Below are 57,671 nucleotides of genomic sequence, written 5' to 3'. Positions count from 1 at the left end.
TCCTTCTGGTATTCTGGCATTTAATGTCTTAGTCATAATATTCTTTGTTTTGAATTATAAGCCACATGCTTTCACTATGTGGAAATAATATTGATTATAAATTATGCAGCAGCGCAAAGACTAGGTGCAAGACCAAAGTAGAAAGCGAGCACTACAGCAACGAAAGCAAGCATAAGTACTGTTACGTAAACAATACCAATTGCCTTCCAACGATTGAACCACACCTTACCATTGATACCAAGTGTCTGCATAGCACTCCAGAAACCATGTGAAAGGTGGAACCAGATAGCAACAAGCCAAATGATATAAAGAACAACATATACAGGATTGCTGAATGTTGCCTTAATAAGACCAAAGCCGTCTGATGGAGCCAGTGCTGTCTGCATGCCAGCAAGCTCTGCAAACATCATCTTGTACCAGAAGTTAAACAAGTGAAGACCTATACCCAAAACAACGATAAGTCCGAGTACAAGCATGTTCTGACTAGCCCACTCTACTTTTTCAGGCTTAGCTGTCACTGCGTAACGCTCGCTACCGCGTGCGCTGCGGTTCTGCGCAGTAAGAATGAAAGCATAAACGATGTGACAAACTGCAAGTGCTGCCAATCCAATTGTTGCAACTACTGCATACCAATTGGCTCCAAGCAACTCACAGATTGTGTTATAAGCCTTTCCTGAGAAAATGGCCGCAACGTTCATACAACAGTGGAACGTCATAAATAGAATAAGGGCAACGCCTGTTATTGACATTACCAATTTTCTACCAATAGATGAATTGATTAACCACATAAATGATTGATTTTTAAATATTTAACTGTTAGAAATTATATTCAATTTAATTTACACTAATCTATTTTACGTTATAAAAAATCACAATATAATACCTATTAATAGGTATATTTATCCTCATAACAGATTGCAAAAATACTATATTTTAGTGATAATTCAAAGCTATTTTATAAAAAATCCAATTTTATTTCTTACTTTTGCGAAAAATATAAGTATATACTAATAATGCTTTTTAAATACGACGTTATTGTTATCGGCGGCGGTCATGCAGGCTGTGAAGCGGCTGCTGCCTCAGCTAACATGGGGGCGAAGACGTGCCTGATAACAATGGACATGAACAAGATTGGTCAGATGAGTTGCAACCCTGCTATTGGCGGAATTGCGAAAGGACAGATTGTACGCGAGATTGATGCACTTGGAGGTCAAATGGCTAGAGTGACTGACAAGACAGCTATACAATTCCGCATGCTAAACATTGGCAAAGGGCCTGCCGTTTGGAGCCCTCGAGCACAATGTGATCGTGGTAAATTTATATGGGAATGGCGTACTGTTCTTGACAACACTCCGAATCTTGACATCTGGCAAGATCAAGCCGATGAACTTTTAGTTGAAAACGGAGAAGCTGTTGGTGTAAATACGATCTGGGGAGTGGAATTCAGAGCCAAAAGCGTAATCGTCACCGCAGGCACTTTCCTTAATGGATTGATGCACGTAGGAAGAAAAATGGTTGAAGGCGGAAGATGTGCCGAACCAGCCGTGCATAATTTCACAGAAAGCATTAACCGACTCGGTATTGCATCAGCAAGAATGAAAACAGGAACACCGGTAAGAATAGATAAACGCAGCGTACACTTTGAAGACATGGAGGAGCAGAAAGGCGACGTTGATTTTCACCAATTCAGTTACTTTGGAGAACATCGCGTATTGAAACAATTGCCTTGCTGGACTACATATACTAATAAGGAAGTACACGAGACGTTGAAAAACGGACTTGCCGATTCCCCACTCTTCAATGGTCAGATACAAAGCACCGGTCCACGATATTGTCCATCAATTGAAACAAAACTAGTAACGTTTCCTGATAAGGAGCAACACCCTTTGTTTTTGGAACCAGAAGGAGAAGATACTAATGAAATGTATCTAAACGGATTTTCGTCAAGCATGCCTATGGATGTGCAACTTAACGCAATCCACAAAATTTATGCTTTCAGAGATGTGAAGATTTATCGACCTGGTTATGCGATAGAATATGATTATTTCGACCCAACGCAACTAAAGCACACTCTTGAATCAAAAAAAGTTCCAGGTTTGTTTTTTGCCGGACAAGTAAATGGAACTACCGGATATGAAGAAGCAGGTGGACAGGGAACTGTTGCCGGAATAAATGCAGCTATAAGATGCGGAGGCGGAGAACCACTTATAATGCAACGTGACGAAAGTTACATTGGCGTGCTGATAGACGACCTTACAACAAAGGGCGTTGATGAACCTTACAGAATGTTCACTTCAAGAGCAGAATATCGCATTCTGTTGAGACAAGATGACGCCGATGCCAGACTAACAGAAAAAGCATTCGAATTGGGAATTGCTAAACGCGACAGATATGATTGGTGGATTGAAAAGAAAGAGGCTGTAAATAGACTGATTAATTTCTGCAAGGAAACTCCGATAAAATCGCAGGAAATAAATTCCCAACTTGAGACTCTCGGTACTACTCCATTACGTGCTGGCTGCAAACTAATAGATCTCATTGCACGTCCACACCTTTCTCTAAGTAATCTTTCTGAAATAATCCCTTCACTTAAAGAAGCGATAAATGCGCCAGAAAACAGAAAAGAAGAAATCGCAGAGACAGCCGAAATCAAAATGAAATATCAAGGTTACATCGAGCGAGAAAAAATCGTTGCAGACAAAATGCACCGTCTTGAGAATATAAAAATCAAGGGACGATTCAAATATAACGAACTTCACGAAATTTCGACAGAAGGCCGTCAAAAGCTTGGAAGAATCGAGCCGGAAACTTTAGCACAAGCGAGCAGAATTCCAGGCGTTTCTCCTAGCGACATCAACGTCCTTTTGGTTCTCTTAGGGAGATAGCACAAGAGGGTGCTAAACGTGAAACACAAGCATTGAACCTGCTATGTTTCACGTGAAACCAAACAAACAATAAAGTGTTGATATTAAGTACTTTAAGCATTAAAGTAAAACGTAAAACTTCGATGAAATCGAAACAAAATATAACAAACAACTATATAGAATAAAATGAATAATCAACTGCTAATAGACAATCTGCGTTGTATACCAGATTGGCCAATCGATGGTGTAAATTTCCGCGACGTCACTACCCTTTTTAAGAGCCCAGAAGCTCTAAAAGAAATCGCCGATGAAATGTGTGACTTTTATACAAATAAAGGAATTACCAAAATTGTAGGCATAGAAAGTCGTGGATTTGTAATGTCATCTGCCGTAGCTGTAAAACTTGGGGCAGGTATCGTGCTTTGCAGAAAGCCAGGCAAACTTCCATGCAAAACAGTTCAGGAAAGTTATGCAAAAGAATATGGTATTGATACGATAGAAATACATGAAGATGCCATAAACGAAAACGACATAATACTCCTACACGATGATTTGCTTGCAACTGGAGGGACAATGCTTGCAGCATGCAACTTGGTTAAGAAATTCCACCCAAAGAAGATTTATTGCAACTTCATTATTGAATTAAACAGTGAATTTCCAAAAAGTCGCGAACTATTTGATAAAGATATTGAAATAACTTCCTTACTGAAGTTTTAAAACAATCAGCAAGAAGATGGAAGAGAAGGACTTTGGCCATCTTCTTGCTTTAGTTTTAATTTCTTCTCAAGCCAATTTTGTAATCAGTTTCACGTGAAACAAAATTTCTCAAAACGCCTTTAAACTAAGGGGATTCAGAATATGAACAAAGAAGAAAATGAGCAAAGACTAGCTTATCTAAAAGGTATAGTATTGAACATGCCAGAGAAGCCTGGAAGCTATCAGTTCTATGATGATAGTCATACCATTATATATGTAGGCAAGGCAAAGTCCCTAAAAAGACGAGTTTCGTCTTATTTCCATAAAGAAGTCGACCGTTTTAAGACCAAAGTACTTGTTTCTAAGATAAGAGACATAAGTTATACTGTTGTAAACTCAGAAGAAGACGCCCTATTACTAGAAAACAGTCTTATAAAGAAATATAATCCTAAATACAACGTTTTGCTTAAAGATGGCAAGACGTATCCCAGTATTTGCGTAACTAATGAATATTTTCCTCGCATTTTCAAAACAAGAACTATAAACAAGCGCTTTGGAACATTTTATGGACCCTATCCGCACATATCAAGTATGTACGCAGTACTTGACATTATAAAAAGATTATATAAACCTCGTACATGCAGACAACCTATTACGCGTGAAGGAATAGACCTTGGCAAATATCGTCCTTGCTTGGAATACCACATCCATAACTGTAATGCACCTTGTATAAATAAGCAAAGCTACGAGGAATATCAGGAGAATATGAATCAGGCTCGTGAAATTCTAAAAGGCAACACAAGAGAAGTCGGAAAGAGAATATACGACCTAATGATGAAAAATGCAGAACTGTTGAAATTCGAAATAGCAGATGATTTAAAGAAAAAGCTAAATCTCCTTAATGAATTTGTCGCGAAAAGTGAGGTTGTCAGCCATACTATAGACAATGTGGACGTATTTACAATTGTAGACAATGAAGATCGCAAAAATGCTTATATAAACTACATACATGTAAAGAACGGAACCATAAACCAAAGTTTTACGTATGAGTATAAGCGAAAACTTGAAGAAACTGACGAGGAACTACTTATTACAGCTATCCCAGACATAAGGGAAAGATTTAAGAGCAAGGCTAAAGAAATAATAGTCCCATTTGAAATGGAATGGAAGATAAAAGATGCAGAATTCTTTGTTCCACAACGTGGAGATAAGAAACATCTGCTAGAACTATCTGAAATGAATGGAAAACAATATAAGTTTGATAGACTGAAACAAGCAGAGAAACTTAATCCCGAGCAGAAGCAAACAAGGTTAATGAAAGAACTGCAGAACAAACTTAAGCTTGAGAAACTACCTTATCAGATTGAATGTTTTGATAATTCAAATATCTCTGGAACTGATGCTGTTGCAGGATGTATAGTTTACAAAGGTATGAAACCTTCAAGAAAAGACTACCGAAAATACAACATAAAAACTGTTGTCGGACCTGATGATTATGCTTCTATGCAAGAGGTCGTAAGACGAAGATACAGCAGAATGGTAGAAGAAAAGACACCTCTACCAGACCTTATTATAACTGATGGAGGTAAAGGTCAGATGGATGTAGTCAGAGAGGTTGTAGTAGACCAATTACATATAAATATACCTATTGCTGGACTAGCAAAAGACGATCGCCACCGCACTAATGAACTGTTATTTGGATACCCACCACAAACAATAGGAATAGACGTAAAAAGTGAATTATTTAAGGTGCTTACGCAGATACAAGATGAGGTACACAGATACGCAATAACCTTCCATCGCGACAAGCGTTCTAAGCATGCATTACACAGCGAACTAGACGACATAAAAGGCATAGGACCCAAAGCAAAAGAGGCTCTTTTAAAACGCTTTAAAACTGTAAAAGCTATAAAGGAAAGCAACGCAGAGGCAGTGGAAGAAGTACTTGGTAAAGCAAAAACAAAAATATTACAAGATCACTTCAATAAACAGGCGCAAATTGATAGTTAGTAACTACAAACTCATCTAAAGAGGCATTATAACATTGCACTACAAACCGTAAGTTGTTGACATACAACCACTTAACAAGATATTCCAAGAATGTATTAAGAAATATAATTTAAATTATTCGTTTAAAAAGGTATCTAGATAACTGATACAAAACAATAATTTGGTAGAATAGAAAATAAAAAGTATCTTTGCAGTATGAGAATCATTATTCAACGTGTTAGTCATGCATCAGTAACAATAGAAGGCAACACGAAATCAGCTATAAAGACAGGGTACATGATACTATGTGGAATAGAGGAAACAGACTTCTCAGAAGACGTTGACTGGCTGGTTAAAAAGGTGATAGGACTTAGGGTATTTAACGATGAGGATGGAGTTATGAATCGCTCCATAATAGACGTTGAAGGAGACATTTTGGTGATAAGTCAGTTCACGCTATTTGCTAGCTATAAGAAAGGCAATCGCCCGTCATGGCTTAGAGCCGCTCGTCATGACATATCTATCCCACTCTACGAAGAATTCTGCCAAAAGCTGTCCACGGCATTAGGTAGACAAGTTGGCACAGGTGAATTCGGAGCAGACATGAAGGTAGAATTATTAAACGATGGTCCTGTAACCATATTTATGGACACTCATAATAAAGAATAACCATAGAGAAATATGACAATAAAAGAAGCACAAGAAACTGTAGATCAGTGGATAAAGACATATGGAGTTAGGTATTTCAGCGAACTTACTAACATGGCTTGTCTCACCGAAGAAGTAGGAGAACTGGCTAGAGTTATTGCAAGGAAATACGGTGATCAGAGTTTTAAGGAAGGAGAAAAAGCAAACATCGGAGAAGAGATTGCCGACATTATGTGGGTACTTATATGCCTAGCCAACCAAACAGAAACTGACATTACAGAAGAGCTGCAAAAGAGTTTCGAGAAGAAAACCAAAAGAGATGCTACAAGACATCTCAACAATCCGAAACTAAAAGCATAAAACATTGATTATAAAATAGTTATAAACATAAAAGACAACGTTATGACAGAAGTTACATCAAACCTTGACAAGAATAGTCTAAATGTCAAGAAAGATCAGAGCAAATACGAAGAAGCTCTTAGTAAGTATAATACAAATATTGACGACGCTGAAGTAAAAGCTGCCGTAAAGAAGATAATAGAAGAAAAAGTACCTCAAAACGACACTCTTGATATTAAAAAATTCCTTCTAGGAAGCGTGGAACTAACATCACTTCACACAACAGACACAGAAGAGGAGATTCTTGCTCTCACAGAGTCTGTAAACAGATTTGAGAGTGAATATCCAGACCTTCCTCATGTTGCAACAATATGTGTATTCCCTGCTTTCACTGAATTAGTAAGCAATTCTCTTGAAGTTGACGGTGTGGAAATAACCAACGTATGTGGCAATTTCCCTTCATCACAGAGCAGAATGGAAGTTAAGATTGCGGAAACCCAGCTTGCGATTGTTGACGGAGCAACAGAAATAGACATTGTCATGCCTGTAGGAAAGTTTTTAAGTGGTGATTACGAAAGCGTTTGCGACGATATCAGCGAAATGAAACAAGCCTGCGGTGATGTTCCAATGAAGGTGATACTTGAAACGGGCGACCTTAAGAATTGCAGCAATATAAAGATTGCCTCTATCCTATCAATGTATGCTGGTGCCGACTATATTAAGACATCTACAGGCAAAGAAAAGATAAGTGCAACACCCGAAGCTGCCTATGTAATGTGCCAGGCTATAAAAGAGTACTACGATGAAACAGGAATCCAAATAGGTCTCAAGCCTGCTGGTGGCATAAACACCGTAATGGACGCAATAACCTACTACACAATAGTAAAAGAAGTTCTTGGCGAGCAATGGCTTACAAACAAATGGTTCCGTATGGGAACAAGTCGTCTCACAAATCTACTTATTAGTGAGATTATAGGAAAAGAAGTAAACTTCTTCTAGATAAAATAAAGAAGCCTCTCAATTGAGAGGCTTTTTTATAATTTCCTTTTTATAACGTAATCAACATAAGCTGTCAACGACTTTCTTATTTCCTCATCTGCAACTTTACTTTCAAGGAAAGTCATACATTCTGAATGAAAGTCCCACATTCGCTTCTCAGCATAATCAATACCACCGCTCTGCTTTGTAAATTCAACCAATCGTGCTATTTCGTCTGAGCTTATTTGATGTGCCTTAATCTTACGTGCTATTGCTATCATTTCCTCATTTTTTGTTGAGTTTAATGCATAAATAGCCGGCAAAGTCAGCTTACCATCAATCATATCATTTCCTGTTGGTTTACCTATCTCATCAGAGTTATAATAGTCAAATATATCATCCCTAATCTGAAAGATAATACCAATGTTTTGTCCAAATTTCTTTGCTGCCAGAACGTCTTCTTTTAACGCACCTACACTCTCTGCACCTATAGCAGCACAAGCCTCAAAAAGAGCAGCAGTCTTTCCCTTAATTATCTCATAATAAGCATCTTCAGAAATATCTGCATTCTGTATATTACTCAACTGCAATATCTCGCCGTCAGAAAGAGTACGACCTAATTCTGCAAGATATCTTACAATAATCTCAGAATGAGTATAAGACACATTAAGCAAAGCTGTAGAAAGAATAAAATCGCCAACAAGCACAGAAACTTTATTATCATAAAGGGCATTTACACTCTTCTGCCCTCTTCTTTCAGCACTTTCATCAACGACATCATCATGAACTAGGCTTGCAGTATGAAGCAATTCAAGGCCTACAGCGGCATGCAGAGTTGTATCAGATACTTTGCCGAAGTTCTTGGCGATAAGCAATATAAGCATAGGACGCATACGTTTACCCGCACGCTGCTTGATATGATTAAGAGCCTGAGAAAGTAGTCCATTATCATGATCCAACGACTTATTAAAGAATTTTATAAAATCGTTAAGTTCTTCTACAATAGGCTGTTTGATAAGAGATAAATAATCCATTCTTTCCGTAATTTGATACAAAAATACTCATTTTTACGGGATTACTGACAATTTTTTAGTAATTTTACGCCAAATATATCAATAATTATGGAAAAATTATTTCTTTTAGATGCTTATGCACTAATATTCAGGTCATACTATGCACTAATACGTAATCCAAGAATAAATTCGAAGGGACTTAACACGTCAGCAATTCTTGGTTTTGTAAATACTCTAAACGAGATAATAACCAAAGAAAACCCTACCTATTTAGGTGTAGCTTTCGATCATGGAAAAACATTTCGTCACGAAGCATTTCCACAGTATAAGGCACAACGTGAGGAAACTCCTGAAGATATTACACGTAGTGTTCCTATTATAAAAGATATTCTTAGCGCCTTTAACATCCCTATTTTACAGGTAGACGGATATGAAGCCGACGACGTGATTGGTACACTTGCATTAAAATCTGGAAAAGCTGGTGTTGAAACCTACATGCTAACACCTGATAAAGACTACGGACAACTAATCCGAAGCAATGTTTTCATGTATCGTCCAAGACATGGTGGAGGATATGATATAATTGGCGAAAAGGAAGTTCAAGAGAAATATGGTATCCCCACTCCACACCAAGTAATTGATTTACTTGCATTAATGGGTGACTCTGCAGATAATTTTCCTGGTTGTCCTGGAGTTGGAGAAAAAACAGCTGCTAAACTTATCAATGAATTTGGATCAACAGAAGAACTCATTGCACATACAAATCGACTTAAAGGAAAAATGCGCGAAAAAGTTGAAAGCGCAATTGAAGATATTAAAATGTCGAAATTCCTTGCGACAATAAAAATTGATGTGCCAACAGAATTAAATCTTGAAGAACTAAAACTTCAAAATCCAGATGAAGAAAAATTACGCACAATTTTCAATGAACTTGAATTTAAGTCTCTTGCAAACAAGATTCTAAACAAGAACGAACAAAAGTCAAAATCTGTTAACAAAGAGCTTGATCTCTTTGCAGAAAATGCGAGCGAACCTCAAGAGACTTTTGAAAATCAAAATTTTGAAACACTTAAAACAACAACACACGAATACAAACTTATTGATAATCAGAAAGATGCAATATTACTTTGTGATTATTTCAGGACAAAAAGCATTTTAAGTTTAGATACAGAAACAACATCAACCAATACTATCGATGCAGAATTGGTCGGTTTATGCTTTTCTGTTGAAGAAAATAAAGCGTTCTATGTTGCCATACCAGCTAATCGTCAAGAAGCATTGCAATATGTTAATATATTTAAATCGGTATATGAAGACGAAAATATATTAAAAATAGGTCAGAACATAAAATACGATTACGAAATTCTTAAGAAGTATGGAGTAACTCTTCAAGGTAAGATTTTTGACACAATGCTCGCCCACTATGTCATCCAACCAGAAATACATCATAACATGGATTTCATGGCAGAAACACTTCTTGGATACAAAACGATTCATATTGAGGAACTTATTGGTGAGAAAGGTAAAAACCAAAAATCAATGCGCGACCTTGATCCTAAAGATGTTTATGAATATGCAGCAGAAGATGCCGATATTACATTGCGACTAAAAAATATACTCGAACCAAAACTTAAAGAAAATAATGTTGAGGATTTGTTCTGGAATATAGAGATGCCACTTATTCCTGTACTTGCGGATATGGAGCTAAACGGTGTATGTCTTGATACAGAGGCCTTGAAGGAAACATCAGGTCTTTTCACAGAACGTATGAACCAATTGGAACAAACGATATACAAAGAAGCTGGTGAAACATTCAATATATCAAGTCCAAAACAAGTTGGTGACATTCTCTTTGGCAAGATGCATATATTAGAGAAACCTAAAAAGACAAAGACCGGACAATACGTGACTAGCGAAGAAGTGCTGCAATCACTGAAAGGTAAAAGCCCAATTATAGAAGACATCCTTAACTACCGTGGATTAAAAAAACTTCTCGGTACATACATTGATGCACTTCCAAAGCTTATTAACAAGCATACAGGACACATACATACGTCTTTCAATCAGGCACTTACAGCAACAGGTCGCCTATCGTCAAGTGATCCAAACTTGCAGAATATACCTGTAAGGAGTGAAGATGGAAAAGAGATACGCAAATGCTTTATTCCAGAGCCAGGATGCCTATTCTTTTCTGCTGACTATTCTCAGATAGAGTTGCGAATAATGGCACATTTGAGTAAAGACAAAAATATGACAGAGGCTTTTCGCGAAGGCTTTGACATACATGCAGCAACAGCTGCAAAAATATGGCACAAAGATGTGGATGATGTATCGCCAGAAGAACGTAAGAAAGCAAAACAAGCCAATTTCGGTATCATATATGGCATAACAACTTATGGTTTAGCTCAACGCATGAATATCGATAATCATGAGGCACGAGAACTCATTGATGGTTATTTCAAAACTTTCCCTAATGTAAAAGAATATATGGAGAAAGCAAAAGAAGTAGCCCGTGCAAAAGGCTATGCTGAAACAATCTTTGGTCGTCGCAGATATCTGCCGGATATTAATTCAAAAAATGGTACTGTAAGAGGATTTGCAGAGCGTAATGCTATCAACGCTCCTATACAGGGAAGTGAAGCCGATATCATAAAAATTGCTATGATTCGTATATGGAAACGTTTCAAGAAAGAGAACATACGAAGCAAAATGATTCTTCAGGTACACGATGAACTGAACTTCTCAGTATATCCTGATGAAAAAAAGATTGTTGAGAAAATAGTTTTAGAAGAAATGCAGGGAGCATACAACCTCAACGTTCCACTAATCGCAGATGCTGGATGGGGCAAAAACTGGCTTGAGGCGCATTAAATAACGCACAAACTGACATTTTGAGAATACAGACGAAACATACGAACATCAATAATTTAAATCGTATGTTTCGTCTGTTTTATATGCATTATCTGTTTCATAACCTTACTTTGTTACATAACATAAAATTTATGGAACAAGGAAGCATCTATTATATATAATTTTTGCATAACTTTGCAAGCAAAGAATTACCAAGCAACAACTAACGAAGTTACCGTGAAGCATCATTCTTAATAATCTAAATAGATATTTTTAATGTAAACTTAAATTAATCATTATGGACAAATACACAGTAAACACTTTGTTTGTGTTCTTTACTATAGGGGTACAACATTTTATGAAAACAATCTGTAGAAACATATGGTTAACGGTTGCCATGTTTCTAATAATGATTGGCTTTACAATATACGCAATAGTAAAAATAGAATGCAAAAGAGATTATTGGGCTGTAGCATTAGGACTTATTGCAATTGCATCAGTAGTATTTGGCCTAATCATGTATAATTAATATATAAACACATTTTTATGAAAAAACATTTATTTACCACTATTGTACTCGCATGTACATGTATGATATCCACACTTACTTGTGGCTGTTCATCAAAACTAACTTCAAAAGAAAAGAACTCTTTTGATAAATCAGTGATAGCTGATTTAGAGATTCTAAATGAAAAGGAAGCTAATGCTTTTCAAAAGATCAGAGAATCTGCCAAACCAACAAAAACAGATTCTGTTTCACCAGAAATAAAAGAAGCCAAAGAGCAAATAGTGATGGCTATAAAAGAATTTGCCGGGAAACATGATATCGCAGCTGATGTAACTCCACAAGAGAAAAATTTTCATATTAGCAAAGACTCTATAGATATGATGAAAGCTAATCCACTAATGGCATTAGATTTATATAAATCTATGAAAACTAAGAGGTTTAATAAGTTGTTTAATACATTTTTATCTAAAGGAAAAATAGACACAGATATAGAAAGTATAATTCATGACAAAAAGTTAAAACTGAATGAAAAAATAATATTAATAGGTATGAAGCAAGCTGAAATGAATAAGAATATTCTAAATATGAACATGAATGCCCTTAAAAATAACAATTAACTCGCATCATGTGAAATTTTTCACAGATATAAGCATTCCTAACTTTACTCGAGAGTGTCTTGTAAACTATCATTCTGTTTACATGGCACTCTCAACAGAAATAGCAATATGCTAATTATAAAATATCATCTATTTTAATACGATTTTGACCTATGTAAGTTATAATCCAAAAATATTTTTCATGAATTTAAGGAGATATCCTACATGATTGTCGTAATTATTTAGCATTCAACATGTTAGCATATGTATGATTACTCAAAAACATACATAAAACGGAGTGATATGGGCCTTATCACTCTATTATCCTACATGCGTTGTAGAGTAATAAGGCCCATATCACTCAACAGCGCAACGAAATCGGTGATTTTGTTATCGCTGCACCAATTGATTATAAATAGCGGCAAACATAGTTTTCATGTTTAAAATCTATGTATGAACCATGTAGGATAATGTAGGTTTCATGTAGGATATGAAAAGGACATACATAAGATAAAACATTGACTATAAACAAGTTAGATTAAAACATGTATGTTATGTATGTTTTTTCTTTAAAAAAAATATTTTTCGTTGTTAGAAACCAATTATAAATGCAAAGACAATAAAATTATCATATCAAGTGAAACAAGCAATTAAAATTGTACCAACAGCTAAGGTAAAAATATATAGTAGCAACATTGTTCTACAAACGCAACCATACGATAAGAAGGCTTTATTACTTTTTTTCCCTATTTATCCTTAAAAATCCCTTTTTACTTTTACCTTTATGATATTTTGTGTAATTTTGCAAATAAATAAAAAGTAATAGCCGATCGAAGGGAAGATTGGCTCATTTAAACGTTTAAAAAATATGGCATTAAAATGTGGTATTGTAGGTTTACCAAACGTGGGTAAGTCTACATTATTTAACTGTCTGTCTAGTGCTAAGGCACAGTCAGCAAATTTTCCTTTCTGTACTATCGAACCAAATCTTGGTGTAATCACAGTTCCAGACGAGCGACTCACCAAACTTGCGGAAATTATCCACCCGGGACGTATCGTACCAGCAACATGTGAAATTGTTGACATAGCCGGACTCGTAAAGGGAGCTAGCAAAGGCGAAGGCCTTGGTAATAAATTCCTTGGTAACATCCGCGAATGTGATGCCATCATACACGTTATCCGTTGCTTTGATGACGACAATATTGTTCGTGAGGGCGGAATGGCTGTAGATCCATTGTCAGACAAAGGAATAATCGATACAGAGTTGCAGTTGAAAGACCTTGAAACAATAGACTCACAAATGGCTAAACAGCAGAAAGCTGCAGCAGCTGGCAATAAGGACGCAAAAGTTCTTTGCACTGTTCTTGAAACATACAAGGCAATACTAGAACAGGGGAAAAACGCACGTGAGGCTTCTTTCGAAAGCAAAGATGAACAACAAGCAGCACATGATTTGTTCCTTCTAACCACAAAGCCAGTACTCTACGTTTGTAATGTAGACGAAACTAGCGCTAAAGATGGCAACGAATATTCAAAACAAGTTGAGGAAATCGCCGCTAATGAAGGTGCTGAAGCCATGGTCATTGCTGCAAAAACAGAAGAAGACATAGCATCTCTAGAAACATACGAAGACAAACAAATGTTTCTTGAAGAACTAGGACTCAAGGAAAGTGGTGTAAACCGACTTATAAAGAAGGCCTACCAACTACTGAACCTACAGACTTTCATCACTGCAGGAGAAATGGAAGTAAAGGCATGGACATACCACAAGGGTTGGAAAGCACCACAGTGTGCTGGAGTTATCCACACTGACTTTGAAAAAGGCTTTATCCGCGCTGAGGTTATTAAATATGAAGACTATATCAAATATGGCACAGAAACAGCCATACGCGAAGCTGGAAAACTCGGTGTCGAAGGTAAGGAATACGAAGTTCAAGATGGCGACATCATGCACTTTAGATTTAACGTATAAACAATCTAAAGTCTGAAAAGACAAGGATATAATAAGCTGATATTATGGTTCAATTATTAAACTACATCGTCTGGAATCCCGATATATATGCCATTCAAATTGGCAATTGGGGCCTACGCTGGTACTCACTATGCTGGCTTGCCGGACTTATCGGAGCCTATTTTATGGTGAAATGGTTGTTCAACAACCAGAACATAACAACGATCTCCACGACAGTAGACGGAAAAAAGGTTGAGAAGAATGTCTTTGATCCCCTCTTCATTTACTGTTTCCTTGGTATTCTCATTGGTGCCAGGTTAGGTCATTGCATATTCTATCAGCCTGATTATTTCCTTACTTCTGGTCAGCATTTCATTGAGATGTTTCTACCTATACACTTCATGACCGACGGAACCATAAAGTTCACTGGGTATGAAGGATTGGCCAGCCACGGAGGAACACTTGGACTGATGATTGCATTATGGTTATACTGCAAAAACACAGGCTTGAAGATGTGGCAAGTACTCGACAATATTGCCATTGCAACCCCTATCACAGCATGCTTTATTAGATTGGGAAACCTCATGAACAGTGAGATTATAGGTAAAGTTACATCTGTGCCATGGGCTTTCATCTTCGAAAAAGTTGATAAATACCCACGCCATCCAGGTCAATTATATGAAGCAATTGCGTATGCTGTGTTCTTTTTCGTCGGATGGTACTTCTATCGTGTCGCAAAGAAAAAGGTTGGTACAGGCTTTTATTTCGGCCTCTGCATCACTCTTATATTCACATTCCGCTTCTTCATTGAATACACAAAAGATATTCAGGTGAATTTTGAATCAGGAATGCTAATAAACATGGGACAGATTCTAAGCATACCTTTCGTAATATTGGGAATATACTGTATGATAAGAGCTAAGAAATAAGCGACAACAGCATATAAACAAAAAAAGTCCATTGACTGAATGAGAATAACTCGTTTGTCAATGGACTTTTCTTATATGATAAGCAATCTATGCCTTACCTCTTAATATCTTTTTAATATCATTCAGTTTGTTCAAAGCGTCAACAGGCGTCAAGTTATTCACGTCAAGTCCCAATATCTCATCACGAATCTGAGTCAACACAGGATCATCAAGTTGGAAGAAACTCAATTCCATATCGCCTGAATGTTCAGCGATCTTCGCGGTATTCGGTTTACCTGCGCCCCCTACTCCAGCATTGTCAGTTTCCAATTCCTTCAGTATCACGTTAGCACGCTTAACTATCGAACGTGGCATACCAGCAATCTCGGCAACATGAATACCAAATGAATGCTCACTGCCTCCACGCATCAACTTTCGAAGGAAAATCACTTTATTGTCAACCTCCTTAACACTTACATTATAATTCTTGATGCGAGAGAAATTCTTCTCCATCTCGTTAAGTTCATGATAGTGTGTAGCGAAAAGCGTACGTGCACGAGCCTTTGAATGTTCATGCAGATATTCCACAATAGCCCAAGCAATACTAATACCGTCATACGTACTTGTTCCTCTTCCAAGCTCATCAAACAAGACCAAACTCTTAGAAGAGACATTATTCAGAATATTGGCAGCCTCTGTCATTTCAACCATAAATGTTGATTCACCTAGTGAAATATTATCGCTGGCTCCCACTCTAGTGAAGATTTTATCCACCAAACCTATTTTCGCGCTTTCTGCAGGCACAAAGCATCCCACTTGGGATAAGAGTACAATCAATGCCGTTTGACGCAACAGAGCCGATTTACCAGCCATATTAGGACCGGTAATCATCATGATCTGTTGTTTTTCTGTGTCAAGATACACGTCATTTGGCACATAACTCTCACCTAAAGGCAATTGCGTCTCGATTACAGGGTGCCTTCCCTGTTTAATATCTATCACGTCGCTGTCATCAATTACAGGACGCACATAACGATTTTCCTCTGATATCTTAGCGAAACTAAGAAGACAATCGGTATGAGCAAGTAAATTTGCGTTTATCTGAATCTGAGGAATAAAATCCTGCATAGCAACAATCAACTCATTAAACAGTTTTGTTTCAAGAGCTAATATCTTTTCTTCTGCTCCAAGGATTTTCTCCTCATATTCTTTCAATTCCTGTGTAATATATCGTTCTGCCTGTGCAAGAGTCTGCTTTCTTATCCACTCTGCCGGAACTTTATCCTTAAAGGAATTTCTTACCTCAAGATAATATCCAAAGACATTATTATAACCCACTTTCAGACTTGATATGCCAGTTGCCTCTATTTCCTTTTCCTGTATCTTCAACAAATAATCCTTACCGTTTCGGCTTATAGAGCGCAATTCATCAAGTTCATCATTATATCCATCGGCGATTACATCACCTTTGTTTACAAGCTGTGGTGGATCTGGTTGTATTTCTTTTTCAATACGGTCTTTTATACTTTCGCAAAGATTCAGCTGTTCACCTATGCGTTTCAGCGCATCATTGTTGGCATAAAGACAAGCTGTTTTTATTGGACGAATTGCCTCTAGAGCGTACTTTAGCTGCACTACTTCACGCGGAGAAACACGCCCTACTGCCACCTTAGAGATGATACGTTCCAAATCTCCTATACGATGCAATTGATCATCAACAATCTGTCTGAATTCAGGTTCTCTGAAGAAATACTCCACAATGTCAAGGCGTTCCTGTATAGGACGAACCTCTTTTAGTGGAAATACAAGCCATCTACGCAGCATTCGTCCTCCCATTGGGGTAACAGTACGGTCTATCACAGCAAGTAATGAACTTCCGTCATCTTGCATCGGAGCAATAATCTCCAAAGAACGTATTGTAAAACGGTCAAGTCTTACATACTTTTCCTCTTCTATTCGTGAAAGAGACGTAATATGACTGATGTGAGTATGCTGGGTTATCTCAAGATACTGCATTATAGCTCCACTGGCTATAATACCATTTTTTAAATGTTCTACTCCAAATCCTTTAAGGTTCTTTGTTCCAAAATGTTTAAGAAGTTTCTGTTTCGCACTTTGTTCTGTAAACACCCAATCATCAAGTTCAAAAACACAGAACTTATTACCGAAATAGCATTCAAATTCTTTCTTATAATTACGGTCATAGAGAACCTCCTTTGGCATAAAATTGCCCAACAGTTTCTCTACATAATCATAAGTTCCTTCGCCCGTCATAAACTCACCTGTAGAAATATCCAAGAAACTTACACCACAAGAAGCTTTACCGAAATGCACTGCGGCAAGGAAGTTGTTTTCCTTATAATTCAGCACATTGTCACTCATGGCGACACCAGGAGTAACAAGTTCTGTTATTCCACGCTTCACCATCTTGTCCATTTCGCTCAGTCCCTTCTTACCCTTAATCTGCTCTCGCTTCTTTTTAGGGTCTTCAAGCTGGTCGCAAATAGCCACACGCTTTCCGGCACGAATTAGTTTTGGTAGATAAGTATCCAATGCGTGATGCGGAAATCCTGCCATTGCAGCAGAACCTGATTCACCACCGTTATTACGCCTTGTAAGCGTAATACCTAGTATTTTGCTTGCCTCAACAGCATCATCACAATAAGTTTCATAGAAATCGCCACAACGAAACAGCATCAGTGCATCAGGATGTTTTGCCTTTAGCGAAAAGAACTGTTTCATCATCGGCGTAAGTCCTTTTTCGTCCTTAGCCATATATCTAAAAGTTCGTCTGAATTACAAAATTACGCAAATAAAGACGAAACGCAAAATAAATCCTTTATTTTTATGATTTTATGGCGATTTACGAATAATTATGATTCGTAGCCCAAATAACCCTCACTACACGGTTACTAATTTACTATTGCTATTTTGCAGACTACGCCCTTTGATCCATCCTGAGTTGCTGTCTCAACCATATAAATACCTGAAGCGACACGACGCCCATTCTTGTCGTTGCCATCCCAAGTAAACAGACCTCCATTGCTACGACCCTCAGCAACAAGTGCTCCTGAAGAAGTAACAATCTTTACATCGGCATTATATGAAAGTCCTGTAACGGTTATCAAACCTGTATAATCTGGACGTACAGGATTAGGATATGCATACACACTCTGACTTGTCATCTTGCTTTCGGCTTCAGTTGCATCACTGATATAAGAACACAAGCCCTTATCTGTACCGAAAAACACTTCACCAGTTGTTCCGTTTATAGCAATACTCTCTATATTATTTGAAAGCAGTTTACTATTATCTTCTGTGAAATGATGTATTTCTTCAATATTGTTTGAACTGACAAGGTAAACACCGTTTCCATTTGTACCAAACCACTTACGATTACCTCCGTCAACAGCCATACATGTAATATCAACGCCACTAAGAAGATAATCAGCATAATTCGTACCGTCATTACGTGGAACCTTGATCTGCTGGAATACAGGATTCACATCTGTCACATTAGAAGACGCTAGCATTAATGGTCCTACACTAGTACCAATCCATATATTATTTTCTTTATCCTCAGCAGCACACCTTACGTAATACAAGGTAAGTTTCGTGCCATCCTGATTCACAAAATTATTGATAACGCCAGCTTTGTCTGTTGCCTTATTATACCACACTAGAGCAGGATATCCCCAATAGTTATCAACAAACCAAAGAAGTTTCCTACTATCAAAGAATGGATTGGTCATATTATCAAACGAACGACCATCGTTCATAAAAATATCTTTATGAAATGAATTCCACTTCTTGTCAGGAGTCAATTCAAAAAGCGAAGTCGTGGCACTGTTGCTATTAAACAGCCACAAGTTGGAACTATCATCAAAGCGCAAGCCCTGAACAAGAACATAATCTTTGCTAATATTCTTCACTGTTGCAGCTCCCTGCAAAGGACTGTTGTTATAGTTGTATTCCTTTACGAATTTTCCATCTTTGAATTCATAGAGTCCTATCCTTCCACTTGCAAATACATGCGAATTATCATTTGGATCAACATCCATTGACATCAAATTCACATAAGAATGCCCTGTAATACTTTGAAGATTATCTTGATATTCTGTCCATTCATCACCTTTCAACACCTGAACACAGCCTGGGCGCATGAGATCCTTATCAGGATTCCACCCTCCTCCACAGGTATAAAGATTTCCATTATAGAACCTCATGAATCCAAAGTAATTGTACTTAGGACCACCGGGATTTGCTTTTGATATTTTTTCTACAAGGCTCGCCTTATTATCAGCAGACTTTGCAGAATAATCAGCAACACGTTTCCAATTGTTTTTATCAAGCAGATTAGACGTTATCAATGCACGATAAATACCGTTAACGCTACTTGCCGCATAGATGTATTCTGAATCCAGATACGAATAGTCTACTTTAAACCCTAGATTATATGTATCACTTATTTCGGCATTAGCAACATTCAGTTTCACAATTCCAAAACCAGTACTTAAATAAGTATATCCTAAACTTTGATAAATATCATTAATATTCTTATCTAAAGTTATTGAAGAATTGTAATAGTCACTGATATTCACCACATTGCCTTTATCGTCCATAAGGTCGATATTCTGGTTTGAATAAACTATTACAAGCCTTTTTGCTGATTTATTATAAGAAATATGTAATATATTGCAGTCACTTAGCCCATTTGTCTTATCAAAAGTCTGTATGCTCTGGTCTGCAGTATTATAAGAATAGATATTATTACTTGCAAGTACATAAATCATGTTTCCACTGCCCTGCTCCACATCCTGCACATCAGAATAAGCCATGTAAGCCTTCCAACTACCAGTCTGTGCTGCTTGCATAATGCCTACGCAACTCATTAAGACTATTGCAAGTAATAATATTCTTTTCATCTATTGCTTATTTTCCTTAAGGTATTCCGAGAGTTTCACGACAGCCCTTGCACGATGGCTTATAGTGTTTTTAATCTCCTCACCAAGTTCCGCAAAACTCTTATCATAACCTTCTGGAACAAAAATCGGATCATAGCCAAAACCTTCAGTTCCATGCTTCTCTGTTGCAATTTGTCCGTCTACCCTACCCTCGAAATATATAGGTTGTGCATTAGGTTGCAACAAAACGATGATTGTACGGAATCTTGCGTTGCGATTACTTTTGTCTTCAAGATTAGCTAATAGTTTAGCCATATTAGCTTCACTATCGTGATCAGTGCCTTCAGCATATCTTGCACTGTGCACACCAGGTTGACCATCAAGAGCTTCAACCTCAAGACCAGTATCATCGGCAAAACAACCGATATGATATTTATCGCATACAAACTGAGCCTTCTGCAAAGCATTCTCCTCTAGGGTATCCCCTGTTTCAGGAATATCTTCGTGACAACCTATTTCACTAAGAGACACAATCTCGAAATCTGGTCCAAGAATCTCTCTTATTTCTCTTAACTTATTCTTATTATTTGTTGCAAAAACTATTTTCATAATGATACAGATTGTTATTTTTTTGAATCTAATGAATCAGTTTTTACTTTAACTCTCATCTCATCAAATCCTTCTCCATAGACACCAATAACGCTACTCTGACTGACGAATGCATTAGGGTCAATCATCTTGATAAGTCTGAATATTTCAGTACTCTCACGCTTTTTCGCCAAAATACACAGCACTTTCATCTGCTGTCCCGTGTACCATCCGTGACCGTCAAGTATTGTAACACCGTGTCCCATTTCAACACCTATTGCATTAGCTATCTCCTGATATTTCTTTGTAAATATCATAAACTGCACACTCTCTCGCCTTGCATTCATCACATAATCAAGCACGAAGTTTTCAATCACCATCGTACAGAGACCGAACACAATCTTGCGCCAATCCTGGAAGATAGGATACGTGCTACCGATAATCAGCAAGTCTACATACACCAGCACGCGTCCAAGACTGATATTATGGTATTTGTTTACTACCGCAGCTACAATATCAGTACCACCAGTAGAACCATTATTAAGGAAAACGATTGCCAATGCAGAACCCGTAAAAGTACAGCCGATAATCAGCGACATAAAATCCTGTCCGCGTCCCAACACTTGATGCATTGTTCCATCGGGATCTGTCATAATTTTCTGCGCCATCCACAACATAAAAGACAACATTAGGATTGCGTAGACAGTCTTGATCATGAACTTAAATCCCAATATTTTCAACGCCACTACCAATAGACAGACGTTGATAGCAAAATACGTATAAACAATTGGAATTTTAGTGGCATAAAAAACAATAGCGGCAATACCGGTAACTCCACCGGTAACGATTTGATATGGCAGCAAAAACACTGTCCAACCAAAGGTGTAGAGAAAGAGACCAATGGTTATCAAGAGATAATCCTTGACCTCATTCCAGATTTTTAGTCTCTCTATCATTTAATTACGATATTAACAATCTTCTTTGGAACTATGATAACTTTAACTATATTCTTTCCTTCAAGATATTTCAGACTTCTTTCGTCTTCAATAACTGCTTTCTGTATTTCATCATTGCTAGCATCTGTGGCAAAAGTCTTCTGATAACGAGCCTTTCCATTAAAACTGATGGTGAGCTGTATCTCGCTTTCTGCAAGATATTTCTCTTCATACTTTGGCCATGCTGCATCACAAACACTACCCTTTTCTCCTAAAGTGTGCCACAATTCTTCTGCAATATGTGGAGCAAATGGAGCAATAACAACTACCAAATTCTTCAACAAAGCCGCACTCTTACATTTCTGCTGACCCAATTCGTTTACTGCAATCATGAATGCACTGATAGCTGTATTATAGCTGAACTTTTCAATATCTTCACTTACTTTCTTAATCAGTTTGTGAACGCTCTTCAGACTCTCTGCAGTAGGCTCTTCATCAGTAATAGCAAGTTCGTCAGCATTCCTTACCCAGAACAGGTTCCAGAACTTTTTAAGGAATCTGTGGCAACCATCTATACCGTTGGTATCCCAAGGCTTACTTGCTTCAACAGGACCTAGGAACATTTCGTATAGACGAAGTGTATCTGCTCCATAAACTTCTACTATCTTGTCTGGATTTACTACATTGAACATGCTCTTAGACATCTTCTCTACAGCCCATCCGCATACATACTTTTCATCTTCAAGTATAAACTCAGCATTGTTGTATTCAGGACGCCAAGCCTTGAAAGCTTCTGTGTCTAGAATATCGTTGCTCACAATGTTTACATCTACATGTATAGGAGTTGTCTCATATTTATCTTTAAGTCCAAGACTTACAAACACAGGAGCTTTAGAATGGTCCTCGTTGTTAATACGATAAACAAAGTTTGAACGTCCTTGAATCATACCTTGGTTGATGAGCTTCTGGAATGGTTCTTCCTTACTGCTTACTCCATTATCAAACAGGAATTTATTCCAGAAACGACTATAGATAAGATGGCCTGTTGCATGCTCTGTTCCACCTACATATAAGTCTACATTCTGCCAATATTCGTCAGCATCCTTACCAACAAGAGCTTTATCATTACCTGGGTCCATATAGCGCAGATAATAAGCAGAACTTCCTGCAAATCCAGGCATTGTGTTCAGTTCGAGAGCGAATACTTTTTCTTCATCAATCAAACTCTTATCAACGATGCACTTGTTTGTTTCGTCCCAAGCCCATTTCTTTGCGCGTCCCAATGGAGGTTCGCCAGTTTCAGTAGGTTCGTATTTGTCTATTTCAGGCAATTCAAGTGGCAGACATTCTTCAGGAATCATCTGTGGCATTCCATTCTTGTAATATACAGGGAATGGTTCTCCCCAATAGCGCTGACGAGAGAATGTAGCATCACGTAAACGATAGTTTATCTTTACCCTACCAAGATTATGAGATGTAACAAACTCCTTAGTTGCAGCAATAGCCTCTTTTACAGTCTTACCATTAAGATTAAATCCGTCTAGAGTATTCACTCCGTTACGAGGACTGTTCATTACTACGCCTTCTTTTGCGTCAAAGCTTTCCTCACTTACGTCTGCACCTTCAATAAGAGGAATAATTGGCAAGTTGAAATGCTTTGCGAAAGCATAGTCTCTACTATCATGTGCAGGAACAGCCATAATTGCACCAGTTCCATAACCAGCCAATACATATTCGCTTATCCAAATTGGAATATTGTCACCAGTAAATGGGTTTACAGCATAACTACCTGAGAACACACCTGTAACTTTTCTATCACTCATGCGGTCAAGTTCTGTACGCTTTTTTACATAAGCAAGATACTCTCCTACTTCAGCCTTATGGTCAGAAGTTGTAAGTTCATCCACAAGTTCGCTTTCAGGAGCAAGAACCATGAATGTAACTCCGAAAATGGTATCGGCACGAGTTGTAAATATAGTAAAGTTTTTATCACTTTCGGCAATTTTGAATTGCATTTCTGTTCCTTCAGAACGGCCAATCCAATTGCGCTGTGTCTCTTTTATAGAGTCTGTCCATGCAACTGTATCAAGTCCATCAAGCAGTCTTTGTGAATAAGCAGAAGTACGCAAGCACCACTGCTGCATTTTCTTCTGTATTACTGGGTATCCACCTCTTTCGCTAACGCCGTCTACAACTTCATCATTTGCCAATACTGTTCCAAGTCCTGGGCACCAGTTTACCATTGTTTCACCAAGATAAGCAATACGATAGTTCATCAGCGTCTGCTGTTGTTCCTTGTCGCTCATCTTGTTCCAATCATCGGCAGTGAAAATCAATTCTTCACTTTCTGCCACGTTCAAGTCCTTACTTCCGTTTTCCTTGAAGTAAGCAATAAGATTTTCGATAGGCTTCGCTTTCTGACAGTTTTTGCAGAAATAACTGTTAAACATTTTTTCGAAAGCCCACTGTGTCCAATGGTAATATTTAGGATCACAAGTTCTAACCTCACGGCTCCAATCAAAAGAAAATCCTATTTTGTCAAGTTGTTCACGATAGTGATTGATGTTAGTTTCTGTTGTGATTGCAGGGTGCTGACCTGTCTGTATAGCGTATTGTTCTGCAGGAAGTCCATAAGCATCATATCCCATTGGGTTAAGCACATTGTAACCTTGCAAACGCTTGAAACGTGCATAAATATCACTAGCTATATAGCCTAGTGGATGTCCAACATGCAAGCCTGCTCCTGATGGATAAGGAAACATGTTAAGTACATAAAATTTCTTCTTGTCTTTGTTCTCAGCAACCTTATAGGTCTTATTATCAACCCAAGATTTTTGCCATTTCTTCTCGATTTCTCTGAAGTTGTATTCCATTGCAGTTATATAGTTATTTTATATTTTACTCAAAAAATATAACGCGTGCGCGTAATTATGTGCAAAGATAATGCAAACGAGTGGAAAAGCAAAATAAAAACACGTTTTAATTTTGTTTTCCCGAGTGCAGCTTATCTTCACCGTAGGTAGAGTAATGCAAACGAGTGGAAAAGCAAAATAAAACACGTTTTAATTTTGTTTCCCCAAGTGTACCTTACCTTCACCGCAGTAGAGTAGTGCAAGTTAACATCAAAACAGCAAGAATGTGCTTTTATGAAAAAAGACAACAACACATCATGCTTATTGCGACATGCTGAAATCTATCAATCTCGTCAAATATTTATTCATAATATAAGTATCAAAACAGTTATAAATAATTGTATTTATGTAAATATATTTGGCTTACAAATAAGCTCTTTTCTATCAAAGAATGTGGTCAATATGTGGTCATTTAGTCAAAGTCATTTTGGTCATTTTCAACTTCTGATACGGGGGATATATATACTTATATAAATTATATATTTAAATATATAATTTATATAAGGGGGCTGCCCCCCACTATGGAAATCCAAAATGACCAAAATGACTTTGACTAAATGACCACATCGTGAGGATAATCATATCTGAATGCCGCTAATTACACTCTGAACGCAAATTGTTAGCCTTGTAAAGTTGGCAATATCAGCACTTTAATGTTTTGAAATTAGCCCTCCAAACAACGAAACATTGAAATCGCTTGCCTAGAATGATAATTTGCCCTACCTTTGCACTCGTCATCCCAACGTAATGAGGACCGAAGAGAGAATTAGCGCTGCTCACCAAAGTCGAAAACACAAACCAAAATATCAATACCATGCCTCTGAACGACAAACTTAACATGATCATGAACAAACACAAAAGCAATTAAAGACATTCGAAAAACTTGGCTGTGAAGTCTATTGAGAATGCAATCCAACATCAATGAAACGGCAAGCCTGAGCGAATGGAAAAGAGAGACAAAGCGAATGAATTTGATAAACAAGAGTTACAATAACATGAAAATAGGGCGCATCTCCTGATAAAGGAATAGATTCATTTTGTCCTCTTCAATATTTCCACTACCTTTGCCATAACAATCAACAATATTATTATGAAGAAAATTTTTATTTTAGCATTATTGACATTATGCATGGTTGCCAATGCACAGATTAAACGTCCGAAACTTGTAGTGGGCGTTGTCGTAGACCAAATGCGTTGGGATTATCTTTATTATTACTATAACGAATATGGTAATGACGGATTGAAACGATTGCTTGACGAAGGGTATAGCTGTCAAAACACAATGATACCTTATATACCAACCGTTACTGCTATTGGACATTCAAGCATCTATACAGGTAGCGTTCCTGCAATGACAGGTATTCTTGGAAATGACTTTTTCATTAAAGGAAAAGCAGTTTATTGCTGTCAGGATGATGACGTGAAGAGTGTAGGAAGTGACTCTAAAGAAGGTCAGATGTCACCACACAGACTACTTGCTTCTACAATTGGAGACGAACTAAAAATAGCTACAAACTTCAAGTCAAAGGTCATTGGAGTTGCATTGAAAGACAGAGCCGCTATTCTTCCTGCCGGACATAGTGCTGATGCAGCATATTGGTGGGATACCAGTGCAGGACATTTCGTTAGCAGTACATTTTATATGAAAGAGCTACCAAAATGGGTTACTGATTTCAACAAACAAAATAGCACCAAACCTGGATTTGATATTAAGACCAGCGATCAAGGAGTGACAATGACATTCAAGATGGCAGAAGCTGCACTTGAAAATGAAAGACTAGGGCAGGGTAGCACTACTGATATGTTGGCCGTAAGCGTTTCATCAACAGATGCCATTGGACATGCTTATAGTACACGTGGCAAAGAAAATCATGATGTATATCTGCAACTAGACAAAGACATTGCACAATTCATGAAGGTTCTTGATGAAAAGGTTGGTAAAGGAAATTATCTATTATTTCTTAGTGCAGACCATGGAGGTTCACACAATCCAAACTTCATGCGTTCACATCGTTTACCAGCAGGAGGATTTGAAGGCTGGAACGTTGCTAAAAGTGTGAATGATACTCTACAAAAGCAATTTAAAACAACAGCCCGACTAATACTTGGTGAAAACTCATTACGTATATTTCTTGATCATGAAAGTATTGAGAATGCTGGACTAAAAGTTGATGAAGTTAAAGCTGCTGCAAAAAAAGAGTTTGAGAAATATGACAATGTAGCTTTTGTTGTAGATTATGATAATGTAGCAGCACAAAGTATTCCGCAACCTATACGTGAAAGAATAATCAATGGTTATAGTCGTGAACGTGGGGGAGATTTACTCCTTATTACCAACCCAGGTTGGATAGATGCAAGTAATGCAACTAATTATAAAGGTACAACCCACGGATTATGGAATCCAGATGATTCACATATTCCTTTGATCTTTATGGGATGGAATATCAATCACGGGGAAACTTCAAAGCCTACAAGTATGACAGACATTGCTCCAACAATATGTAGCATGTTGCATATTCAGATGCCTAATGCATGTGTAGGCAATTCAATATTTTAATAAAATCATTCGCGATATGCTTTTGGCGAGATTCCTGATTTCTGCTTAAAAAACTTAGTAAATGCCGATTGGTCATTAAATTTAAGCTCAGTTGAAATCTCGCCAATAGTTTTATCAGTCATCTTAAGCATTTTGCAGGCTTCGCTGTATAAGAAGCTTTGTAAATATCCACATACAGTATTTCCTGAAACTTCACGCACTATCCTTGAAAGATAAGTAGACGTGATGTTCATTCTGTCAGCATAGAAATTAATCTGTCTTTCCTTTTTAAAGTTGTTTGAAGCAAGGTGTATAAATATTTTGAATATGTTTTCCTTATGCTTCATGTCGTGTAATTCATTGCTTGCGCTGTCAATGAGTTCATTAACATGCATTTGAGCTAAATGCACAAGGAAACTTAGCATCTCCTTTTTATATAAATGTGGTTGATTTATTGTTTTTTCCACTTGCATTATTATTCCTAAAAGTTCAGAGATCTTAGCTTCTGTAATATCAAAATAGAGATATGAGTCAAGAATGTTGCGTTGAAAAATATCCTGCATATTAGGATCATTTTCAAGTATATTATTGTAGAAATTTGTCTCGCAGAAAAGAAAGTATCCATCAAGTTCGTTTGTACATTTAATGAATTCAGTGTTCTGCATAAGAGTCATTCTTATAACACTTTGCTGAGACAATACTATTTCCTTGTCATTAATCATAATCACAGCTTCTCCATCAATAAGCACAAAGATAGTATAGAAGTCCACATACTTCAATTGTTTAGTGATAGACTCAAATGTTTCCTGATTAACAGGCATTGTTGCCACTATGGCACCATATAAGTCTTTGATGTTGTTTTGAACAGCAAATTCCTGTAGATTATGTGAAATTCCCTTGTCCATAATATAAAATTTAAGGTCAATAATTGGCAAATATACAAAATGTTTCCGATTTTACAAAAAATGGTTAGAAATATATAAATACATGTCCAAAAAAAATATATAATTTTGCCACATGACATTAAACATTTGGTATTAATAGACAATTTCACCTAAACAATTAAACCTGCAAATATGGTAACCTTTTTAGTATTATTGCAATTCTTTATAGTTCTGGCATTGATTTTTATCGGTGCTCGCGTAGGCAGCATCGGACTCGGTATCTACGGAATGGTAGGTGTATTTATCCTAGTTTTTATCTTTGGACAGAAACCTGGTAACATTCCAATAGACGTGATGTTGATTATTGTTTCTGTAATAACCGCCGCGGCGACCCTGCAAGCTTCGGGAGGATTAGATTATCTTGTTGGACTTGCTGCGAAGTTTTTGCGCAAACATCCTGAACAGATTACATATTATGGTCCTCTGGTAACTTGGTTGTTTTGTCTTGTTGCAGGTACAGCACACACATCTTACTCTCTTTTACCTATTATATCTGAGATTGCCACAAACTCTAAAATTCGTCCAGAACGCCCATTAAGCGTTGCAACGATTGCCGCATCATTAGGTATTACGGGAAGTCCAGTTTCTGCGGCTACAGCTGCAATCATATCAACAGACTTACTTGGTGGAAAAGGTATTGAATTGAAGGATATTATGTTGGTGTGTATACCAGCATCACTTATTGCCATACTAGTAGCTTCGTTTGTACAAAATAGAGTAGGGAAGGAACTCGATGCAGATCCTGAATACCTGCGTCGTATTAAAGAAGGCATCATAAATCCAGAAGAAGACAAGAATAACATGGAGAAATTGATAACCACTCCAAATCCACGTGCAAAATATTCTGTAATGGCATTTATTTTAGGCGTATTATTAGTTGTGATATTCGGCTCTGTGCCTTCACTTCGTCCATCATTCAATGTGGATGGAGAGATGACTCGCTTGGGAATGCCTGAAACTATTGAAATTATCATGATGTCTGTTGCTGCATTGATATTACTTGTAGGCAAAGCAAATGTTGTTGAAGCAGTAAAAGGAAATGTTTTTGCTGCAGGTATGAACGCCATGGTGAGCATCTTTGGTATTGCTTGGATGGGAGATACTTTCTTTAACGGAAATCTTGAATTTTTCAAATCGCATATTGCAGACATTGTTACTCAGTACCCATTTTTATTCGCTGTTGCATTGTTCTTCATGTCAATCATGCTATTCTCTCAGGCAGCTACAGTTCGCACACTTTATCCTTTAGGAATAGGACTTGGTATAAGTCCACTTGCTCTTGTAGCAATGTTCCCGGCAGTGAATGGATATTTCTTCATTCCAAACTATCCTACAGAAGTGGCAGCAATAAACTTTGACCGAACAGGTACGACAAAGATTGGAAAATATGTGATAAACCATTCATTCCAACTTTCTGGTTTTATAACTACATTTGTATCAATAGGGGTAGGCTATCTTATCATAAACCTATTTTATTAATAAATTACTAACCTTTAAAAATATTCAGTTATGAAGACATTTAGAATTTCTATTTTGATGATTTTGGCTTTAGTGTTCACACTAACAATAAGTGCCAAACCTAAGATTCGTATTATCGCTACTGGCGGAACTATTGCCGGTGTAAGCGCAAGTGCTACTTCGTCTGCTTATGGTGCAGGACAAGTTGGTATACAAACTCTTATTGATGCTGTTCCACAGATTAAAGATCTTGCTGATGTAAGCGGCGAACAGCTTGTAAATATTGGTAGTCAGGATATGAACGACGATGTTTGGTTGAAACTAGCAAAACGTATTAATCAACTTCTAAACGAGGAAGGTTACGACGGTGTACTCGTTACTCATGGAACAGACACAATGGAAGAGACCGCATATTTTTTGACTCTTACCGTTCATAGTGACAAACCAGTGATTCTTGTTGGTAGTATGCGCCCTTCAACTGCTATCAGTGCTGATGGTCCAGCCAATCTTTATAATGGTGTGGCTGCTCTTGCTGATCCATCATCAAATGGTCACGGCGTAATGGCTTGTATGAATAATAAACTGATTGATGCAAAGTCTCTTATTAAGACTAACACGACAGATTGTGCTACATTTAAGGGTACTTATGGAGAAATTGGATATGTTTACAATGGTAAGCCATATTATATCCTTGAACCTACATATAAGCACACAACACAGAGTGAGTTTGATGTAGACAATCTTACTAAACTCCCATTGGTAGGTATCGTATATGGTTATGCTAATGCATCTCCACTTCCAATGCAGGCTTTCGTAAACGCAAAGTTTGACGGTATCGTTTTGGCAGGTGTCGGTGACGGCAATTTCTACAAAGATGTTTTTGACGTAGCAGTAAAGGCACAGAACAGTGGAATCCAGATTGTTCGTTCAAGCCGTGTTCCTACAGGTCCAACATGTCTTAACGGTGAGGTTGACGACAGCAAGTATCATTTTGTTGCAGCCCTAAACCTTAACCCGCAAAAAGCACGCATTCTTCTTCAGTTGGCTCTTACAAAGACCCACGACTGGCAACAGATTCAGAAATACTTCCAGGAGTATTGATGCTCACTATATGTGTTCTCTCATAAAAAATTTACGAAAAGACTTTTTAAAACTTAAGCATCAATAAAACTATGAAGAAGATATTGATAATAAGTGCGTTACTTGCTGCTACATTAACAGTAAGCGCACAAGGAGAAAATACTGGTATGGGCGGCAATGATGGTAATTATAAATCGCTTGCAGAAAAAGTGCTGAATTTGGAAAAGAAAAATGATGCATTCAACTTATATCTCAACTATGCTTATAGCTTTAAAGCTGAGAAAGTAGACGGACAGGACTGGGCAACAGGATTTGCCAACAAGCAGTTGCGTCTTGAGATAAAAGGTAATTTAGGTGATCACTTGTTCTATCGCTTTCGTCATAGATTGAATAAGGCTACAGACGCCAAGAGTCAAGATAATTTTGCCAAGGCTACAGACATTATGATGGTTGGATATAAGTTCAACAACAAAGTAAGTCTCCAAGCCGGTAAGATGTGTCAGATATGGGGTGGATTTGAATTTGACGAGAATCCTATGTATATCTATCAGTATTCTGATATGGTTGACAATATGGATAACTTTATGGCTGGTGTTATGGCTTCTTATAAGCCTGTTCCTTCTCAGGAAATTGCTGTTGAAATTTCAAATGCCAATAATGGTAAACTTGTTAATGAATATGGTGTAGGCGCGAAGTCTATTGAAAGTGACGGAACAACAAGTCGTACTCTAGAACAGGCTAATAGTCCTCTTACATATATAGTAAACTGGAATGGTAGTTTTGCAGGTGGACTTTTCAATACTCGTTGGTCATGGGGTACTCAGACTGAGGCTAAGAACAAATATTCAAGAATGCTTGTACTTGGACAGCAGTTAGCATTACCAAAAACTCAATGGTATTTCGACTATATGGGTGCATGGGATGCTCTTGACAGATTAAAGATTGCAAGTAGCGAACTGTCTATGCCTACAAGCGATGGTCAACCTGTTGCTGATAAGAACATGTACTTCAGTGATGTGCATTACAATTCATTTATAACAAAACTTAATTGGCAATTCGCTCCACAATGGAATCTGATGGTAAAAGGTATGTATGAGACCGCAAGTGTCAGTAAGATAGAAAAATACAAAGACTATAGAAAGTCATTTGCTTATATTGGAAGTATAGAATACTATCCTATAAAAGATCAGGACTTCCGCGTATTCCTTTCTTATATAGGACGCAAATATGACTATAGCGATAAATGTGGTCTGAAAGATTACAATACAAATCGCATAGAAATTGGTTTCATGTATAGAATTAAAGCATATTAAAAATATAATAAGGTAAAAAGATTTATTTGAAAATTAAAGTGTAATTTTGCACAACAACAAACAGAGAGTTGACATATTTCAATGATATTGTTGACTCTCTACAATAAATAAACTCAATATTATGGCAGAAGAAAAATTTAGATTAGAGTCAGATCTCTTAGGTGAATTAAAGGTTCCGGTTGATGCATACTATGGTGTACAGACACAGCGTGGTATCAACAACTATCATATCTCACGTAAGAAGATGCGTGACTATCCTGACTATGTAATTGCAATAGCATACGTTAAATTGGCTGCTATCCAGACTAACCATTCGCTTGGTGTGATCAATGATGAAATATCTGGCGCAATCAGCAAGGCTTGTCAGGAATTAATTGACGGAAAACTACACGAAAATTTCCCTATTGACATGATGCAGGGTGGGGCAGGTACATCTGTAAATATGAATGCTAACGAAGTTATTGCTAACCGTGCGCTTGAAATAATGGGACATAAAAAGGGAGAGTATCAATATTGCTATCCTAATGATCATGTGAATTGTGGACAGTCTACAAATGATGTCTATCCTACATCTATAAGATTGGCAATAATCAGAATGAATAAAAATCTTGTTGCTAGCCTTACTGGACTTATCAGTGCTTTCCGCTATAAGGGTGAAGAGTTTAAGGATGTCATCAAGATGGGACGTACACAACTTCAGGATGCTGTGCCAATGACCAGCGGACAGGAATTTAGTGCTTATGCTAACAACCTTGAAGAGGAAATATTGAATCTTGAACGTAACGTGAAGTTGCTTCATGAAATAAATATGGGTGGTACAGCTATCGGTACAGGATTGAATGCAGTCCCAGGATTTTCCAAACTATGTGCAGCTAATCTTAGCAAACTTACAGGTGAACCTTTTGTTTCAGCTACCGACTTAGTAGAAGCTACTCCTGATACAGGTGCATACGTAAGCTACTCTTCAGCATTGAAGCGTTTAGCTATCAAACTTTCAAAGATTTGTAATGACTTGCGTCTTATGGCATCAGGTCCACGTTGCGGTCTGAATGAAATAAATCTTCCTCCAAAGGCTCCTGGTTCATCTATCATGCCTGGAAAAGTAAACCCTGTTATTCCAGAGGTTACAAATCAGGTATGTTTCAAGGTTGTTGGAAATGACACAACCATTTCTTTCGCTGCAGAAGCTGGACAGTTGGAACTTAATGTAATGGAACCTGTTATTACAGAGTCATTGTTTGAGAGTTTGGTTTGGTTGAGTAATGCTATTGACACACTTGTAGAAGAATGTGTTCTTGGCATAACTGTCAACAAAGAGCGTTGCTATGAAATGGTAAAGAATTCTATTGGTATCGTTACAGCTCTTAATCCTTATATTGGTTATAAGACTTGTACAAAAGTTGCCAAAGAAGCGCTTGAGACAAACCGTTCTGTATATGATATTGTATTGGAACAGGGATTAATGACACAGGAGAAGCTTGACGAAGCATTGAATCCTAAAAACATGCTTGTTTCTCATAAGTTTTTAAAGTAGATCAACTATTATCAACTCAAATAAGTAAGGGGATTGTGTATAATATATATTACACTTTCCCCTTTTTTATTTTATTACAATTAAGTAATTACTTAATTTATCATTATAAGCACATACTTTATAATATTCATTTGTTTTATAAAGTGAAATCACTATATTTGCAAAATATTAATATTAGAATATATGCAGATACTGATAGGCTGTGCTAAAATAATGACCGGATGTGCTCCATCTGATATTTCATTTGCAACTGAACCTACATTTCAAAGTCAAGCCAATGACAATGCAATGCAGATGTTGAATTATTCTGTTGAAGAATTAGGTGAGATGTTGCATATAAACCGAGATATGGCTTTAGAAAACTGGAAACGTTTTCGTTCTTTCCATGATAACAGTATCCGTCAACCTGCAGCATTTTGCTATGATGGAATGGTTTACCAGAGACTTGCTCCCGAAACTCTTTCAGACAGCGAATTACGATATGCCAATGATCATCTTATGATTAGTTCTTTTTTATATGGCATTCTGCGTCCGCTTGACATGATTAATAAATATCGCTTGGAAGGTAATGTTATTCTTTCCAATCATAATTCAAAGTCAATATTTGATTTTTGGAAGCCAATTCTAACAGACTGGTTTATCAATAAAATCAAAGCTGATGATGGTATTCTTATCTACTTAGCTAGCGACGAAATGCGTAATTTGTTTGATTGGAAACGTGTAAAAAGTGAAGTAAAAGTTATCACTCCTAGTTTTAAAGTTATTAAAGACGGTAAACTAAAGACTATTGTCATTTATACTAAAATGTGTCGTGGAGCAATGGCACGCTACATCATTAAAAATAGAATTACCAATATAGATGAACTAAAATCATTTGAATATGAAGGTTTCAGTATTGATGATTCAAATGAAGAATGGAATTACGTTTTATAAAAAATATCAATCTATCCGCTTGCGGATATTAGTCTATAAATTATCACCTACATATATATGACAATGAAAAATAAAATTTTATTTTCTGTTTTGTTTGCAATATTATCGCTACCAATGTTTGCACAAAATAATAATCTGGATTCGATAGCAAAGTCTGTGGATGACAGATGTATAGTTTCTATAGAAACATCTTTGGGAAATATTAAAATTGCCTTATACAATGAAACACCTAAGCATAGAGACAACTTTCTTAAACTAGTAAAAGAAGGGTTTTATAATGGAATTTTATTCCATCGCGTAATACCTAACTTTATGGTTCAAGCTGGTGATCCATCAAGTAAAACAGCAGTCTCTGGACAATTGTTAGGCAATGTATCCCTAGATTATACAATTCCTGCTGAAATAAGGTTTCCTCAATACTATCATAAACGTGGTGCTGTGGCAGCAGCCCAAGAAGAAAATGCAAAAGATCATGCATCATCTTCATGCCAATTTTATATAGTAACAGGAAAAACTTTCGGTCCAAAAATGCTTGAAACAAAGCTTAACGAACTTACAGAGAAATCAGGAGGAACAATATTCTTTAATGACAAAATTAAAAACGATTATCAGACAATTGGTGGTGCTCCACATCTTGACGGACTATACACTGTATTTGGTGAAGTAGTGGATGGATTGGATGTAGTAGATAAAATACAAAATGTAGAGAAAGACAATAATAATCGCCCTATTAATGATATAAAGATACTTAAGGCCACTGTTGTAAAAGACCTTCCTATAAAGAAATCTTCAACTACTCAAAAAAATAATGAGCATAATAAAATGAGTAAAAAATAAAATTTCAACCCATAAGCGATAAAACTTTCTATAAATATGAATGCAATCCATTGGCGGAATTAAATCAGTGAATATTAAATTCTACCAATGGAATTGTTATTTATATACTAATACCGTGATTTTATTCAGCCCCATTTAGCTGACATTAGCAAAATGGTGTAATGTGCATTTATTTTCTATGCTATTAGCATTCATTATTTAATCTATAATAGAGTAGAAATACATTATATTACTATACAAAAAAAAGAGCTAAACAGTTAATAAACTATTTAGCTCTTTAAAGTGGTGCGCCCGATAGGACTCGAACCTACACAGCGTGAACTACTAGATCCTAAGTCTAGCGCGTCTACCAATTTCGCCACGGGCGCTTTTGCGAGTGCAAAGGTACAACTTTTATTTTAAATACAAAATATTTAATTGTTTTTTTTATTAAATCCTCATTTTCATCAAAAAAGTTATCCACAAAAAGTGTTGATAACCATGTTGAAAACTACTGTATAAGCAAACTAATAACTATGTAGATATCCACACACTAATATACACCCCCTTCATATTGTGGATATCCACATAGTTTTGAAATACTTTTTACGAAGTTTTCCACTAAAAAATCACAGAAAAAGATATAAACTTATTAACTTTGCAGAAAATACCAGAATTGTGGATAACTCTCTATCTTTCTGATATTCAAGAAGAAATTATAAGTTGTATGTGTGCATAAGTGATAGACAAACGTTGATAATAGAAAAAGCAAATATTTGAATATCATTTTATCAACTTATCAACACCACATCATACTACTCTTATTTCTTTTTATTAAATAGAAAAATAAATAATATAATAATAATATAGTGTGAATTAATCTGTTTAAAAATTAAAACACTGTATGAAAGATAAAACAAATATGGTAAAGAAAGAATGGATAGATAAGGGATATGTAGACGAACCTATTGACAAGTCTATTGATCTTAAAGCTGAGATACGCAGAATGTGTAAAGAGAAAGATGCTATTATTCTTGCCCACTATTATACAATTGGTGATATACAGGATATTGCTGATTTCGTTGGCGACTCTCTGGCTTTAGCACGTAAGGCTGCAGAGACTGATGCTAAGGTTATGGTTATGTGTGGTGTTCACTTCATGGCTGAAACGTGCAAACTTTTGAGTGAAGACAAAATAGTGTTGTGTCCTGATCTCACTGCTGGTTGTTCTCTTGCTGATAGCTGCAAAGCTGAAGACCTAAAGAAATATAAGGAGGAGCATCCTGGATATAAGGTTATAAGTTATGTAAATACAACAGCTGCAGTAAAAGCTCTTACTGATTGTGTTGTTACTAGTGGAAATGCAAAAAAGGTAATAGACAGTTTTCCAGAAGATGAAAAACTTATATTCGGTCCTGATTACAATTTGGGAAATTATATAAACAGCGTTACAGGTCGTAACATGTTGTTGTGGAATGGTGGATGCCATGTACACGAAAAATTCTCTGTAGAGGAGATTATAAAGCTTAAGAAAGAACATCCTGACGCAATTGTAATGGCACATCTTGAATGTAAAGCTCCTATTCTAGCTATTGCTGATATTAAGGGTTCTACTGCCACAATGTTGAATTATGCTCAGGCTAATGGTAAACATGAGTATATTATAGCCACAGAGGCTGGTATTCTTCACGAGTTGGAACGTACGTGTCCTGATGCAACATTCTATCCAGTTCCACCAGAAGTGTCTGAGGGAGGCTTAGGATGCAGTTGTAATGAATGTGAGTATATGAAGAAAAATAGTCTTGAAAAGATATATAATACGCTAAAATATGGTTGGCCGGAAGTTGTGGTCGATTCTAAAATAGCAAAAGACGCAGTTAAGCCTATTGAAAAGATGCTTAGTCTGAGTTAAATGATAATGGAGGATAAATTAATATTTATCCTCCATTACTTTTATAGTGATGTTTTTTTATTATTTAAGTTCTTTCATCAATTCTTTCATTCCGTTGCTAGCACCCATTTCAATGTGTTTTATATTACGATAGTTATCTGTTTTAACGGAACTTGGATCTATCAAATATATAGGTATTCCAGGATTACAGTATTGTATTAGTCCTGCTGCTGGATAAACATTAAGACTTGTACCGATAATAACGAATATATCAGCCTTTTGTGTTTCTTGAGCCGCAGGTTCTATCATTGGTACACTTTCGCCAAAGAAAACAATAAAAGGTCGTAGTAAACTTCCGTCACCAGCTTTTGTTCCTGGATTCACGTGGCTATGTTCAGGAGTCAATTGTTGAATGTATTTAGAGTTATATGGATTTATACTAGAACAAACTTTGGTAAGGTCTCCATGCAGATGAATAACTTTTGAAGAACCGGCTTTCTCATGAAGGTTATCTACATTTTGAGTGATAACAGTTACGTCGTATTCTTTTTCAAGTTCTTTTATCAGTTTATGTCCATCGTTTGGCTGTGCATCCCATAATTTACGTCGAAGCATATTATAGAAGTTGGTTACAAGAGTTGGGTCTTTTTCCCATCCTTCATGCGAAGCAACTTGTTCTACAGGATAATTTTCCCATAATCCATCATTACCTCTAAAAGTTTTGAAACCACTTTCCACCGACATTCCGGCGCCTGTAAGAAATACTATTTTCTTCATAGCGAATAAGCTTTAAAATTTATGCAATGCAAACATACATATTTTTTTTGTATTAAAATATTCAGAAAGAGAATAATTTTAAATTAATAATATATATTATCCCTCAGCTATTTGAAACGCAAGTCTTTCTGTTCCATTGTGTGTATGTATTATTCCGCAATATTTAAATTCATTTTTAAGCATTAAACTTTGCATAATTTTATTATCAGCATGAGTATCTATGCGAATATTCTGAATTTGTTTTAAGCACCATTTTATACAAGTTTTTGTAATACCGTGAGTCGTTCCATTTGATACAAGTCTGTGAATAACACCGTAAGGTTTATCATTCAACCATTTTCCGCTATATATTTTTTCGTAAGTAGGATCATTGCCTATAATAAAAGTAAATGCACCTACAATATTTCCTTCTTCATTTTTGCAAACATAAAAACTATCATTACTAATGTCTTTTGCTATAATTTCACGTGAGGGATAGCCATCTATCCATTGATTTGGATTTCCGTTGTTTGCCATAAAGTTGCGAGCATAATCGTATATAGATATAATTATTTCTAAATCATTATATTTTGCCTTTGTTATCGTCATATTTTTGAATGGATTTAATCAATGATACTTTATTTTTTGCTAAGTTAATTATTACTTTGTATTTAACAAAGACAATCACAGAAAAAATAGTAAAACATAATAATATAACTAACTTAATTTTTAGTGATTTTTTTATTACCTTTATATTTTGTTATAGTTCATATAATAGAAAAAATAAATAAATGTTTTAAAAACATACATACCTACATGTTTTTTTGTAAATAACTATTTGATAGTCTGTTAACTAATGTATGATAATCGAAAACCTACATGTATCCTACATTCAATTTTAGCTAATTTCTATGATAAAACAAGATGTTATACTTAATTTAGTGTGCAAATGAATATGCTTATAATAAAATAATATTGGAAATATATTTACTTAATATTAATAATATTTACTTTTGATAAAATGTAAATGTTTATTTAAATCAATTTAAAAGCTATATTGATTTATTAGAAATTCTATCATGATACTTTATAAATATAGCATTGAGTAATTACCTTTAATATCAACGAATAACACATGTAAAATCATAATAAATTAATTTGAATGTATTGAAGTGATAAGGCCCATATCACTCTGCGTTTTTCGAAGCATCACTGAGTGATAAGGCCCTAATCACTAGATAGAACATCGGAAAATATTCACAGATATATTTAATGATCTTTGTACCATAATTAGTAAAATATCGCAAAAAAAAGGTGCTATTTTATATTTAATGTCACTTTTAGCCCGATAATGTCACTTAATGTCACTCGCTGAAGCCTTATAAATAGGGCGTTTGTGACATTATGACATTAGTGACATTAAAAAAACTTTTTCTGGTAGAAGCTGTGTCTTTAGCCGTAATAGTTTAGATTTATTGTTAGATAAGTTGTCTTATCTTACCGGATTGGTTGTCATTCATACCTTTATGGTTGGTTAAAATAAAAGTTCTTTCAAGAAAAGAAAATATTTCTATTCAAGAAAGAACTTTCGTTTTTTCATAATACTTATTTTATACGCTCTATAATCATTTCGGCAACCTTCTTACCAGACATAAGCATACCACCGAAAATTGGACCCATACGAGGTGTACCAGAAACTGCTGATGCAGCCATTCCACATACGTATAATCCAGGATATATTTCTTTTGTGCCATTTACGACTTCTTCTTCACCCGCAATTACATCAAGTGAACGTTCACCTATTACATCCCCTGTTTCTGTGTCTAGTTTGATACCATTCTTTCTGGCAACAGTTTTGCATATTTCGCTGTCGTGACCTGTACCATCAATAACACATTTTGCCATTATATTCAATGGATCTACATGAAGTTTTTCACGAAGTACAGGAGTCCAGTTTACAACAATTCCACTAACAATATTATTTTTAAAAACTACGTCTTCAACAGAATAGCAGTTGAAAATGGTTGCACCTGCATGTACTGCATTATAAAGCAATGAAGAAGTGCTCTCAACAGAATCTATTGTAAACAGGTTATCATCGAAAGGAGTTGAATTTATATCAAAGTCTTTGATAATATCCATAGCCTCTTTTTGTATAACAACCTGATTAAACATCATAGCACCGCCCCACATGCCGCCACCAGGTGACAACTTACGATCAAAAAGAGCAACTTTTAATCCAGCTTTAGCCATGTAATAAGCTGCAACAATACCAGAAGGACCACCGCCAACAATAGCAACGTCAAGGTCCAGATTACTTTGTAATTTTTCAAAATAGGTATTTATTATACCCTTTGATACTTGTGTCTCAATCATTTTTTTACTTATTTAGTTAAACAATCTTGTTCGTTTAGAGTGTGGCTTATACGCATTGCACAGAAGTTTGGTCCGCACATCGTACAGTATTTACCATCAATATTATTAGATGTTTTGTAATATTTCAAAGCCTTTTCAGGGTCAAGAGAAAGATTAAACTGATCTTTCCATCTGAATTCATATCTTGCTTTGCTCAAAGCATTATCACGTATAGCTGCACCCGGATGTCCCTTTGCCAAGTCAGCAGCATGTGCAGCAATTTTGTATGTAACAACTCCTGTACGAACATCATCTTTATCAGGTAAAGCCAAATGTTCTTTAGGCGTTACATAACATAGCATTGCTGTTCCGAGCCATCCTATCAGAGCAGCACCAATAGCACTTGTTATGTGATCATATCCCGGAGCAATATCTGTAACTAGTGGACCGAGTGTATAGAAAGGTGCATTATGACATTTTTCAATTTGTCTATCCATATTTTCCTTTATTTTATTCATTGGAACATGACCTGGACCTTCTATGAAAGCTTGCACGTTTTTATCCCATGCTCTTTCTATCAGTTCGCCCATTGTATCTAGTTCAGCGAATTGTGCTTTGTCATTTGCATCAAAAGTGCAACCTGGTCTAAGTCCGTCACCCAATGATATTGCTACATCATATTTAGCACAGATATCACAGATATCATCAAAATGAGCATATAGAAAACTCTCTTCATTGTGAGTGATACACCATTTTGATATAATACTACCTCCACGACTTACCATACCAGTAAGTCTATTTTCTGCCAAATGTATATTTTTAAGTCTTATTCCACAATGAATAGTGAAATAGTCTACACCTTGCTCACATTGTTCAATAAGAGTATCTCTGAATATTTCCCAAGTAAGGAGTTCTGCCTTTCCGTCTACTTTCTCAAATGCCTGATACATAGGAACAGTACCCACTGGTACAGGACAGTTTCGTAATATCCATTCTCTTGTTTCATGTATGTTGTCGCCGGTAGACAAATCCATAATGGTGTCACCTCCCCATTTGCAGCTCCACACAGCCTTTTCCACTTCTTCATCAATGCTAGAAGAAGTTGCAGAATTACCAATATTGGTATTTATCTTCACAAGAAAGTTACGCCCAATAATCATTGGTTCAGATTCTGGGTGATTGATATTAGCAGGAATAACAGCTCTTCCATTAGCTATTTCTTCGCATACAAACTGAGGAGTGATATGAGTCTTAATCCCTAAATCTTCACAGTTCATATTTTCACGTATAGCCACATATTCCATTTCAGGAGTTATAATACCACGTTTTGCATAATACATCTGAGTGTTAATACTATCATTGCGTTTTTCAATCCATTCTTTTCGTAGTTTTGGCAATCCTTTTTTCAAGTCAATTTTGATGTCAGGGTCGCTATATGGTCCACTAGTGTCATATACATAAACAGGAGAGTTGGGTGTCATAATACTTTTCCCATCAACAATTTCCACTGTTGGAGTAAGATTAATTTTTCTCATAGCAACCTTTAGCTGAGGAAATATCTTTCCATTAATATATACTTTCTCAGAATTTGGATAAGAGAATTTAATATTGTTGTTCATTTTATTTATATGTATTAGTTTTGTTTATTATCTGTTTCATTTTTTCTACAGGATTATCAGCATTTATGACACATCCACTCAATGCAATTCCATTAATTCCGGTTTGCAATATAGGCAGTATGTCTTCATCAACAATACCACCTATAGCAACAATAGGAATATCAATATGTAGTTGTTTCATGTCGGATATTATTTTTTTATATCCTTCAAGTCCAATGATGGGAGAAAGGTTTTTCTTTGTTGATGTAAATTTAAAAGGTCCACAACCAATATAGTCTGCACCTGATTGATAGATATTGACAATATCTTCAATAGTATTTGCAGTACCACCGATAATATATTTACTTCCAAGGATATTTCTAGCCTCTTTTATCGACATATCGTTTTTACCAAGATGCACTCCGTCAGCATTAATTGTTTTCACCAATTCCACATGATCATCAATAATAAATGTTGCACCAACACGATGACAAGCTGGTTCAATAATTTTAGCAACATCAATTATTTCTGATGTTTCAGCATCTTTCATTCGTAGCTGAATCCAGCGACATCCCCCACATAAAGCCATCAGAGCACCCTCTGCATAGTTTATATTGGCAGTTTGGTGAGTAATGAATTGTAATTTTTCTAATTTCATTTCTGATTTGTTTTTATCATTTTTATAGGATTAAAAAAGTGGTTTAGCGGTCCGTGACCCTTTCCTATACAAACATCAGCACCTTCAGCTATTGCCATTGTTATATATTCTTTAGCCTCTTCCACGGCGTTAGTCAAACTCATTCCTTGTGCCAGATATGCAGCAATAGCAGATGAGAGAGTGCAACCTGTTCCATGAGTATTTTTACTGTCCACAGTTACACTGTTGTATTCATGTTCTTCATAAATTCCATTTTTTTTGCGTTCAACAAGTATATCACATTTATTGTCACCTTCTATATGACCGCCTTTAATAAGTACAGCGCCACATCCATAATCCATTATATTTAGTGCAGCCACTTTCATATCATCTTTATTGATTATTTTCATGTTTGCTAATACTTCAGCCTCATGAATATTTGGTGTTATAACTGTAGCCATAAAAAATAATTTTCTACACATGATATCTATTGCGTTGTTATCAAGCAGCACAGAACCACTAGTTGAAACTAACACAGGATCAACTACCAAGTTTCCGTGATAGTAAACTGATAATGATTTTACAATGGCTTCAACTGTATCTTTGTTACCCATCATACCAATCTTTACAGCCATTGGTCGGATATCATTCATTACGGCATGAATTTGTCGCTCAATGACATAAGAGTCTATTGGACACAATGATTCTACGCCCAATGTGTTTTGTACGGTAATATTAGTTATTACAGATGCAGCATAAACACCCAATGCCGACATTGTTTTAATGTCTGCTTGAATACCGGCGCCTCCACTGCAATCACTGCCGGCAATAGATAAAGCTGTAAAATAAAACATGCTCCACTTAATAAATTAATCAAGAGGAGCTACTATATATTAATATATATACATGGATATACAAAAAGCGACTTTTAAAAAAAGTCTCTCCCTACGGCAGTACTAACTGCATCAGGTTCCACGGGTATAATCTCAGCCGACATTTTTGTCAGCACCCCTCTTTTAAAAATCTAAATGATTTTCGACGGCAAATATAGATATTAATTTTAAAACAAACAAGTTATAATGCCTTTTTGTTCTTAAAATAACGACATAGTTGAGCATTAAATTTGGAACAAAGTGTACTCAAATAGCTGAAATAGCGTTCTTTAGGCTTTGTTTGAATTAGCTAAAAATTACTTTGTTTTAGTTCTCTATTTTTTTATCAATATAGTTTTCTCTTACAATATAATAAAACAAACTTATATTTTTCGTCGAATCGTGACACCATGGGTATTTTTAGTTTCGTCAATGACGAATACGCTATGTAAGCTACCAACACACTCTATTCTACCCAGCGTGTGCTGCATAAACTGCTGATAGTCTTTCATATCCTTTGCATAGACTTTTATCAAGAAGTCATAATCCCCACTGGTGTTGAAACATTCTGTGATTTCATCGATATTTTTCACAGCATCCATAAACTGCTGTATTAGATCTTCCGTGTGCTGCTTGAGTCGAATGTTACACAGTACTAAAATACCGTTACCAACTTTTTCTGCATCTACTACTGCCATATACCCTTTTATGTATCCTTCCCTTTCTAAGCGCTTCTGACGCTCAAAGGCTGGAGATGTGGAAAGGTGTATCTTTGCCGCAAGTTCCTTGGTGGTCAGTCGCGAATTCTTCTGCAAAGTTCGTAGAATTGTAATGTCTATATTGTCTAAATTTTCATATTTTTCCATTTTGTATATTGTTTAATTTAAAGAATGATATTCTGTTAATTACAGAATTATCATACAAAAATAGCATATTTTTCTGAATTTATCAAAATATTTGCCTGTAAAAATTGCTTTTAGTAACTTCGCTGCATGAAATCCGGATTATAAGTAAGATAAAGTAACAATTTTAAAAGTAAACAAGATGAGTAAAAATATACTGAATGCACCATTCCGTGCAGACATAGTGGGCAGTTTTCTCCGCCCTGAAGATATAAAACTGGCAAGGGTAAAGTTTGCGAAAGGCGACATTACAAGTGAAGAACTAAAGCAAGTGGAAGACAAGTGCATTGCCGAGCTTATTGAAAAACAGATAAAAGCAGGCTTGCAGGTGATAACCGATGGCGAATTTCGTCGCAGTTATTGGCATCTTGACTTCATGTGGGGTATAAATGGTGCAAAGCATATTGAGCTTGACAATGGTTATTTCTTCCATCATGAGGAAACGACACATGGTTCTGTAGCACTAACAGGAAAGATTAATGGCAAGAACCATCCATTCATAGAGCATTTCAAGTATGTGAAACAGTTTGAAACAGAAAGTATTGTTGCACGACAGACAATTCCTGCCCCAGCACAATTCTATGCAGAATTGTTTCGTGGTGACAATGGTAAAACAACAACCGCAATCTACCCAGACAATGAAGAATTAATATGGGATATTGCACAAACTTATCGCACAATCATACGTGATCTCTATGATGCCGGATGCCGCAACATTCAATTTGACGACTGTACGTGGGGAATGGTGTGCGATAAGAATTTTTGGAAATCTATGGCTGGTTCTAGCTATAATGCTGAACAGTTACAGGAAACTTATCTCCGCCTAAACAACCTTGCTCTCGAAGAACGACATGAAGGATTGGTCATCAGTACGCATGTCTGTCGTGGAAACTACCATTCTTCATGGGCTTCTGAAGGTGCATACGATGCAGTAGAGAATTTTCTATTTGCTCGTGAAAATGTGGATGCTTTCTATCTGGAGTATGATGATGAGCGTTCTGGTGGTTTTGAGCCTTTGGCACATGTTGCTCCGGGTAAGAAAGTTGTATTGGGACTCATTACGACGAAAAGTCCGATACTAGAAGATAAGCAAACTATAATTGCCCGCATCCATGAGGCTGCACGATACATACCTCTTGATCGTCTTTACCTCAGTCCTCAATGTGGATTTGCTTCTTGCGAAATTGGCAATAAACTGACTGAAGAAGAGCAGTGGGCGAAAATAAAACTTGTTAAAGAAATAGCAAAAGAAGTTTGGGAATAAATGTTATATACTCAATTTGTATAAAAAAGTCATTATCGTGTTGAGTGGTAGATGTGAAATTCTTCCAACTCAACACGATAATGATTTTTAATAATCATTCATTTCAAAAGTGATTATTCTTTAATTTATGTCTGAATAAAATTCGGACTGCAACTGTCAATAACTTATTTTAAGTTGTTGACAGCTGTTGCTAATTGATCTAATGCTTGCTTTATTACAGATCGTGGAGTTGCTATATTCATTCTCATAAAGCCTTCACCTCCTTGACCAAACATTTCTCCGTCGTTAAGTGCCAGATGAGCTTTGTCAATAAACAAATCAAGTAGATTTTTATGGTCTAAATTTAGTTCACGACAATTAAGCCATATAAGAAAAGATGCCTGTGGGCGCAAAGGATGAATTTGTGGAATATTCTTTTCGCAGTATTTTTCAACAAATCGCACGTTATCTTCAATATACGTAAGCATAGATTTTCGCCATTCTTCACCTTTGGTAAAGGCTGCAATTGTTGCGATTGGAGCAAATATGTTAGCTTCATCAAGTTCATTGGCTTTTATCCAACCATAGAATTTTTTTCTTATGTCTGCATTTGGTATAATGGCATAGCTTGAAATAATTCCAGCAATATTGAATGTCTTTGTTGGTGCCTGAAAAGTGATACTGTTTTCTCTGGCCTTGTCGCTGACAGTAGCAAATGGTATATGCTTGTGTCCGAATATAGCCATGTCGCAATGAATTTCATCAGATATAACAAGCAAATGATGATCATAACAGAAATCTGCTAGTTTTTGCAATGTTTCTTTTGACCAGCATATACCTCCTGGATTGTGAGGATTGCAGAGTATGAATATTCGGCATTTGTCATCACAAACTTTTTCAAGATTGTCAAAATCCATATCATAATAGCCATCATCACGTAGTTTTAATGGATTAAAAACTACTTCACGGTCGTTTCCTTCTGGAGTTAATCGGAAAGGGTGATAAACAGGAGGTTGTATAATTACTTTATCTCCCGGTTTAGTATATACATTAATAACAAGACCTATACCTTTAACAATTCCAGGTATAAACTTGAGCCATTCACGTTTCAGTTCCCATTGATGATGTTCTTTAACCCAATTAATTGTTGATTGCCATAATTCTTTAGGTTCAACAGTATATCCAAAGAGTGAGTGCTCAAGGCGTTTCTTCAAAGCGTCTGTTATGAACATTGGTGTCTCAAAATCCATATCAGCAACCCATAATGGAAGTAAATCATTACGTCTCCATCTTGGTAACAATGCTTTATGCTTTAAGTCGCCACTTCCTGAGCGATCTATAATCTTATCGAAATCATAAGATTCCCCAGATTTATCCTTGTTGATTTTCTTTATATTGTTTCTGTCCATTTTTTCATCAATTCTAGTTTATATTCTCTATTTACCTTTAATACTCAAAGCCCTTATATAGCTTCATAATAAACAAGTATTACTTATAATCACTGACTACAAAGTTACTGATTTTTTTAATATATCGTGTTATTTAGTTACTTTTTTGATACTTGAAAAGAAATATACATATCTCTTATCAATGTCACACTGGATGAAATGTAACAATACATTTCTTTTTATTCAAGAGTTTTTCTTTAAAGCATTAATTTCATTGACACATGTTACTCATGTGGTATATTCCATATCTAATATTGTGTTACTATACTCCCAAGAATATGGTAGAAAATATATATTTGAATATCATTATACCAAATAATTCATTATATTTGCAATCATAATTAACTTTCAATATATGAAAAGAAATGCTTTTATCGTTATTCTGTTGTCAATTGCCATTATAGGGTTTGCACAACAGGCACGAAAGGATTTTAAAGCCGACCGTAGTTTGTCGGCAAGTAATTATTTGGCTTATCCAGGGCCTTTGCAGAAAAAACTTACTCCTGCACCTTCTGGATATGAACCGTTTTACCTTAGTCACTATGGACGTCATGGCAGCCGTTGGCTTATTGGTGACAGTGATTACAATAAACCAGTTGTGCTGCTTGAAAAGGCTGATTCACTTGGTAAACTCACACTTAAGGGTAAGGACGTGCTTGCCAAACTCCGTATTATGCGCGCCGCTGCTCTTGGACGTGACGGAGAACTTACTCAAAGGGGAGCTTTGCAGCATAAGCAGATTGCAGAACGCATGTTGAAGAACTTTCCGCAGATATTTGCTGGAAAAACTAATGTCGATGCAAAGAGCACTAATGTGATACGTTGCATACTAAGTATGGAAAATGCGTTGCAGCAAATGACAAAAATGAATCCACAGCTGAATATTACTCATGATGCAAGTTACCATGATATGTATTATATGAATTATGATGATTCATTATTGTTTAAAAAACGTATGCCAACAAGCGCAATGATACCTTATACTGAATTTTGTAAAAATCATGAGCATCCTGAGCGTGTAATGCGACTGTTGTTTAATGATGATGAATATTGGAAAAATCATTTAAATGCCAATAAATTGTATGAAATGTTATTCAAGCAGGCTAGTAACGTGCAAAGTACAGAGTTGCGCAATAGCATGTCATTATATGACCTATTTACCGATGACGAGATATATGATCTTTGGCAGATAAATAATGCTTGGTGGTATATCAACTATGGCGCATGTCCTTTGAATGGAGGTAACCAACCTTACAGTCAGCGTAACCTTCTTCGCAAGATAATTAGTGATGCCGATAGTTGTATAGCTTTACCACATCCAGGAGTGACTTTGCGTTATGGTCATGACACGATGGTTATGCCGCTTACATGCCTTATGGATCTTGATGGAATGGGAATGCAGGTGAGTGATTTAGAGCAGCTTGCTTACAAGGGATGGAATAACTATCGTATCTTCCCGATGGCTTGCAATATTCAGTTTGTGTTTTATCACAAGAAAGGCTCTAAGGATATACTCGTAAAAGTACTTAGAAATGAAAATGAAGCCACATTGCCTGTTAAGACAGATATAGCTCCATATTATCATTGGAAAGATGTGAGACAGTATTATCTCGATAAGATAAATAAGTTTACGGAATAATAACTAGTTGACAGGCTTTAATCCCGAGAAAGGAATACAGCTATTGTCTTTAGTTTTACATAATTATAGCTGAGGTACATGTAACCCCTAAAGCGGTTGCCAGTGCCCCAGCTGTTTTTTGCAATAAAGTATTTCTTTCCGTTTTTGTCATGAGCCAGACCGACAAGCTCCATTGCGTGGTCGTCAGTAGTCTGCCTACTCTCAAACTCTTGTTGCCTCAAATCCTGAGTTACAGTACGATGATTGGTTTCGGCAATTCCGTCATTAAAAGAAAAACCAGAATCGGTGATATCACCTTCCCAGCATACAGCCTTACCTTTCACAATACTTTTTGTAATCATACTCATCAAGGTTTCTATAGGAACATTTAAGAATTTATCGTTCATAATGTTGTCTGGAGTTTCTAATATAAATGATTCACCCATTACATGATGCTTAAAACTTGTCACGTTCACATATTCGTCATCACGGCATACGCTGTGCCCAAATTCTTGTGGAGTATATTCTGCACCAAGCATGTGTACATATTTTGATGGCATATATCCAACTTCTTCATCTAGTACATCATTCACTTTTTGATTGAGTGTGCTAAGATTGTTTGCACTTTTTGTAGCCTGCATGATCTTACGACAAATGACGTTATAATTTGCAGGTTCTTTGGCGTTGTATGAATCAAAAGGAACAATACCATAGTTTTGCATAAGATGAATAAGCAGACTGCCCATTCCTCGCATTGAAATTGTATTTTTGCCCCCTGAAAGATAATATTTTGTTGATGCGTCTGTAAGCATCATTCTTGCAATATAGTCTGCGCTTAGGTTCACAGAGTCACCCATCATAAGGTGATTTGTTTCTATGGTGGCCAACATTGCGTAAGCCCAACACAGTTGACTATGACCCTGATTTTTGATTGGAGTTGTCTTCAGCATTACATCGGTGATAAACGGGTTCTTTTCAACAGTTTGTTTAGAAGGACGACCGCATGAAATCAATGCAAGAGAGACACTTATATATAAAAGTATTTTTTTCATATTGCGCAAAGTTACAAATAAAATGAGTAAATTTGCACCCATGAAGGGAAAAATATCAGAATTTGAAGTAATGGCACCTGTAGGCTCTCGTGAGAGTCTTGCCGCTGCAATACAGGCTGGTGCTGATTCCGTTTATTTCGGTATCGGAAAACTTAATATGCGCTCTCATTCGGCAAATCATTTTAATATTGATGATTTGCGCGAAATAGCTGCCACATGCAATGAGCATGGGATAAAGACATATCTTACTGTCAACACCATCATATATGATGATGACATTGCAACAATGAAGCAGATTATTGATGCTGCTAAAGAGGCTGGAATAAGTGCTGTAATTGCTAGTGATGTGGCTGTTATGAGTTATTGTAATGAAGTAGGAGAGGAAGTTCATCTATCAACTCAACTTAATATAACAAATATAGAGTCGTTGAAGTTTTATAGTCGTTTTGCAGATGTTTCTGTCTTGGCGCGTGAACTCAACATGGATCAGGTGAAAGAAATTCATGAACAGATTATCGCTCAAAATGTATGTGGGCCAATGGGTAAGCAGATACGTATTGAGATGTTCTGTCATGGTGCTTTGTGCATGGCTGTAAGCGGAAAATGCTATCTCAGTCTTGCCAATGCTAATCGCAGTGCTAACCGTGGCGAATGTGTGCAAATATGTCGTCGTTCATATACCGTTACTGATAATGAGACAGGTAACGAGTTGGAAATAGACAATAAATACGTCATGAGTCCTAAAGACTTGAAGACAATTCGTTTTATAGACCGTATGATGGATGCGGGTGTGAGAGTTTTCAAGATAGAGGGACGTGCTCGTGGACCTGAATATGTATATACAGTAGTGAAATGCTACAAGGAAGCTATTCAGAGTGTTCTTGACGATACATTAACCGAAGAAAAGAAGGACGAGTGGGATAAGCAACTTGCTAAAGTCTTCAATCGTGGATTCTGGGATGGATATTATCAGGGACAGACATTGGGCGAATGGAATAAGCATTATGGCAGTGCTGCAACAGAAAAGAAAGTCCTTGTTGGTAAAGTCATGAAATATTTCTCTAAGTTGGGTGTTGCTGAGGTTGCTGTAGAGGCTTCTGATTTCAACAAAGGTGACAAACTTCTTATCACTGGTCCAACAACTGGAGTTATGTATCTGAATGCGGATGAAATACGTTTCGATTTGAATTGTGTGGAAAAAGCAGAACAAGGTACAAGGGTTTCAATTCCTGTACCGGGAAAGGTTAGACCAAGCGACAAACTATATAAATTAGTTACCGTTAACGAAATAAAGGAGATAAAATAATATGACCATAAATGAAGCCCAGAATGAGGTGGTAGAGGAATTTGAAGACTTTACCGACTGGATGGATAAATACCAGATGCTTATTGATCTGGGAAATGAATTGGATGTTCTTAATGATAAATACAAGAACGACAGCAATTTGATTGATGGTTGTCAGAGTCGTGTTTGGTTGCAATGCGATCTTGTAGATGGTAAACTTCAGTTTACGGCTGATAGTGATGCGCTTATCGTAAAAGGAATTATAGCATTGCTTATTCAAGTTCTTAGTGGTCATACTCCAACTGAAATACTTGATGCTGACCTTTATTTCATTGACAAGATTGGACTTAAAGATCATCTTAGTCCTACACGCTCAAATGGTTTGCTTGCAATGATAAAGCAAATTAAGGCATACGCTCTTGCATACTCTGTAAAAGCATAAACCAAAGACATGCGCAAGTTAAGAACAATAGAAATGAACAGGCTTTCTGTTGAGGAATTCAAGGAAGCAAAGAAGTTACCACTAATTGTGGTTCTTGATGATGTACGCAGTTTGTATAATGTGGGTAGTGTTTTCCGTAGTGGAGACGCTTTTCGCATTGCTGCTGTATATCTTTGCGGTATCACCGCATGTCCCCCTAATGCTGAAATTCACAAGACTGCACTTGGTGGTGAAGATAGTGTAGATTGGAAATATTTTGAACGCACTGAGGATGCCGTAGAAGAATTGCATCGTGATGGTTATTTCGTGTATAGTATAGAACAGGTTGAGGGAAGCACTAAATTACAGAATCTTAATCTCAATACAGAATCAGGCAACGGTTATGCTGTCATATTTGGCAATGAGGTAAAAGGAGTAAAGCAGAATGTCGTAGATATGAGTGATGACTGTTTGGAGATACCTCAGTTTGGAACAAAGCATAGTCTTAATGTCAGTGTAACCTCTGGTATTGTGATGTGGGAGTTTGCCAAGAAGTTTATTTAAGTATTTTCAAATACGTAGCAGGAAGTTTATCAAACACTTGGATGATAGACTTTCTTAGCCTTTATACGTGATTTAATAGACCTAATGGTAACATTGCTCACTCCCATTATTTTTTCCGCAGTAGCGTCGTCTTTATTCATAGCGTTCACCATGATCAAGTATAGATATTGTTTAGGACTTAGATTTTTGTATTCATCATCAAGCGATGAAACGAATGGAAGGTCTTTGTACCTATAATAGTCTACGAAATCATTCAAATCCTTTGCAGACCAATTTACGATAGTATTATTATCAAGGATACTCTCGTAGCATTTTTTGCCATTATATAAAGTTTTCGACTCTTTATCCTCTAAGACATTAATCTTTTGTTCCAAGTTTGAAATCTTAGAAATGGAATTATCTTTTGCATTTTCCATTTCAGATATTCTCTTTTTGTATTCGTTTATTAGAAGCCTGTTTTCGATTATGCCATGTTTTATTTTAGAGTTTCTATATTTCTGTCTGAATATTAGCAATATGATTAACAGTGATAATAGCAACAATGCTCCAATCATATATATGATTTGGCTTTTAAATTTTTGTGCCATAATCTCACGATCGTATTTAGCCTGGATATCGTTGAGGTTGTCATGCTCTTTTGAGTAATTTATTTTCTTGTTAAGTTGAATGATTGAGTCTGCAAAATTTAAAGCCTTCACATAGTTCTTGGATTTTCTATTCAAGTTGTATAGAGTAGATAGTTTTTTCAAATTATCAAAATCATTAGTTGGTAAAGGTGCTTTTTCCATAAGCTCTGTTGCTTTTATGTATTTACCTTTTTCTATATACATGTCTGCGACAACAGAATATGTATATACATTAGGACTCTTTTGGAATGCTTTCTCTAAAAATTCATTGGCTTTCATAATATTTCCCTTCTCAAAATAATACTCACCAATATTCCCTAATAGAATACTTAGACTTTGCTTGTTGTAGTATTTTGAATATCGAATAGCTTTTAAATAATATTCCATAGCCTTTTTATCCATTTTTAGTTCAGAGTATGTATCAGATATATATCTTAAATCATAAGCTACGCTAGCTGTATCTTTTATATTATATGCAATATTAAGAGCTTTATATCCATATTCAAGAGCTATATTATAATGGTTACTCCATAAATTAACAATACATATATTATCATAAATCTTTTGTATTAGTTTTGTATCAGTAGTTTTTAAAGCAATCGCTTCTGCTTTTTTAAGATATTCAATTGCTTTTTCCTTTTTTCCTTGATCATAATACATTGTCATAGCCTTATAATTATATGCTTCTGCTAGCCTTTTTTCAGGTCCATTCTGTTTATAATAAAATATAGCATAATCAATCGAGTCGTTTTTTACAGGAATATATTTGATGTATTTTGCTTTAGTATTTAACAATGTATAAAGGGCTATATTTTCATCTCCATTTAGATTATCAGGATTAATATGCTTTATGATGTTATATGCAGAGTCAACATTATTTCTGTCTAGGCACTCGTCTGCCATTTGTAATTTGTGGTTTATATTTTCATGGCATGATGTAAATACCATGATTATAAATATCGCAGATAATGCTTTTATATTGATTTTCATCATGTAGTGTTTTTTTATTATAATCAGTAATAGTGATGCAAAAATACAACTTTTTGGTGACTTTTATTAACTATTTGTAATATAATTGAGACTATTAACTATAAAAAAGTTCAATTAAAATATTCTATTCATAGCTGAATAATAATATTCTTTTTTGTTTAAAATGTAATTTTTCCAGTCTAAGGATTGTCTATTTCTGTTGCATTTGACTTGCAACAAAATAGCTTAAATAAGCATAAAAAGCTGATATAGTGTATTTTAACTTGCAACGCAACCTGCAACACCTACTTTTAATTTCTTGCAAGATAAATTGGATGGTAATAAAAACGTTTATAACTTTGTTCTGCCGAAAGACAAAAAATGGATTAAATAAATAGAGATTAAAACATGAAAAAGAATATCTTATTTTTTGCTTTGATAATGTTGCTTAGTTCAATATATTTAAGCACATTCGCTATTAATTTTGATAATAGTGAAACACCAACCATGGGAGGTATAACTCCTCCTGTCCGTAAATCAACTCATATGTCCTATATTATTGATAGCATGGACAATGGGGTATGTTCATTGACTTTTATGAGAGCATTTGATAATGCAGAAATAAAAGTTTATCAAAATGGTATTCTTATAGATCAGAATTCTGGCTCTTTTGCAGAAGGTGAAACCTATACTCTAGATCTTCAAGGATATGGGAAAGGAGAATATACCATCGAAGTATACTATAGTGGTAATATAATTTTCAGTTCTTCTGAGGAAATATAACTATGACATAATAAAGTCGACAATATTATATCCAGACCTTACTGGTAAACAGGAGAGTGTGCCCAAAAGCTTAGTGAGTAGGTATAATGAAAAAAGAATAAAATGGAATTTAAAACATTGACATCTTTTGAAGATGTGTTAACCTCTGAATTGGAATCAATTTATGGAGGAAATGAGCAGCCTGTTATAGAGTGCAAGGGAGATGGTGTTGTTCACCTACCACCTAACCAGCTTTCAGTATCTGTATTTTAACAAAATCTAATCATGTGGGTGCGACATTATAAGTTTGTCGTACCCTATTTTTTATAAAGTATGAAATTTTCACGATATAATTATTTGAAATATTCCGAAAAATATGGTGCACTTTTATTTAATACAAGAACCAGATTTTTCATATCATTGAGTAGGCAGCTTTTTGCAAAATTAGAAGAACTGTCCAAATTAAATTACTTTGAAGTTAATACATTAGGTATAAACCAAGATATAATTGAAAAATTGATTAAGGGGAAAGTCTTTGTTCAACAAAATGAAGATGTGGATTTTTATGAACTGAAAAAGTTTTTAAGATATAAACAAGCTTTTGCTTGCAATAGTCTTAGTATTATCCTATTACCTACCTTTTCTTGTAATTTTAAATGTCCATATTGTTATGAGAATAATTTACCACCAATAACAATTACGGAAGAAGTTATTGAAGGTATCTATTCTTTTATTAAGAAGAAAAATCAGAATAATATAGATTTGTGTTGGCATGGTGGTGAGCCTTTAATTGCTTTCGACAAAATGTTATCATTTTTAAATAAGATTCGGAATGATAAAAGTTTGTCGTTACGTTCTCATTCAATGGTTACCAATGCTTTCTTGCTAGATGAAAGAAAATGTAAAATATTAAGTGATTATAACTTAAATAAAATTCAAATCACAGTTGATGGTAATAAAGCTTATCATAATAAAAGCAGAATTCACAAATCAGGAATTCCTACCTATGATATAATTATGAATAACATAGAAAATGTCTTTCGATATATGCCTGATTGTCATGTTATTGTTCGAGTAAATCTACATTCAGAAAATAAAGATACCTTTCCCTTGTTATATAAGGAAATGAAAGAAAGATGGGGAGACCAAAATTATTCAATTAATGTGGCTTTTGTTAATGATGTAAATAATTCATGCAAAGTAGCATGTTTAGCAGATAAAGGAAAAATATCTTTTGTACGTTCTTTGTATGAACAATATGGGATAAACGACATCGATGTTTCCACACAGCCTCAAATAGGAGGATGCGCAGCATCGTGTATAAACTCTTATGTTATAGGACCATCTGGAGAAATATATAAGTGTTGGGTTGATGTAGGGAAAAAAGAAAAAGTCGTAAGTAATGTCTTTGACGGGAAACTAGCTAATTATATACTCCCAACATATACAGTAGGTTCAGATATGTTTTCGGATAAAAGATGTAAGGATTGTGTATTTATGCCAATTTGCGATGGCGGATGTATTGAAAGAAGATATACTCAAAATCACAATAAAATATCTTATGATCCATGCCCAATAGATGAAGACGATTTTCTTTCTTTGATTGAGCTATATTACATTAAAAGCATGAAGGATGGAATACAATAATTTTATAAAATTAATATGCAACAGTAGAGTATAATGAAGAAGTTATTAATGATATTAGCCGTATGCTGCAACATATATGCTGGACATGCTCAAACTATTACAGGACGTCTGGTTGATGAAGGCGGGATTTCCATCGAATATGCAAATATAATTTTGCTGAATGCCAAAGACTCTTCATTTGTAGTTGGTTGTGTAACAAGCGAAGATGGAAATTTTGTTCTATCTAATACTAACCTTACTGCAAAAATATTAAAACTGACACACATTGGATATGAAGATTTATATTATCCTGTATCAGAAACGAAGACTAATGTAGGAATACTTAAGCTTAAAACAAACTCTACCACTTTGAGTGAGGTTTCTGTGATAGGAAGTAAACCCATCTTTCGACAAAAGAATGGATCTATGATAACGGATGTAGCTGGATCTGTATTGAGTCAAGTACATGAATTCTCAGATTTAGTTTCTCAGATTCCAGGAATAGTAAGAACAGCTAATGGTGGATTTGAAGTCTTCGGCTTAGGTGCTCCTATAATATACATAAATAACAAAAAAGTACAAGATCAGACTGAATTGAGACAACTATCTCCGAAAGATATAAAAAGCATCGAACTTATTAGTAACCCTGATGCCAAATATGACGCAGAAGGAAAGGCTGTACTTAAGATTGTTCTTTTGAAAAAAGAAGACGGACTGACATTGCAAGTTGGGAGCAGTGCCAAACAAAACAGACGGTCAAGCTATGGTAATGACATGAAGATAGGATTTAAGCATCAGAAACTTAGTTTATCAGCTAACTTCAGTTACGATAATACAAAAAACAGATCTATACTTCCACAAACAAAAGAATTATTCCTTGGAGAAAACACACATCGTTATACTCAAGATCAAACAGCTAAGGGACATTTGACTAACGGTGAATGGCAAATAAACATGGATTATGAAATAAATGATAGACATAACATAGGCGTTGAGTGGAATTCATCAAATAACAAAGATAATGAACATCGTATTTCTATGCTTGATTATCAGCTAAATGATAAAGTTGTTCAGTTAACAGATATTCTTAATGATTATACTAATAAGACGAAATATAATCACGTAAACCTATTCTATAATGCACAGTGGAGCAAGCTGTTGTCGTCAGAATTTAATCTGGATTATGCCAATAATAATAATAAATACAATCAGGAAACAAATGAAACAACAGCGAGTGTTCCTAAATTAACCATCAGTATCGGAAATAATATGTTGGACATTTATTCTGGTAAGTTTGCATTCGATTACAAATTAAACGAGAAGTTGGGATTATCATGGGGAATAGAATGTAATCACATAAATATATCAGGTTCTTTGAGTAGCGACTCTGGGAATACGCCGTCTTCAAATTATAGCGATAAAGAAAATAAATATGCTGCCTATGCAGAAGCTAAACTTAATATGGGTGATGTACTGGTCAATGGAGGATTACGCTATGAAGAATTAGTTTCTGATTATAAGAATTTAATAGATAGGACAGGAGATGTTCATCGACATTATAAAAATATATACCCCTCTATATCATTAATATATAATAAGAATGGTTGGGCTAATACATTGTCGTTCACTTCCCGTACAAGTAGACCAACATTCAGGCAATTAAGCAACTCTAGTTATTATTCAAATGAGTTTATGTACCAATGTGGTAATCCTTTGCTAAAGCCTTCTGATTCATATATAGCTCAATGGAATA

Annotated in this window: 46 protein-coding genes, 1 tRNA gene and 1 riboswitch (1 of these 48 running past the window's edge); of the genes, 27 read left to right on the top strand and 20 right to left on the bottom strand. The window is 35.9% G+C overall.

Going from position 1 to position 57,671, the window contains the following annotated elements:
- On the bottom strand, positions 1-36 hold the beginning of the coding sequence (locus tag B045_RS0106425; RefSeq protein WP_018463451.1) for a fumarate reductase/succinate dehydrogenase flavoprotein subunit. 1,947 nt of this gene lie to the left of the window's left edge; the window shows 36 of its 1,983 coding nt (coding positions 1-36); the start codon lies at positions 34-36; its stop codon lies beyond the left edge, outside the window.
- A 65-nt stretch (positions 37-101) separates the two neighbouring features.
- Positions 102-788, bottom strand: a complete 687-nt coding sequence (locus B045_RS0106420) for a fumarate reductase (RefSeq protein WP_026234355.1) — start codon at positions 786-788, stop codon at positions 102-104.
- Positions 789-1,013: 225 nt separating this feature from the next.
- Between B045_RS0106420 and mnmG the strand changes: the two genes are divergently transcribed.
- The 6 genes from mnmG (at position 1,014) to deoC (ending at position 7,535) form a co-directional block, all read left to right on the top strand.
- Positions 1,014-2,885: a tRNA uridine-5-carboxymethylaminomethyl(34) synthesis enzyme MnmG gene (gene mnmG / locus B045_RS0106415; protein ID WP_018463449.1), complete on the top strand. Its 1,872-nt coding sequence runs from the start codon at positions 1,014-1,016 to the stop codon at positions 2,883-2,885.
- A gap of 165 nt (positions 2,886-3,050) precedes the next feature.
- Positions 3,051-3,581, top strand: coding sequence for an adenine phosphoribosyltransferase (locus B045_RS0106410; protein WP_018463448.1), 531 nt, complete (start codon positions 3,051-3,053; stop codon positions 3,579-3,581).
- A 141-nt stretch (positions 3,582-3,722) separates the two neighbouring features.
- A complete protein-coding gene (uvrC, locus tag B045_RS0106405; protein WP_018463447.1) occupies positions 3,723-5,570 on the top strand; it encodes an excinuclease ABC subunit UvrC in 1,848 nt (615 codons plus the stop codon).
- Between the two features lie 195 nt (positions 5,571-5,765).
- Positions 5,766-6,218: a D-aminoacyl-tRNA deacylase gene (gene dtd / locus B045_RS0106400; protein ID WP_018463446.1), complete on the top strand. Its 453-nt coding sequence runs from the start codon at positions 5,766-5,768 to the stop codon at positions 6,216-6,218.
- 12 nt (positions 6,219-6,230) lie between these two features.
- Complete coding sequence (locus tag B045_RS0106395; RefSeq protein ID WP_018463445.1) at positions 6,231-6,557, top strand: nucleotide pyrophosphohydrolase; 327 nt, start codon at positions 6,231-6,233, stop codon at positions 6,555-6,557.
- A 42-nt stretch (positions 6,558-6,599) separates the two neighbouring features.
- Positions 6,600-7,535: a deoxyribose-phosphate aldolase gene (gene deoC, locus B045_RS0106390; RefSeq protein WP_018463444.1), complete on the top strand. Its 936-nt coding sequence runs from the start codon at positions 6,600-6,602 to the stop codon at positions 7,533-7,535.
- Between the two features lie 35 nt (positions 7,536-7,570).
- Here deoC and B045_RS0106385 read toward each other — a convergent pair whose 3' ends face one another.
- A complete protein-coding gene (locus B045_RS0106385; protein WP_018463443.1) occupies positions 7,571-8,548 on the bottom strand; it encodes a polyprenyl synthetase family protein in 978 nt (325 codons plus the stop codon).
- 87 nt (positions 8,549-8,635) lie between these two features.
- On the opposite strand from B045_RS0106385, the gene polA reads away from it, so the two are divergent.
- From polA to lgt, 4 genes are all read left to right on the top strand, one after another.
- Positions 8,636-11,398, top strand: a complete 2,763-nt coding sequence (gene polA, locus B045_RS0106380; RefSeq protein WP_018463442.1) for a DNA polymerase I — start codon at positions 8,636-8,638, stop codon at positions 11,396-11,398.
- 525 nt (positions 11,399-11,923) lie between these two features.
- Positions 11,924-12,502 (top strand): hypothetical protein, encoded by a 579-nt coding sequence (locus B045_RS0106370; RefSeq protein WP_018463440.1) that lies wholly within the window; start codon positions 11,924-11,926, stop codon positions 12,500-12,502.
- 847 nt (positions 12,503-13,349) lie between these two features.
- Positions 13,350-14,453 carry a redox-regulated ATPase YchF gene (ychF, locus tag B045_RS0106365; protein ID WP_018463439.1) on the top strand — a complete coding sequence of 368 codons (1,104 nt, stop codon included), beginning with the start codon at positions 13,350-13,352 and terminating at the stop codon, positions 14,451-14,453.
- Positions 14,454-14,497: 44 nt separating this feature from the next.
- Positions 14,498-15,361 carry a prolipoprotein diacylglyceryl transferase gene (lgt, locus tag B045_RS0106360; protein WP_025884232.1) on the top strand — a complete coding sequence of 288 codons (864 nt, stop codon included), beginning with the start codon at positions 14,498-14,500 and terminating at the stop codon, positions 15,359-15,361.
- Between the two features lie 87 nt (positions 15,362-15,448).
- On the opposite strand, the gene mutS is transcribed toward lgt, so the two are convergent.
- The 5 genes from mutS to leuS form a co-directional block, all read right to left on the bottom strand.
- Complete coding sequence (gene mutS, locus B045_RS0106355) at positions 15,449-18,115, bottom strand: DNA mismatch repair protein MutS (protein WP_018463437.1); 2,667 nt, start codon at positions 18,113-18,115, stop codon at positions 15,449-15,451.
- Positions 18,116-18,252: 137 nt separating this feature from the next.
- Positions 18,253-20,265 carry a type IX secretion system anionic LPS delivery protein PorZ gene (gene porZ / locus B045_RS0106350; protein WP_025884233.1) on the bottom strand — a complete coding sequence of 671 codons (2,013 nt, stop codon included), beginning with the start codon at positions 20,263-20,265 and terminating at the stop codon, positions 18,253-18,255.
- Positions 20,266-20,853, bottom strand: coding sequence for a non-canonical purine NTP diphosphatase (locus B045_RS0106345; RefSeq protein ID WP_018463435.1), 588 nt, complete (start codon positions 20,851-20,853; stop codon positions 20,266-20,268).
- A gap of 14 nt (positions 20,854-20,867) precedes the next feature.
- Positions 20,868-21,788 (bottom strand): YitT family protein, encoded by a 921-nt coding sequence (locus tag B045_RS0106340; protein ID WP_018463434.1) that lies wholly within the window; start codon positions 21,786-21,788, stop codon positions 20,868-20,870.
- A complete protein-coding gene (gene leuS / locus B045_RS0106335) occupies positions 21,785-24,640 on the bottom strand; it encodes a leucine--tRNA ligase (RefSeq protein WP_018463433.1) in 2,856 nt (951 codons plus the stop codon). The genes B045_RS0106340 and leuS overlap by 4 nt, the downstream gene beginning before the upstream one ends.
- A gap of 1,129 nt (positions 24,641-25,769) precedes the next feature.
- On the opposite strand from leuS, the gene B045_RS0106330 reads away from it, so the two are divergent.
- Positions 25,770-27,236, top strand: coding sequence for an alkaline phosphatase family protein (locus B045_RS0106330; RefSeq protein ID WP_044067652.1), 1,467 nt, complete (start codon positions 25,770-25,772; stop codon positions 27,234-27,236).
- A 5-nt stretch (positions 27,237-27,241) separates the two neighbouring features.
- Here the strand turns inward: B045_RS0106330 and B045_RS0106325 are convergent, their stop codons facing one another.
- A complete protein-coding gene (locus B045_RS0106325) occupies positions 27,242-28,120 on the bottom strand; it encodes a helix-turn-helix domain-containing protein (protein ID WP_018463430.1) in 879 nt (292 codons plus the stop codon).
- Between the two features lie 171 nt (positions 28,121-28,291).
- Here B045_RS0106325 and B045_RS0106320 point away from each other — a divergent pair, with 171 nt between their 5' ends.
- The 6 genes from B045_RS0106320 to B045_RS0106295 all read left to right on the top strand — a co-directional run bounded on the left by B045_RS0106320 (position 28,292) and on the right by B045_RS0106295 (position 35,314).
- A complete protein-coding gene (locus tag B045_RS0106320) occupies positions 28,292-29,638 on the top strand; it encodes an anaerobic C4-dicarboxylate transporter family protein (protein ID WP_025884135.1) in 1,347 nt (448 codons plus the stop codon).
- A 30-nt stretch (positions 29,639-29,668) separates the two neighbouring features.
- Positions 29,669-30,718 (top strand): L-asparaginase 2, encoded by a 1,050-nt coding sequence (gene ansB, locus B045_RS0106315; protein ID WP_025884137.1) that lies wholly within the window; start codon positions 29,669-29,671, stop codon positions 30,716-30,718.
- 71 nt (positions 30,719-30,789) lie between these two features.
- The gene (locus B045_RS0106310) at positions 30,790-32,010 is read left to right on the top strand and encodes a porin (protein WP_018463427.1); all 1,221 of its coding nucleotides are present in this window, start codon (positions 30,790-30,792) and stop codon (positions 32,008-32,010) included.
- Positions 32,011-32,131: 121 nt separating this feature from the next.
- Positions 32,132-33,544: an aspartate ammonia-lyase gene (aspA, locus tag B045_RS0106305; RefSeq protein ID WP_018463426.1), complete on the top strand. Its 1,413-nt coding sequence runs from the start codon at positions 32,132-32,134 to the stop codon at positions 33,542-33,544.
- 183 nt (positions 33,545-33,727) lie between these two features.
- Complete coding sequence (locus B045_RS0106300) at positions 33,728-34,477, top strand: YaaA family protein (RefSeq protein WP_018463425.1); 750 nt, start codon at positions 33,728-33,730, stop codon at positions 34,475-34,477.
- A gap of 63 nt (positions 34,478-34,540) precedes the next feature.
- Entirely contained in the window at positions 34,541-35,314 is a 774-nt protein-coding gene (locus B045_RS0106295; RefSeq protein WP_025884139.1) for a peptidylprolyl isomerase, read from the top strand.
- A 283-nt stretch (positions 35,315-35,597) separates the two neighbouring features.
- Here B045_RS0106295 and B045_RS0106290 read toward each other — a convergent pair.
- Positions 35,598-35,682: transfer RNA gene (locus B045_RS0106290), tRNA-Leu, on the bottom strand.
- Between the two features lie 533 nt (positions 35,683-36,215).
- On the opposite strand from B045_RS0106290, the gene nadA reads away from it, so the two are divergent.
- Positions 36,216-37,205 carry a quinolinate synthase NadA gene (gene nadA, locus B045_RS0106285; RefSeq protein WP_025884141.1) on the top strand — a complete coding sequence of 330 codons (990 nt, stop codon included), beginning with the start codon at positions 36,216-36,218 and terminating at the stop codon, positions 37,203-37,205.
- 60 nt (positions 37,206-37,265) lie between these two features.
- Here the strand turns inward: nadA and B045_RS0106280 are convergent, their stop codons facing one another.
- From B045_RS0106280 to B045_RS0106250, 7 genes are all read right to left on the bottom strand, one after another.
- Positions 37,266-37,961: an SIR2 family NAD-dependent protein deacylase gene (locus B045_RS0106280; RefSeq protein WP_018463422.1), complete on the bottom strand. Its 696-nt coding sequence runs from the start codon at positions 37,959-37,961 to the stop codon at positions 37,266-37,268.
- 96 nt (positions 37,962-38,057) lie between these two features.
- Positions 38,058-38,549, bottom strand: a complete 492-nt coding sequence (locus B045_RS0106275) for a hypothetical protein (protein ID WP_018463421.1) — start codon at positions 38,547-38,549, stop codon at positions 38,058-38,060.
- Between the two features lie 996 nt (positions 38,550-39,545).
- Positions 39,546-40,316 (bottom strand): sulfide-dependent adenosine diphosphate thiazole synthase, encoded by a 771-nt coding sequence (locus B045_RS0106270; RefSeq protein WP_018463420.1) that lies wholly within the window; start codon positions 40,314-40,316, stop codon positions 39,546-39,548.
- Between the two features lie 8 nt (positions 40,317-40,324).
- Positions 40,325-41,914 (bottom strand): phosphomethylpyrimidine synthase ThiC, encoded by a 1,590-nt coding sequence (thiC, locus tag B045_RS0106265; protein WP_018463419.1) that lies wholly within the window; start codon positions 41,912-41,914, stop codon positions 40,325-40,327.
- A 1-nt stretch (position 41,915) separates the two neighbouring features.
- Positions 41,916-42,551 (bottom strand): thiamine phosphate synthase, encoded by a 636-nt coding sequence (locus B045_RS0106260; protein WP_018463418.1) that lies wholly within the window; start codon positions 42,549-42,551, stop codon positions 41,916-41,918.
- Positions 42,548-43,384, bottom strand: coding sequence for a bifunctional hydroxymethylpyrimidine kinase/phosphomethylpyrimidine kinase (thiD, locus tag B045_RS0106255; protein WP_018463417.1), 837 nt, complete (start codon positions 43,382-43,384; stop codon positions 42,548-42,550). The genes B045_RS0106260 and thiD overlap by 4 nt, the downstream gene beginning before the upstream one ends.
- 70 nt (positions 43,385-43,454) lie before the next feature.
- Positions 43,455-43,553, bottom strand: a riboswitch (TPP riboswitch).
- A gap of 232 nt (positions 43,554-43,785) precedes the next feature.
- Entirely contained in the window at positions 43,786-44,268 is a 483-nt protein-coding gene (locus B045_RS0106250) for an Lrp/AsnC family transcriptional regulator (RefSeq protein ID WP_018463416.1), read from the bottom strand.
- A gap of 178 nt (positions 44,269-44,446) precedes the next feature.
- On the opposite strand from B045_RS0106250, the gene B045_RS0106245 reads away from it, so the two are divergent.
- Complete coding sequence (locus B045_RS0106245; protein WP_018463415.1) at positions 44,447-45,568, top strand: 5-methyltetrahydropteroyltriglutamate--homocysteine S-methyltransferase; 1,122 nt, start codon at positions 44,447-44,449, stop codon at positions 45,566-45,568.
- Positions 45,569-45,732: 164 nt separating this feature from the next.
- Here the strand turns inward: B045_RS0106245 and B045_RS0106240 are convergent, their stop codons facing one another.
- Positions 45,733-46,956: a MalY/PatB family protein gene (locus B045_RS0106240; protein WP_018463414.1), complete on the bottom strand. Its 1,224-nt coding sequence runs from the start codon at positions 46,954-46,956 to the stop codon at positions 45,733-45,735.
- A gap of 394 nt (positions 46,957-47,350) precedes the next feature.
- Between B045_RS0106240 and B045_RS0106235 the strand changes: the two genes are divergently transcribed.
- A complete protein-coding gene (locus B045_RS0106235; protein ID WP_018463413.1) occupies positions 47,351-48,634 on the top strand; it encodes a histidine-type phosphatase in 1,284 nt (427 codons plus the stop codon).
- 17 nt (positions 48,635-48,651) lie between these two features.
- On the opposite strand, the gene B045_RS0106230 is transcribed toward B045_RS0106235, so the two are convergent.
- Positions 48,652-49,665: a C1 family peptidase gene (locus B045_RS0106230; protein WP_018463412.1), complete on the bottom strand. Its 1,014-nt coding sequence runs from the start codon at positions 49,663-49,665 to the stop codon at positions 48,652-48,654.
- Between the two features lie 40 nt (positions 49,666-49,705).
- Between B045_RS0106230 and B045_RS0106225 the strand changes: the two genes are divergently transcribed.
- From B045_RS0106225 to B045_RS0106215, 3 genes are read left to right on the top strand one after another with little or no spacing between them, the layout of a single operon-like run.
- Positions 49,706-50,971, top strand: coding sequence for a peptidase U32 family protein (locus B045_RS0106225; protein ID WP_018463411.1), 1,266 nt, complete (start codon positions 49,706-49,708; stop codon positions 50,969-50,971).
- A gap of 1 nt (position 50,972) precedes the next feature.
- Entirely contained in the window at positions 50,973-51,392 is a 420-nt protein-coding gene (locus B045_RS0106220; RefSeq protein ID WP_018463410.1) for a SufE family protein, read from the top strand.
- A 9-nt stretch (positions 51,393-51,401) separates the two neighbouring features.
- Positions 51,402-51,935, top strand: a complete 534-nt coding sequence (locus B045_RS0106215) for a TrmH family RNA methyltransferase (protein WP_018463409.1) — start codon at positions 51,402-51,404, stop codon at positions 51,933-51,935.
- 29 nt (positions 51,936-51,964) lie between these two features.
- Here B045_RS0106215 and B045_RS0106210 read toward each other — a convergent pair whose 3' ends face one another.
- Positions 51,965-53,554, bottom strand: coding sequence for a tetratricopeptide repeat protein (locus tag B045_RS0106210; RefSeq protein ID WP_018463408.1), 1,590 nt, complete (start codon positions 53,552-53,554; stop codon positions 51,965-51,967).
- A 384-nt stretch (positions 53,555-53,938) separates the two neighbouring features.
- On the opposite strand from B045_RS0106210, the gene B045_RS0106205 reads away from it, so the two are divergent.
- The 4 genes from B045_RS0106205 to B045_RS0106190 all read left to right on the top strand — a co-directional run.
- A complete protein-coding gene (locus B045_RS0106205) occupies positions 53,939-54,313 on the top strand; it encodes a DUF3244 domain-containing protein (RefSeq protein ID WP_081618597.1) in 375 nt (124 codons plus the stop codon).
- 102 nt (positions 54,314-54,415) lie between these two features.
- The gene (locus tag B045_RS15515; protein WP_018463406.1) at positions 54,416-54,565 is read left to right on the top strand and encodes a hypothetical protein; all 150 of its coding nucleotides are present in this window, start codon (positions 54,416-54,418) and stop codon (positions 54,563-54,565) included.
- A gap of 60 nt (positions 54,566-54,625) precedes the next feature.
- Positions 54,626-55,939, top strand: coding sequence for a radical SAM/SPASM domain-containing protein (locus B045_RS0106195; protein ID WP_018463405.1), 1,314 nt, complete (start codon positions 54,626-54,628; stop codon positions 55,937-55,939).
- Between the two features lie 33 nt (positions 55,940-55,972).
- The coding region (locus B045_RS0106190; RefSeq protein WP_154650111.1) for an outer membrane beta-barrel protein at positions 55,973-57,671 on the top strand (1,699 nt) is incomplete at its 3' end.

Source organism: Segatella paludivivens DSM 17968 = JCM 13650, from assembly GCF_000373185.1.
Classification (GTDB): domain Bacteria; phylum Bacteroidota; class Bacteroidia; order Bacteroidales; family Bacteroidaceae; genus Prevotella; species Prevotella paludivivens.
This window is presented reverse-complemented; position numbering and strand designations above follow the sequence as displayed.

Bases quoted from the DNA above. Each gene is read 5' to 3' on its own strand.
- B045_RS0106240 (WP_018463414.1), bottom strand. From the start codon at position 46,956: ATGGACAGAAACAATATAAAGAAAATCAACAAGGATAAATCTGGGGAA.
- B045_RS0106310 (WP_018463427.1), top strand. From the start codon at position 30,790: ATGAAGAAGATATTGATAATAAGTGCGTTACTTGCTGCTACATTAACA.
- B045_RS0106320 (WP_025884135.1), top strand. From the start codon at position 28,292: ATGGTAACCTTTTTAGTATTATTGCAATTCTTTATAGTTCTGGCATTG.
- B045_RS0106225 (WP_018463411.1), top strand. From the start codon at position 49,706: ATGAAGGGAAAAATATCAGAATTTGAAGTAATGGCACCTGTAGGCTCT.
- B045_RS0106220 (WP_018463410.1), top strand. From the start codon at position 50,973: ATGACCATAAATGAAGCCCAGAATGAGGTGGTAGAGGAATTTGAAGAC.
- lgt (WP_025884232.1), top strand. From the start codon at position 14,498: ATGGTTCAATTATTAAACTACATCGTCTGGAATCCCGATATATATGCC.
- B045_RS0106230 (WP_018463412.1), bottom strand. From the start codon at position 49,665: ATGAAAAAAATACTTTTATATATAAGTGTCTCTCTTGCATTGATTTCA.
- B045_RS0106270 (WP_018463420.1), bottom strand. From the start codon at position 40,316: ATGATTGAGACACAAGTATCAAAGGGTATAATAAATACCTATTTTGAA.
- ychF (WP_018463439.1), top strand. From the start codon at position 13,350: ATGGCATTAAAATGTGGTATTGTAGGTTTACCAAACGTGGGTAAGTCT.
- aspA (WP_018463426.1), top strand. From the start codon at position 32,132: ATGGCAGAAGAAAAATTTAGATTAGAGTCAGATCTCTTAGGTGAATTA.
- B045_RS0106245 (WP_018463415.1), top strand. From the start codon at position 44,447: ATGAGTAAAAATATACTGAATGCACCATTCCGTGCAGACATAGTGGGC.
- porZ (WP_025884233.1), bottom strand. From the start codon at position 20,265: ATGAAAAGAATATTATTACTTGCAATAGTCTTAATGAGTTGCGTAGGC.
- B045_RS0106420 (WP_026234355.1), bottom strand. From the start codon at position 788: ATGTGGTTAATCAATTCATCTATTGGTAGAAAATTGGTAATGTCAATA.
- B045_RS0106210 (WP_018463408.1), bottom strand. From the start codon at position 53,554: ATGATGAAAATCAATATAAAAGCATTATCTGCGATATTTATAATCATG.
- B045_RS0106325 (WP_018463430.1), bottom strand. From the start codon at position 28,120: ATGGACAAGGGAATTTCACATAATCTACAGGAATTTGCTGTTCAAAAC.
- leuS (WP_018463433.1), bottom strand. From the start codon at position 24,640: ATGGAATACAACTTCAGAGAAATCGAGAAGAAATGGCAAAAATCTTGG.
- B045_RS0106330 (WP_044067652.1), top strand. From the start codon at position 25,770: ATGAAGAAAATTTTTATTTTAGCATTATTGACATTATGCATGGTTGCC.
- B045_RS0106215 (WP_018463409.1), top strand. From the start codon at position 51,402: ATGCGCAAGTTAAGAACAATAGAAATGAACAGGCTTTCTGTTGAGGAA.
- ansB (WP_025884137.1), top strand. From the start codon at position 29,669: ATGAAGACATTTAGAATTTCTATTTTGATGATTTTGGCTTTAGTGTTC.
- B045_RS0106280 (WP_018463422.1), bottom strand. From the start codon at position 37,961: ATGAAGAAAATAGTATTTCTTACAGGCGCCGGAATGTCGGTGGAAAGT.
- thiC (WP_018463419.1), bottom strand. From the start codon at position 41,914: ATGAACAACAATATTAAATTCTCTTATCCAAATTCTGAGAAAGTATAT.
- mnmG (WP_018463449.1), top strand. From the start codon at position 1,014: ATGCTTTTTAAATACGACGTTATTGTTATCGGCGGCGGTCATGCAGGC.
- B045_RS0106340 (WP_018463434.1), bottom strand. From the start codon at position 21,788: ATGATAGAGAGACTAAAAATCTGGAATGAGGTCAAGGATTATCTCTTG.
- B045_RS0106205 (WP_081618597.1), top strand. From the start codon at position 53,939: ATGAAAAAGAATATCTTATTTTTTGCTTTGATAATGTTGCTTAGTTCA.
- B045_RS0106295 (WP_025884139.1), top strand. From the start codon at position 34,541: ATGAAAAATAAAATTTTATTTTCTGTTTTGTTTGCAATATTATCGCTA.
- thiD (WP_018463417.1), bottom strand. From the start codon at position 43,384: ATGTTTTATTTTACAGCTTTATCTATTGCCGGCAGTGATTGCAGTGGA.
- B045_RS15515 (WP_018463406.1), top strand. From the start codon at position 54,416: ATGGAATTTAAAACATTGACATCTTTTGAAGATGTGTTAACCTCTGAA.
- B045_RS0106260 (WP_018463418.1), bottom strand. From the start codon at position 42,551: ATGAAATTAGAAAAATTACAATTCATTACTCACCAAACTGCCAATATA.
- B045_RS0106410 (WP_018463448.1), top strand. From the start codon at position 3,051: ATGAATAATCAACTGCTAATAGACAATCTGCGTTGTATACCAGATTGG.
- B045_RS0106370 (WP_018463440.1), top strand. From the start codon at position 11,924: ATGAAAAAACATTTATTTACCACTATTGTACTCGCATGTACATGTATG.
- B045_RS0106385 (WP_018463443.1), bottom strand. From the start codon at position 8,548: ATGGATTATTTATCTCTTATCAAACAGCCTATTGTAGAAGAACTTAAC.
- polA (WP_018463442.1), top strand. From the start codon at position 8,636: ATGGAAAAATTATTTCTTTTAGATGCTTATGCACTAATATTCAGGTCA.
- uvrC (WP_018463447.1), top strand. From the start codon at position 3,723: ATGAACAAAGAAGAAAATGAGCAAAGACTAGCTTATCTAAAAGGTATA.
- B045_RS0106345 (WP_018463435.1), bottom strand. From the start codon at position 20,853: ATGAAAATAGTTTTTGCAACAAATAATAAGAATAAGTTAAGAGAAATA.
- nadA (WP_025884141.1), top strand. From the start codon at position 36,216: ATGGTAAAGAAAGAATGGATAGATAAGGGATATGTAGACGAACCTATT.
- B045_RS0106195 (WP_018463405.1), top strand. From the start codon at position 54,626: ATGAAATTTTCACGATATAATTATTTGAAATATTCCGAAAAATATGGT.
- B045_RS0106235 (WP_018463413.1), top strand. From the start codon at position 47,351: ATGAAAAGAAATGCTTTTATCGTTATTCTGTTGTCAATTGCCATTATA.
- dtd (WP_018463446.1), top strand. From the start codon at position 5,766: ATGAGAATCATTATTCAACGTGTTAGTCATGCATCAGTAACAATAGAA.
- B045_RS0106300 (WP_018463425.1), top strand. From the start codon at position 33,728: ATGCAGATACTGATAGGCTGTGCTAAAATAATGACCGGATGTGCTCCA.
- B045_RS0106275 (WP_018463421.1), bottom strand. From the start codon at position 38,549: ATGACGATAACAAAGGCAAAATATAATGATTTAGAAATAATTATATCT.
- B045_RS0106250 (WP_018463416.1), bottom strand. From the start codon at position 44,268: ATGGAAAAATATGAAAATTTAGACAATATAGACATTACAATTCTACGA.
- B045_RS0106395 (WP_018463445.1), top strand. From the start codon at position 6,231: ATGACAATAAAAGAAGCACAAGAAACTGTAGATCAGTGGATAAAGACA.
- deoC (WP_018463444.1), top strand. From the start codon at position 6,600: ATGACAGAAGTTACATCAAACCTTGACAAGAATAGTCTAAATGTCAAG.
- mutS (WP_018463437.1), bottom strand. From the start codon at position 18,115: ATGGCTAAGGACGAAAAAGGACTTACGCCGATGATGAAACAGTTCTTT.